This window comes from Mycobacterium sp., assembly GCF_035314665.1.
Lineage (GTDB): Bacteria > Actinomycetota > Actinomycetes > Mycobacteriales > Mycobacteriaceae > Mycobacterium.
In genome coordinates this window covers 1-45934 of the sequence record NZ_DATFZD010000100.1, presented here as the reverse complement: position 1 = coordinate 45934, position 45934 = coordinate 1, and the positions used below count along the sequence as shown (strand labels likewise).

At 66.1% G+C, this 45934-nt stretch carries 43 protein-coding genes and 1 pseudogene; 16 read left to right on the top strand and 28 right to left on the bottom strand.

The features are described from left to right. On the bottom strand, positions 1-2121 hold a 2121-nt coding region (gene scpA / locus VKI00_RS07685), incomplete at its 3' end, for a methylmalonyl-CoA mutase (protein ID WP_324436416.1). Positions 2122-2136: 15 nt separating this feature from the next. Next, positions 2137-4035 (bottom strand): methylmalonyl-CoA mutase small subunit, encoded by a 1899-nt coding sequence (gene mutA / locus VKI00_RS07680; protein WP_324436414.1) that lies wholly within the window; start codon positions 4033-4035, stop codon positions 2137-2139. Between the two features lie 202 nt (positions 4036-4237). Between mutA and VKI00_RS07675 the strand changes: the two genes are divergently transcribed. From VKI00_RS07675 to VKI00_RS07660, 4 genes are all read left to right on the top strand, one after another. Continuing rightward, positions 4238-4519, top strand: a complete 282-nt coding sequence (locus VKI00_RS07675) for a FeoA family protein (RefSeq protein WP_324436412.1) — start codon at positions 4238-4240, stop codon at positions 4517-4519. Beyond that, on the top strand, positions 4519-6432 hold the full coding sequence (gene feoB / locus VKI00_RS07670) for a ferrous iron transporter B (RefSeq protein ID WP_324436411.1): 1914 nt from the start codon (positions 4519-4521) through the stop codon (positions 6430-6432). The genes VKI00_RS07675 and feoB overlap by 1 nt, the downstream gene beginning before the upstream one ends. Continuing rightward, the gene (locus tag VKI00_RS07665) at positions 6429-6995 is read left to right on the top strand and encodes a NifU family protein (RefSeq protein ID WP_324436409.1); all 567 of its coding nucleotides are present in this window, start codon (positions 6429-6431) and stop codon (positions 6993-6995) included. Before feoB ends, VKI00_RS07665 begins: the two co-directional genes overlap by 4 nt. An 81-nt stretch (positions 6996-7076) precedes the next feature. After that, the gene (locus VKI00_RS07660) at positions 7077-7838 is read left to right on the top strand and encodes a TVP38/TMEM64 family protein (protein ID WP_324436408.1); all 762 of its coding nucleotides are present in this window, start codon (positions 7077-7079) and stop codon (positions 7836-7838) included. A gap of 501 nt (positions 7839-8339) precedes the next feature. On the opposite strand, the gene VKI00_RS07655 is transcribed toward VKI00_RS07660, so the two are convergent. From VKI00_RS07655 to VKI00_RS07645, 3 genes are read right to left on the bottom strand one after another with little or no spacing between them, the layout of a single operon-like run. After that, complete coding sequence (locus tag VKI00_RS07655; RefSeq protein WP_324436407.1) at positions 8340-8696, bottom strand: DoxX family protein; 357 nt, start codon at positions 8694-8696, stop codon at positions 8340-8342. A gap of 1 nt (position 8697) precedes the next feature. Further along, positions 8698-9843 (bottom strand): SPFH domain-containing protein, encoded by a 1146-nt coding sequence (locus VKI00_RS07650; protein ID WP_324436405.1) that lies wholly within the window; start codon positions 9841-9843, stop codon positions 8698-8700. Positions 9844-9868: 25 nt separating this feature from the next. Further along, positions 9869-10303: an NfeD family protein gene (locus VKI00_RS07645; protein WP_324436403.1), complete on the bottom strand. Its 435-nt coding sequence runs from the start codon at positions 10301-10303 to the stop codon at positions 9869-9871. 58 nt (positions 10304-10361) lie between these two features. On the opposite strand from VKI00_RS07645, the gene VKI00_RS07640 reads away from it, so the two are divergent. After that, on the top strand, positions 10362-11219 hold the full coding sequence (locus tag VKI00_RS07640) for a hypothetical protein (RefSeq protein WP_324436401.1): 858 nt from the start codon (positions 10362-10364) through the stop codon (positions 11217-11219). Between the two features lie 7 nt (positions 11220-11226). On the opposite strand, the gene VKI00_RS07635 is transcribed toward VKI00_RS07640, so the two are convergent. From VKI00_RS07635 to fabG, 3 genes are read right to left on the bottom strand one after another with little or no spacing between them, the layout of a single operon-like run. After that, positions 11227-12267: a ferrochelatase gene (locus VKI00_RS07635; protein WP_324436429.1), complete on the bottom strand. Its 1041-nt coding sequence runs from the start codon at positions 12265-12267 to the stop codon at positions 11227-11229. A 6-nt stretch (positions 12268-12273) separates the two neighbouring features. After that, positions 12274-13083 (bottom strand): NADH-dependent enoyl-ACP reductase InhA, encoded by an 810-nt coding sequence (gene inhA / locus VKI00_RS07630; protein ID WP_324436399.1) that lies wholly within the window; start codon positions 13081-13083, stop codon positions 12274-12276. A 23-nt stretch (positions 13084-13106) separates the two neighbouring features. Further along, positions 13107-13799, bottom strand: coding sequence for a 3-oxoacyl-ACP reductase FabG (gene fabG, locus VKI00_RS07625; RefSeq protein WP_324436428.1), 693 nt, complete (start codon positions 13797-13799; stop codon positions 13107-13109). A 208-nt stretch (positions 13800-14007) separates the two neighbouring features. Here fabG and VKI00_RS07620 point away from each other — a divergent pair, with 208 nt between their 5' ends. Further along, positions 14008-14442 carry a hypothetical protein gene (locus VKI00_RS07620; RefSeq protein ID WP_324436397.1) on the top strand — a complete coding sequence of 145 codons (435 nt, stop codon included), beginning with the start codon at positions 14008-14010 and terminating at the stop codon, positions 14440-14442. A gap of 32 nt (positions 14443-14474) precedes the next feature. Here the strand turns inward: VKI00_RS07620 and VKI00_RS07615 are convergent, their stop codons facing one another. The 6 genes from VKI00_RS07615 to VKI00_RS07590 all read right to left on the bottom strand — a co-directional run bounded on the left by VKI00_RS07615 (position 14475) and on the right by VKI00_RS07590 (position 20814). Next, positions 14475-15482: a VWA domain-containing protein gene (locus VKI00_RS07615; protein ID WP_324436395.1), complete on the bottom strand. Its 1008-nt coding sequence runs from the start codon at positions 15480-15482 to the stop codon at positions 14475-14477. A gap of 34 nt (positions 15483-15516) precedes the next feature. Further along, positions 15517-16470 (bottom strand): DUF58 domain-containing protein, encoded by a 954-nt coding sequence (locus tag VKI00_RS07610; protein ID WP_324436393.1) that lies wholly within the window; start codon positions 16468-16470, stop codon positions 15517-15519. Beyond that, complete coding sequence (locus tag VKI00_RS07605) at positions 16467-17600, bottom strand: MoxR family ATPase (protein ID WP_324436391.1); 1134 nt, start codon at positions 17598-17600, stop codon at positions 16467-16469. The genes VKI00_RS07610 and VKI00_RS07605 overlap by 4 nt, the downstream gene beginning before the upstream one ends. A gap of 212 nt (positions 17601-17812) precedes the next feature. Next, positions 17813-18541 carry an NlpC/P60 family peptidoglycan endopeptidase RipB gene (gene ripB / locus VKI00_RS07600; protein ID WP_324436390.1) on the bottom strand — a complete coding sequence of 243 codons (729 nt, stop codon included), beginning with the start codon at positions 18539-18541 and terminating at the stop codon, positions 17813-17815. A gap of 16 nt (positions 18542-18557) precedes the next feature. After that, positions 18558-19991: an NlpC/P60 family peptidoglycan endopeptidase RipA gene (gene ripA / locus VKI00_RS07595; RefSeq protein WP_324436388.1), complete on the bottom strand. Its 1434-nt coding sequence runs from the start codon at positions 19989-19991 to the stop codon at positions 18558-18560. A gap of 241 nt (positions 19992-20232) precedes the next feature. Next, positions 20233-20814, bottom strand: coding sequence for a DUF6676 family protein (locus VKI00_RS07590; protein ID WP_414687143.1), 582 nt, complete (start codon positions 20812-20814; stop codon positions 20233-20235). Positions 20815-21095: 281 nt separating this feature from the next. On the opposite strand from VKI00_RS07590, the gene VKI00_RS07585 reads away from it, so the two are divergent. Together VKI00_RS07585 and VKI00_RS07580 are read left to right on the top strand one after the other, a co-directional pair. Then, positions 21096-23915, top strand: a complete 2820-nt coding sequence (locus VKI00_RS07585; RefSeq protein WP_324436386.1) for an aconitate hydratase — start codon at positions 21096-21098, stop codon at positions 23913-23915. A 68-nt stretch (positions 23916-23983) separates the two neighbouring features. Beyond that, on the top strand, positions 23984-24547 hold the full coding sequence (locus VKI00_RS07580; RefSeq protein ID WP_324436385.1) for a helix-turn-helix domain-containing protein: 564 nt from the start codon (positions 23984-23986) through the stop codon (positions 24545-24547). A 10-nt stretch (positions 24548-24557) separates the two neighbouring features. Here VKI00_RS07580 and VKI00_RS07575 read toward each other — a convergent pair whose 3' ends face one another. The 5 genes and pseudogenes from VKI00_RS07575 to VKI00_RS07555 all read right to left on the bottom strand — a co-directional run bounded on the left by VKI00_RS07575 (position 24558) and on the right by VKI00_RS07555 (position 28638). Next, complete coding sequence (locus tag VKI00_RS07575) at positions 24558-24749, bottom strand: helix-turn-helix domain-containing protein (RefSeq protein WP_324436382.1); 192 nt, start codon at positions 24747-24749, stop codon at positions 24558-24560. 114 nt (positions 24750-24863) lie between these two features. Beyond that, positions 24864-26492 carry an ABC-F family ATP-binding cassette domain-containing protein gene (locus VKI00_RS07570; RefSeq protein WP_324436380.1) on the bottom strand — a complete coding sequence of 543 codons (1629 nt, stop codon included), beginning with the start codon at positions 26490-26492 and terminating at the stop codon, positions 24864-24866. Between the two features lie 77 nt (positions 26493-26569). Beyond that, positions 26570-27403 (bottom strand): annotated as a pseudogene (locus VKI00_RS07565) (enoyl-CoA hydratase); the annotation flags it as partial. Between the two features lie 7 nt (positions 27404-27410). Further along, complete coding sequence (trxA, locus tag VKI00_RS07560; RefSeq protein WP_324436379.1) at positions 27411-27773, bottom strand: thioredoxin; 363 nt, start codon at positions 27771-27773, stop codon at positions 27411-27413. Positions 27774-27825: 52 nt separating this feature from the next. Further along, positions 27826-28638, bottom strand: coding sequence for an MBL fold metallo-hydrolase (locus VKI00_RS07555; protein ID WP_324436378.1), 813 nt, complete (start codon positions 28636-28638; stop codon positions 27826-27828). Positions 28639-28757: 119 nt separating this feature from the next. On the opposite strand from VKI00_RS07555, the gene VKI00_RS07550 reads away from it, so the two are divergent. The 3 genes from VKI00_RS07550 (at position 28758) to VKI00_RS07540 (ending at position 32453) form a co-directional block, all read left to right on the top strand. Next, a complete protein-coding gene (locus VKI00_RS07550) occupies positions 28758-29504 on the top strand; it encodes a hypothetical protein (protein ID WP_324436377.1) in 747 nt (248 codons plus the stop codon). A 201-nt stretch (positions 29505-29705) separates the two neighbouring features. Beyond that, positions 29706-31535 carry an acyl-CoA dehydrogenase gene (locus VKI00_RS07545; protein ID WP_324436375.1) on the top strand — a complete coding sequence of 610 codons (1830 nt, stop codon included), beginning with the start codon at positions 29706-29708 and terminating at the stop codon, positions 31533-31535. A gap of 147 nt (positions 31536-31682) precedes the next feature. Then, on the top strand, positions 31683-32453 hold the full coding sequence (locus VKI00_RS07540; RefSeq protein WP_324436373.1) for a DUF5666 domain-containing protein: 771 nt from the start codon (positions 31683-31685) through the stop codon (positions 32451-32453). A gap of 2 nt (positions 32454-32455) precedes the next feature. Here the strand turns inward: VKI00_RS07540 and VKI00_RS07535 are convergent, their stop codons facing one another. Further along, positions 32456-32788 carry an acyl-CoA dehydrogenase family protein gene (locus tag VKI00_RS07535; protein ID WP_324436424.1) on the bottom strand — a complete coding sequence of 111 codons (333 nt, stop codon included), beginning with the start codon at positions 32786-32788 and terminating at the stop codon, positions 32456-32458. Positions 32789-32796: 8 nt separating this feature from the next. Here VKI00_RS07535 and VKI00_RS07530 point away from each other — a divergent pair, with 8 nt between their 5' ends. After that, complete coding sequence (locus VKI00_RS07530; protein ID WP_324436422.1) at positions 32797-33282, top strand: FadR/GntR family transcriptional regulator; 486 nt, start codon at positions 32797-32799, stop codon at positions 33280-33282. A gap of 7 nt (positions 33283-33289) precedes the next feature. On the opposite strand, the gene zwf is transcribed toward VKI00_RS07530, so the two are convergent. The 8 genes from zwf to VKI00_RS07490 all read right to left on the bottom strand — a co-directional run bounded on the left by zwf (position 33290) and on the right by VKI00_RS07490 (position 41525). Continuing rightward, on the bottom strand, positions 33290-34765 hold the full coding sequence (gene zwf / locus VKI00_RS07525) for a glucose-6-phosphate dehydrogenase (RefSeq protein ID WP_414687142.1): 1476 nt from the start codon (positions 34763-34765) through the stop codon (positions 33290-33292). Between the two features lie 462 nt (positions 34766-35227). Continuing rightward, on the bottom strand, positions 35228-35575 hold the full coding sequence (locus VKI00_RS07520; RefSeq protein ID WP_324436371.1) for a metal-sulfur cluster assembly factor: 348 nt from the start codon (positions 35573-35575) through the stop codon (positions 35228-35230). Beyond that, positions 35572-36033 (bottom strand): Fe-S cluster assembly sulfur transfer protein SufU, encoded by a 462-nt coding sequence (gene sufU / locus VKI00_RS07515; protein ID WP_324436370.1) that lies wholly within the window; start codon positions 36031-36033, stop codon positions 35572-35574. The genes VKI00_RS07520 and sufU overlap by 4 nt, the downstream gene beginning before the upstream one ends. 6 nt (positions 36034-36039) lie before the next feature. Next, complete coding sequence (locus VKI00_RS07510; protein ID WP_324436420.1) at positions 36040-37305, bottom strand: cysteine desulfurase; 1266 nt, start codon at positions 37303-37305, stop codon at positions 36040-36042. 2 nt (positions 37306-37307) lie between these two features. Next, the gene (sufC, locus tag VKI00_RS07505; RefSeq protein ID WP_324436369.1) at positions 37308-38081 is read right to left on the bottom strand and encodes a Fe-S cluster assembly ATPase SufC; all 774 of its coding nucleotides are present in this window, start codon (positions 38079-38081) and stop codon (positions 37308-37310) included. Beyond that, positions 38081-39268, bottom strand: a complete 1188-nt coding sequence (gene sufD, locus VKI00_RS07500) for a Fe-S cluster assembly protein SufD (RefSeq protein ID WP_324436368.1) — start codon at positions 39266-39268, stop codon at positions 38081-38083. The genes sufC and sufD overlap by 1 nt, the downstream gene beginning before the upstream one ends. Then, the gene (gene sufB, locus VKI00_RS07495; RefSeq protein WP_324436366.1) at positions 39268-40713 is read right to left on the bottom strand and encodes a Fe-S cluster assembly protein SufB; all 1446 of its coding nucleotides are present in this window, start codon (positions 40711-40713) and stop codon (positions 39268-39270) included. Before sufB ends, sufD begins: the two co-directional genes overlap by 1 nt. Then, on the bottom strand, positions 40710-41525 hold the full coding sequence (locus tag VKI00_RS07490; RefSeq protein WP_324436418.1) for a metalloregulator ArsR/SmtB family transcription factor: 816 nt from the start codon (positions 41523-41525) through the stop codon (positions 40710-40712). The genes sufB and VKI00_RS07490 overlap by 4 nt, the downstream gene beginning before the upstream one ends. A 13-nt stretch (positions 41526-41538) precedes the next feature. Between VKI00_RS07490 and mptB the strand changes: the two genes are divergently transcribed. The 4 genes from mptB to VKI00_RS07470 all read left to right on the top strand — a co-directional run. Continuing rightward, positions 41539-43245, top strand: coding sequence for a polyprenol phosphomannose-dependent alpha 1,6 mannosyltransferase MptB (mptB, locus tag VKI00_RS07485; RefSeq protein WP_324436364.1), 1707 nt, complete (start codon positions 41539-41541; stop codon positions 43243-43245). Next, a complete protein-coding gene (locus tag VKI00_RS07480) occupies positions 43242-44186 on the top strand; it encodes an ABC transporter ATP-binding protein (protein ID WP_324436362.1) in 945 nt (314 codons plus the stop codon). Before mptB ends, VKI00_RS07480 begins: the two co-directional genes overlap by 4 nt. Next, positions 44183-44959 (top strand): ABC transporter permease, encoded by a 777-nt coding sequence (locus VKI00_RS07475; protein ID WP_324436360.1) that lies wholly within the window; start codon positions 44183-44185, stop codon positions 44957-44959. Before VKI00_RS07480 ends, VKI00_RS07475 begins: the two co-directional genes overlap by 4 nt. Before the next feature lie 118 nt (positions 44960-45077). Further along, positions 45078-45934 (top strand): COX15/CtaA family protein (locus VKI00_RS07470; protein ID WP_414687144.1); only part of this gene is annotated, 857 nt, incomplete at its 3' end.

Here is a 45934-nt window from a genome sequence, read left to right as displayed (position 1 = left end):
GCCGACCACGATCATGATGTCGGGCCGGCCCACCTCGGCCAGTGCGTCTCGCAGCGCAGGCACCAGGGTCAGGTGGCCCGCGGCCAGCGAGGACACCCCGACCACGTGCACGTCGTTGTCGGCAGCCTGGCGTGCCACCTCGTCCGGCGTGGAGAACAACGACCCGACGTCGACGTCGAACCCAATGTCGGCGAACGCCGTTGCGATCACCTTTTGCCCGCGATCGTGCCCGTCCTGGCCCATCTTGGCCACCAGGATCCTGGGACGGCGACCATCGGCCTCGGCGAATTTGTTGACGAGTTCGGTGGCTTGAGAAAGGAAAGTCGTGTTGCCACCCCCTCGTACTTCGTCGCGGTAAACCCCTGCGATAGTACGGATCTCTGCGTGATGACGCCCGTAGACCTTCTCCAGCGCATCGGAGATCTCGCCGACGGTGGCCTTGGCCCGGGCCGCATCAATAGCGAGCGCCAGCAAGTTGTTGCCCAGCCGATCGTCACCTGCGCGGCCATGTGCCGCGGCGGCACGAGACAGCTCGGCCAGCGCGGCGTCGACCGCGACCTGATCCCGGCTTGCCCGCAGCTCTTTCAGTTTGGCCAGCTGCTCGGCCCGCACCCGGCTGTTCTCGACCTTGAGTACCTCGACCTCTTGATCCTCTTCGACCTGGTACTTGTTCACCCCGACCACCGGTTGGATTCCGGAATCGATGCGGGCCTGGGTGCGCGCGGCGGCTTCCTCGATGCGCAGCTTGGGAATACCGTCGCTGATGGCCTGCGCCATACCGCCGTGCTCGGCAACCTCGGCGATGTGGGCACGTGCCCGCTGTGCGAGTTGATACGTCAGCCACTCCACGAAACAGGAGCCGGCCCAGGGGTCGATCGGCCTGGTGGTACCGGACTCTTGCTGCAGCACCAGCTGGGTGTTGCGGGCGATGCGGGCGGAGAAGTCGGTCGGCAGCGCCAGCGCCTCATCGAGCGCGTTGGTGTGCAGCGACTGGGTGTGGCCCTGGGTTGCAGCCATCGCCTCAATGCAGGTGCGCGCCACGTTGTTGAAGGCATCCTGGGCCGTCAGCGACCAACCGGAGGTCTGCGAATGTGTACGCAGCGAAAGCGATTTGGGGTTCTTTGGGTTGAACTGAGCGACCAGCTCGCTCCACAGCAGCCGGCCTGCCCGCAGTTTGGCCACTTCCATGAAGAAGTTCATCCCGATGCCCCAGAAGAAGGACAGCCGGGGCGCGAATTTGTCGATGTCCAACTCCGCGTCCAGACCGGCCTTGATGTAGTCGACGCCGTCGGCGAGGGTGTAGGCGAGCTCCAGATCGGCTGTGGCACCGGCCTCTTGGATGTGGTAGCCGGAAATGGAGATGGAGTTGAATTTCGGCATCTTGGCGCTGGTGTAGGCGAAGATGTCGGAGATGATGCGCATCGACGGCTTCGGCGGATAGATGTAGGTGTTGCGCACCATGAACTCTTTGAGGATGTCGTTCTGGATGGTGCCGGCCAGCTTCTCCGGCGGCACCCCCTGCTCCTCGGCGGCCACCACGTACAGCGCCAGGATCGGCAGCACCGCACCGTTCATGGTCATCGACACCGACACCGTCGACAGGTCGATGCCGTCGAACAGTTGCCGCATATCCAAGATGGAATCGATTGCCACACCAGCCATTCCGACGTCGCCCTGCACGCGGGGATGGTCGGAGTCGTAGCCGCGGTGGGTGGCCAGGTCGAAGGCCACCGACAGCCCCTTCTGGCCTGCGGCAAGGTTGCGGCGGTAAAACGCGTTGGATTCCGCGGCGGTGGAGAACCCGGCATATTGGCGAATTGTCCAGGGCTGGTTGACATACATCGTCGGATAGGGGCCGCGGACAAACGGCGGCGCGCCGGGGAAACTGTTCAGCGGATAGCCGTCCGCCTCGACCGCCGCACGATCCGCGGCGATGTACACCGGTTTGACGGCAATGTCTTCCGGCGTATGCCATACCAGCTGGTCCGGCGTGTACCACGCCGCTGCCGCGGCCGCAGCGACGTGTTTTTCCACCGCGGCTTCGGTTGGCGGCGCCACGTGGCGCTGGCCGTGCAGCGGCACATCGGCGAAGCTGCCGACAACAGGTGCGGTGGTCGTCATCGTTGCTGGCCTCCCTCAGGCTCCGAGCCGGGCGAGCAGACTCGAGAGCGTTTCGACCGCATTGATTTTCGCGGTGAGGAACTCGTCGGGTCGATGTTCTGGATCTGTTGTCTCGGCTGTGCCTTCTAGTGCCTTCGGCGGCCCGGCCAGGCAGACGTGCGTAACGCCCGCGCGACGCGCGGCCTCGACGATCCCGGCCGCCTCGGCGCCATATCGGGTGTCGGTGCCGCAGATGACCGCTACCGTGGGCGATCCCGCATCCGAAACCGCTCGCGCGACAGCGTCGGCGTCGACTGTCCCCGGGTTGACTGCCTCGATACCACCCGAGGCCAGCAGATTCGACGCGAACGTCGTTCGAATGTTGTGTTCTGCCAGCGGCCCCAACGGCAACAGCAGCGCCTGCGGCCGCGAGCCGCGATCGGCCAGGTAGACGTCCGAGCGGTCTCGCAGGGCCTCGAAACCGGCCGCATATCGAGATAGATTGCCGGCGGCAAGTGGAGTGTCCGGCGAATCGCTTTGCGGCAAAGGCGGTTCGCCCAGATTCGGGAATTCGCTGACGCCGGTGACCGCGGTCCGTCGATGCGCGATGTCGTCGGTCCGCTGGGCAGCGATCTCGGCGATCTGCCCGGCGATGTGCTCGCGGGCGTCGACGAATCCGCCGTGCGCCTCGATGGCCTGGAAATGTTCCCAGGCATGCTGCGCCAGCTGCTCGGTGAGCTCTTCGACGAACCACGACCCCCCGGCCGGATCCAGCACGCGGCCGACGTGGGATTCCTCCAGCAGCAGCAACTGGATGTTTCGGGCCATTCGGCGCGCGAAGCCCGTTGCCATGCCGGGGAATCCGCCCGGAATCGCCACGTCGAACGGGAGTACCAGGACCGTGTCGGCGCCGCCGACACCCGCCCCGAATGCCGCCAGGGTGCTGCGCAACATGTTCACCCACGGGTCGCGCTGCGTCATCATCGGCAGCGACGTCTCGGCATGCACCACGGCCGCGCCGCTCTCCGGAGCACCGACGACCTCGGCAACCCTCGCCCACAGCTGACGCACGGCGCGCATCTTGGCCAATGTCATGAACTGATCGTCGTCGGCGGCCAGCCGAAAACTGATCTGCCGCAGCGCGTCGCTCAGCGAGAGGCCGGCCTCGATGAGCGTCCGCACGTAGGCCACCGCGGCCGCGACGCTGCCGCCGAGTTCCCATGCCGCGTTGGCGCCCAGATTGTGAAAGGCCGGCCCGTCGACGGTGATCGCCCGCACCCCGAGTTCACCGGCCACCCGGGTGGCCACCGCGACGACTTCCTCAATCGGCGGCACCGGACGCTCACTCAGCAGCGCCGTCAGGGGGTCAGCGCCCAGGTCGATCGACAGGGTGCCGCGCTGATCGGGTTCCACCTCGGCGACCACCTCCAGCACGGCGTCGCACGCCGCCGAGTAGCAGGCGCCGGCGTCGAGGATGACCGGTGCCATGCTCAGGTACACGCCGTCGAGCACCTTCTCCAGCTGGGCCGGCGCCACACCGGACTCCCCTACCCGGATCAGCAACGCGCTGGCACCTTCACCGAGCGCGGCCAGCACTGCGGTATTGACATCCTCTGCCGCGACCCCGGGCACGGCCTGGGCCGGAAAGGCCTCGGCGACCTTCCAACCGGACTTGACGTCGCGCAGCGCGTCGCCGCCGCGCAGGAACGGCCACTCGCCCGGCAGCGGCGGCTCCGGCAGCTCATCGAGCGCGGTGTACAGCGGATGGATGGCGAAGCCCTCGTAGGTCGCACTGTCGAGCAGCCGCTCGGGTTCGGGCCCAAGCTCGTCAGCGTCGCGCCGTGTGCTTTTGGCCAGCACGCCCGCCACCGCCTTGCGCCATCGGGCGCGGCCTTCCGCCAAATCGGCGGGCTCGGCGGACACATCGGCTGACACCGAAAGCTCCTCTGTCGCGGGATGTGGCGGCGCTCGCACTGGCCTACCACCCGACCACCAGGCTAAATGATGGGCGGCGGCACGCGGGAATCGCCTGGCGCCACGGCCTGGCGGGCGACCCGACCGCAGCTGCGAAGCCACCGGCGGCCTGGGAAGTTAGGTGTACCTAACTAAGCTAAGAAGAGCTAATGTTGGACCGATAATGGTTACTTCGGCGCAGCGCGCGCGCGATCAATCGGGATCGGTGGTTGTGCTTGCCCAGCTGCCGCCCGGCGGGCGGGCAACGGTGGTGGGCACGGCGCCGCAGGCGACCTCCGTGGTGGCGAGCCGGCTCAACCAACTGGGCTTTCGACCGACGGCCCAAGTCGACGTGATCCGTCGTGCACCGCTCGGCGACCCGACCATTTACCGGGTCCAGGACACCGAACTGTGCCTGCGCCGCCGCGAGGCGCAGCTGATCGAAGTCGTCCCCGATCCGGGCTGATGACCGCCTGCCATGACGTCGACGCCGCGGCGGTCACCGTCGCCGGTATCCGGCGTATTGCGTTGGTTGGCAGCCCCAATGCCGGTAAGACCAGCGTCTTCAACCATCTGACCGGGTTGCGCGCCAAAACCGGTAACTATCCGGGCGTCACCGTTGGACGCAGCGTCGGCACCACCCACGTCGACGGTGTCGCGATTGCCGTGGAGGACCTGCCCGGCACCTACAGCCTGGACCCGATCAGCCCGGACGAGCAGGTAGTGACCGACCTGCTGACCGGCAAATACCCGGACATCGACCAGCCCGACGCGGTAGTGCTGATCGCCGACTCGACCACGCTGCGTCGCTCGATCATGCTGATCGGCCAGGTGCTGCGGCTGGACCTGCCGTGCCTGCTGACGCTGACCATGGGCGACGAATTGACCTCCCGTGGCGGCCGAATCGACGTCGAGGCGTTGTCGACGGCACTGGGTGTTCCGGTGCTCGCGGTCGTCGGGCACCATGGGTCCGGCATCGACGGCCTGCGGGCACGACTGGCGTCCTTCGACCAGTGGCAGCGCCCGCCGATCCTTCCGCCGTCCGACCAGCAAGCCATCGACGCCTGGGGGCAGTCGGTGCTCGATGCGGCTGATTACGTTGCGCCGCAGCCAGATCAGCGCACCCGCCGGATCGACCGGGTGCTGCTGCACCCGCTGTGGGGCACCGTCATCTTTTTCGCCGTGATGTTCTGGTTCTTTCAGGTCCTATTCACCGCCGCCGCGCCACTGCGCGACGGGATCGCCAGAGGGCTGACCTACCTCGGCACGCAGGTCGCCGAGCACATCGGCGATCCGATCATCCGGGGGCTGCTCAGCCAGGGGATTATCGGCGGAGTCGGCACCGTGCTTCAGTTCATCCCGCAGATCGTGTTGCTGTTCTTGCTGCTCGCGTTTCTAGAGAACATCGGCTACATGTCACGGGCGGCGTTCTTGATGGACCGGGTCATGGCCATGACCGGGCTGGAGGGCCGCGCCTTCGTCGCGATGCTGTCGTCAGTCGCCTGCGCCATCCCGGGCATCATGGCGACCCGGACGCTGCCGTCATCGCGCGACCGGATCGCAACCATCGTCACCGCGCCGTTGATGACCTGCTCGGCCCGATTGCCGGTGTACACGCTGCTGGTCGGTCTGCTGGTGACGTCCCAGACGCGATGGTGGGGATTCAGCGCACAGGGCGTCACGATGTTCCTGCTCTACCTGGGCGGCGGGATGTCCGCGCTGATCGCCGCGTTGCTGGTCAAGTCCACGGTCCTGCGCGGCGATCTGTTGCCGTTCACCATGGAGCTTCCGCCCTACCGACTGCCGTCCCCGCAGGCGATGCTGGCCGCGATGTGGAGTGCGGCCAAGGTGTTTTTGCGTAAGGCGGGAACCATCATCTTGGCCACGTCGCTGGTGCTGTGGGCGCTGCTCAACCTGCCGCTTCGCGAGGCCGAAACCCGGGGGCTGTCCTCGACCGACTCGACCGCCTATGTGATGAACCACAGCTACGCCGCCGACGTCGGGAAGGCTATCGCGCCGGTGTTCACCCCGCTGGGCTTCGACTGGCGCACCGACGTCGCCCTACTCGGTTCGCTCTCGGCGCGCGAAGTGTTCGTCTCCACCCTGGGCCAGGTGTCGGCGGCGACCGACCCCGACCACCCACGTCAAGCGTTGGCCACCATGACCGACGATCACGGCCAACGGGTGTTCACCGCGCCGACCGTCATCGCGCTGATGATCTATTTCATGTTCGCGTTGCAGTGCATGTCGACCATCGCGGTGATGCGCCGCGAGACAAACTCGTGGCGCTGGCCGGCGTTCGCGTTCTCCTACATGTTTGTCCTTGCATGGGTGATGGCGTTTGCCGCTCGGACGATTGCGGTAGGCCTGGGCGCATGACTCCCATTCACGCCATCGCCACCGCGGACCCGCAGCAGCTGCGCTGGGTGATCGGCGGCGACCCCTTGCCTCCCGTCGGCACCGTCCGCCGGGCCCCAGGCCATCTCGGCGCCTTGCTGGACGACGGGGTGATCGACGAGATGCTGGTCCGGACGGCTGACCTGCTGATCACACTCAGCGCCGGCCATAACTGGCGGGCGTTGGGCGACGACGTCCGCGAGGCGCTCAGCGACGCCTTGCTGAACCCGACCGGATGGCGAGTTGACGCCGCAGACAACACCTCTCGCTTGGCGGCGATCGCCACGGAGCTGCTCGCCGGTCCGATCGGCGCACTCGCCGAATCGCACGGCGGCTCGATCGAATTGGTTTCTGTGATGGGCGACACAGTGACCGTCCGGATGTCGGGCGCGTGCCACGGATGCTCGGCCGCGGCCTCGACGCTGCACGATAACCTGCAGCGCGAACTGCGCCGGCGTTCGGGGCAACCGATCACGGTATGCACGGAAAACGACTCGACGGCAATGCCGTTGGGCCGGAAGTTGCTGTCGCTGCTTGTCCGCTGAGGCATTTGTCGCCCAGGTGGGCGTCGGATGACCGGGCACGTGCAACGAGCTGTTCACCGCCGGGCCGTAGTCTTGGATCCCGTGACGGCGAACGCCACCAGCAGAATTTCCGACGCGCTGCGCGGCCTGGCCGGCGCAGTCGTTGCCACGGCGCGGCAGGTGTCCAAGCGGCGCATGGTCGCGACGGGTGCGGTGATCGCCGGCTTGATCGCCGTGGCGCTACTCGTTCCGCTGCCCACCGCGGTGCAGATGCGGGACTGGGCGACCTCGGTGGGCCCGTGGTTCCCGTTGGCTTTCTTGGCCGCCCACATCGTGGTGACCGTATTGCCTTTTCCCCGTACAGCATTCACGTTGGCCGCTGGTCTGCTGTTTGGGCCTTTGCTCGGGGTAACGCTGGCGGTGGTGGCCAGCACGGCCAGCGCGGTGATCGCACTGCTGTTGGTCCGGGCGGCCGGCTGGCAACTCAGCCGCCTGGTCCGCCACCAGGCCGTCGAAACGGTCGACGCCCGGCTGCGCGATCGCGGCTGGATTGCGGTCACGTCGCTGCGATTGATCCCGGTGGTGCCGTTTTCGGTGCTGAACTATGCCGCCGGCGCATCCGCGGTGCGGGTGCTTCCCTACACGCTGGCGACGCTGATCGGTGTGCTTCCGGGCACCGCGGCCGTGGTGATCCTGGGCGATGCGCTCACCGGTGATGTCAGCCCGCTACTGCTTCTGGTGTCGCTGTGCACGGGCTTCCTGGGGCTCGGGCTGTTGGCTTACGAAATCAGCCACCATCGGCGGCATAAGAGCGCAGCGGTGAAGGAATTCGACGCTGCGGTCGAGCCGGCGCTTCGCGGCTAACCGGCCGTCGCATCGCTGCACACTTTCGGCGCGACCTGCGATCGGCCTACACTCGAGCATGCGTCCGCGCCCAGCCGCCCGGGGGCTGTTAGTCACCGTGGTGAAGTCTGGGAGGAAAACGGAAATGGACAGTAAACGTTTAGCCGCTGCGGCGCGGATCGCGGTCGGCGTTAGCATAGCGGCGCTGGCGGGCGGGACAGGACAAGTCAACGCTGCCCCGCTGGACCCGGCCCCGCCATGCCCGACCTGCCAACCGAATCCGGATCCGAGTCCGCCGCAGAGCGCTCCAGCCAAAAAATGCTGGTCGTACGGGCGCCAGGGGCCTTCAGGTCCTAAGGGCGGCGGTGGGGTGCCGGTATACCCGGAGCAGTGCCCCCCGGCCGCCCCGCCGCCGTGATCGGTCCGAGCTTTCTCTCGCCGCGCGACAATTGGGCCTCACCCTTCACCGTCGGTGGTTGAGACGCTGGCGCATTGCGCGCCAATCGTCGAGCTGCGACTCGGCTAACCGCCCTCGGGCCCCTTTACGGTCAGCACCGCGTAGGTGGCCAAAAACGACGCCGCCGGAACGGTGTTGACGATCCGGTCGCGGGCGCGGCGATGCGCGCCCACCGCCAGCGCAAAGTACAGCGTCAGCATCGCCGTGGTCAGGCGCGCCAACGCGGGAATCCTGCTGGCCGAAAGTAAACCGACCACCGACGCCGCCTTGGACGCCGGCAGCAGCCACCGAATGTCTTGTGGGATACCCAGCGCGTCTAAGGTTTTGGCGATCACCGGCACTGGGATCGCGCATGCGATCGCATCAACAGCCTGGAACGCCGCAAGCCCCGCATACGTTTTCGGCGAAGTCAAAGCGCTCATGTCACTGACTCAATGCAGACGGCGGCGGGAAGCTGCCGTCGACCGGCTTGCGCGCGTCGGCCTCGGCTTTTGCCACCGCCCGGACTATCGCCGGGTCGGTTTCGGTGGAGAACCAGTCGGCGACGTCGGCGTCGTCATCGGCAGCTTGGTGCCTCGGCACCTGGTCAGCCGGGTCGACCGCCGACGGCTCAAACCGGAACACCCCGTCCGCGCCGGGCGCGCCCAGCGACTTGGCGAACCCTTGTAACGCCGCGCCAAAGTCGCTGGGCACCAACCACACCTTGTTGGCATCGCCCTGCGCCATCTGCGGCAAGACCTGCAGGTACTGATAGGCCAGCATCTCGGGAGTCGGCCGCCCTGCCTTGATCGCGGCGAACGTCTTCTCGATCGCCTTGGCCTGGCCCTGCGCCTGGAAGTAGGCCGCGGCACGCTCACCCTGCGCGCGCAGCATCCGGGATTGCCGATCGGCCTCGGCGGCCAGGATCGCGGCCTGCTTGGCGCCCTCGGCGGCCAGAATCTGTGCCTGCTTGTCACCTTCGGCCTGTGTGATCGCGGCCTGCCGGTTACCTTCGGCGGTCAAGATCACCGCCCGCTTCTCCCGGTCTGCCTTCATCTGCTTTTCCATCGACGCCTGGATCGACGGCGGCGGGTCGATGCTGCGCAGTTCGACGCGTGCCACTCGTAGTCCCCAACGACCGGTGGCCTCGTCGAGCACGCCGCGCAACTGACCGTTGATCTTGTCGCGCGAGGTCAGGGTCTGCTCCAGCGTCATCCCGCCGACGACGTTGCGCAGGGTGGTGGTGGTCAGCTGTTCGACGCCGACGATGTAGTTGCTGATCTCGTAAACGGCCGCCTGCGGAACAGTGACCTGGAAGTACACCACGGTGTCGATGTTGAGGGTCAGGTTGTCCTCGGTGATCACCGGCTGCGGCGGGAAGGAGACCACCCTTTCGCGCAGGTCCACCCGGGCGCGGATCCGATCGATGAAAGGCACCAGCAAGGTCAGCTGACCGCTGACCGTGCGGCTGTACCTGCCCAGCCGTTCGATCACCGCCGCCTCGGCCTGCGGGATCAGCGCAACCGACTTGGCCACCACGATGGCGGCAAAAATCACCAGAACAGCCAGCAATACCAGACCAGCAATCACAGTTCCTCCTGTTGCTCCAGAGGTGTTACGTGTTTTTCCACACCACCGCAGTGGCCCCGTCGATATGCATGACGGTCACCCGCTCGCCCGGTTCGAAGACATCGCCCTCGTTCATAGGACGCGCCGTCCAGACCTGGCCATCAAGTTTCACCTGACCTTCGTCATGGGCAACGCGGTCGAGGACCAGCGCACTTTTGCCCTCCAGCGCCTTGACACCCGTCGGCAAGCCCTTCGCGGGCGTCAGACGCCGCCGCAGCACGGGTCGGACCAATAACAGCAGAAGCACCGAAACTACCAGGAACACCGCTCCGTCGGTCCAGATTGGCAGGCCTAGCAGCCAGCTGGATCCGGCTGCGGCCAGCGCACCGCCGCCGAGCATCAGCATGAACATGTCGCCGGTCAGCGCCTCCGCGCCGGCCAGCCCTAATGCGACGATGAGCCAGATCAAAGCCGCAGACATGCCGCCAGGATATCGCGTGATCGGCCTTGGTCCCGGCGAACAACTAGACTGCGAAACCATGTGGTGCCCCAGCGCGACGCTCTCGGTCTGGGCCAATGCCTGGCTTGCCGGCAAGGCCGCGCCCGACGACGTCCTCGACGCGTTATCTTGTTGGGCGCCAACGCAATCAGTCACCGCTTACGACGCGGTCGCGGCGGGCCACACCGGGCTGCCGTGGCCGGACGTGAACGACGCGGGTGCGGTGTTGCTGCTACAGACGCTGCGCACCGCAGCCGGACGGCCGACGACGGGCCCACCTTCGATCAGCGTGGTTCTGCCGGTTCCCGGCGATGTCCGGGGGTTGGCCGCGGGCACACAGTTCGAGCGGGAAGCCTTGATCGCGGGAGAAGCGGTGATCGTCGCCAATCCCGACGACCCTGGCATGGCCGTCGGGCTGGTGCCCGAATTCGGATATGACGAATCCGACGACGAACTCGTCGTACCCGAATTGTGTGCGCTGTCCTGGACGGTCTATTCACTTCGGGGCGCCCCGGCCGTCGACCGTACCGAGTTGGGCGAGGCCGAATACGCCCTCCGGCTGGCGGTGCGATCAGCCGCCGACGCGCTGACCACAATCGGGCTGGGGTCCACCGGCGTCGACGTCGATGATCCGCGCGGGCTCGTCGAGCAGCTGCTGGAATCCGCGCGGCACCACCAAGTTCCCGAGCCCGCGCCGAAACGCGCCTTGCGGGTGCTGGAAAACGCCGCACATGTGGATGCGATCATCACGGTCAGCGCCGGGCTCAGCCGGATTGGAACGCAATCGTTGTCGGAGGCGCAGATTGCCACCGACGCGCTGCGTCCGTTGGCCGCGGTGGTGCGATCGGCGAGAATGGCCGCGCTCACCGCGATTCTGCACGCCGCCTGGCGGTCCTAGCCGCAGTTCAGTCCGCGCCCTCCTCGGCGACGCAGTGCGGCGGGCGGCACGGCTCGCCGTTGATGCTGGCCGCGCAGCCCGGTACCGGGTCGGGTCCAATCACTCGGGCAGGCGCACGGCCATAACGCAATTCGTCGATCAGATCCACGGCCATCCGCGCGAATCGCGGGTGGGCATTGGGCGTCGCGGCCCGCGTCAACACCACGCCCGTCGCCTCGGCCTGCGATCTCAACTCCTGGTCGAGATCCCACACCACCTCGATATGGTCGGCGACAAACCCTATCGGGCAGACGATGACGGCTTTGGTCCCGGTCGCGGCCAACGCCGAAAGATGGTCGGCGACATCGGGCTCCAGCCACGGAACCTGCGGCGGGCCCGAACGCGACTGCCAAGCCAGGTCGAAGTCACGGTATCCGGCCGCCGCCGCGACAAGCTTTGCGGCGTACGCGACCTGTCGGCTGTAGAGCTGCGGGCCGCAGCGCTGGTCGGCGGCAACCGGGATCGAATGTGCGGTGAATACCAGCCGCGCGTCGGGCGACAGCTCGGCGGGTATCGCGCCGGAGGCCGCACCGATGGCGTCGGCGAAGATCTGCACGAAATCCGGGTGGTCGAAATAAGGCCGCAGTTTGACCAATTCGGGCGCATTCGCCCCGGCCGCCCGGCGTGCGCGGGCGATGTCCTCGACATACTGCGTGCAGCTGGAATAGCCGCTCCAGGCCGACGTGGTGAAAACTGCTGCATGCCGGATTCCGTTGTCGCGCATGGTCGCAACGGTGTCTTCGACGTAGGGATCCCAATTGCGATTGCCGAAATAGACCGCAATGTCTGAACCGCGTTCGACGAGTTCTGCACGCAATTGGGCGATCAGCGCGCGGTTGATCCGGTTGATCGGCGACACCCCGCCGAAGTGCATGTAGTGCTCGGCGACGTTGTCAAGGCGTTCGGGCGGCACATCGCGGCCGCGAGTGACGTTCTCCAGGAACGGCCTTACCTGCTCGGGCCCTTCCGGTCCGCCGAACGACAGCAGCAGGACCGCGTCGAATTCCATCACGTACTAAAGCAACTGAGTGCTGGCGCCGCCGTCGGCGTAGATGATCGTCCCGGTGGTCGCGGGCAGCCATTCGGACAGCAGCGCGCACACCGTCTTGGCGACCGGCGTGGGGTCCTTCATGTTCCAACCGACCGGAGCCCGCTGATCCCAGCCCTCTTCCAGCAACTGTATCTGCGCGCCCGCCTCGTCGCCGAGCGCGCCGCCGACGATCGCGCTCATTGCCAACGTTCGGATGGGCCCTGCGGCAACGAGATTCGAGCGTACGCCGAACTTGCCGGCTTCGCGTGCCACGAACCGGTTCACCGATTCCAGTGCGCTCTTGGCGACGGTCATCCAGTTGTAGGCCGGCATGGCCCGGCTCGGGTCGAAATCCATGCCGACGATCGAACCGCCGGGGTTCATGATCGGCAGCAGCGCCTTGGCGAGCGACGCATACGAGTACGCGGAGATGTGGATGCCCTTGGCGACATCCTCGTAGGGCGCATCGAAGAACGGCTTGATGCCCATGCCGCTTTGGGGCATGAAGCCGATGGAATGCACCACGCCGTCGAGCTTGTTGTCCTCGCCGATCTCGGCCGTCACCCGCTCGGCCAGGCTGTCGAGGTGCTTCTCGTCCTGCACGTCCAGTTCGATCAGCGGGGCCTTGTCCGGCAACCGGTCGGCGATGCGCTGGATCAGCCGCAGCCGGTCGAACCCGGTCAGCACCAGCTGAGCGCCCTGTTCCTGGGCCACCCGCGCGATGTGAAACGCGATCGAAGCGTCGGTGATGATCCCGGTGACCAGAATCCGTTTGCCGTCAAGAAGTCCTGCCATATCCGTCCTTGTTCGTGTCAGGGTCAGTGACCCATACCCATGCCGCCGTCGACCGGGATCACCGCACCGGCGATGTAGCTCGCATCCTCCGACGCGAGGAAGCTGACCACACCGGCAACTTCCTCGGCGGTGCCGACCCGCTTCGCCGGAATGAACTCCAGCGCCCCCGCCTGAATCCGCTCATCCAGCGAGCGGGTCATCTCGGTGTCGATGTAGCCGGGGGCCACCACGTTCGCGGTCACCCCGGCCTTGGACAATTCCCGGGAGATCGAGCGCGCCATGCCGATCAGACCGGCTTTGGAGGCCGCGTAATTGGACTGGTTGCCGATGCCCCAGCTGCCGGAGACCGAGCCCACAAAGATCATCCGACCGAACCGCTTTTTCTGCATGCTGCGCGATGCCCGCTGGGCCACCCGGAATGCCCCGGTCAGGTTGGCATCGATGACCTTCTCGAACCTCTCCTCGGTCATCCGAATGAGAAACGCGTCGGCGGAGACGCCGGCGTTGGACACCAGCACCTCCACCGCACCTTGGTGCTCCTCGACCTCTTTGAAGGCGCGATCGACGGCATCGTTGTCGGTAACATCGCACAGCACGCCGAACAAGCCCTCCGGTGCGCCCGACCCGCGGTGCGTGACGGCGACCTTGTGGCCGTCGGCCGCCAGCCGCTGAGCGATCGCCAGACCGATCCCCCGGTTACCTCCAGTGACGAGCACCGACCGGGAAACGAACGCAGGCTTGACCGCGACGACTTTTCCGGCGGTCTCCGTCGGGGTCTCGGCGCCTTTCTCGGCAGCAACGTCAGTCACCCCGACAACCTAACGCCTCACCTCGGCAACGCTGAAATCGCCGGACCTGGTCTAGAACTCCAGGCAGGTCGACTGCGTGCGCGGCCTTGACATGGGCAGGGCTAGGGTCGAACCCATGGCGACCGTCCGCGAGGCGCTGCAGCTGCAAGTCATCGCCTACACGTGCAGCCACAATTGCATGGGCGTTCGAGAAAATGCCGGCGGATGCTGCACACTCGACGATCGTGACTTTATTCCGGGGCCCGTCCGCGACGCGGATGCCTTCCTGGTTGACCTGGGTCGGTTGTTCCGACGCGAGGTTTCCCATGAAGAGGTGTTCATCGACTTCGAGGAAGGACGGGCCCTCTTCCCGGATCGCCCGTGTTGGCAGGAGCCTGCCAACTACCCAGCGTTGCGCGTCCGGCCGGATGTGGAGTGGATTCCGTGCCGTTTCTACGACAAGACAACGCTTGCGTGCACCGTGTACGACATTCGTCCTGCGATGTGTAGAGACTTCCTCTGCGACCACCTGAAGGACGTCATTTCCCTGCTCAACTTGAACGAGGAATAGCGGTCGGTCGTTAGGAAGCTCCGCGACGCGGATTAACCCGGCAGCCGCCGGTTGATCAGCAGGGCCGCCAGCGCGGCCAGCGCCAGCACCAGCGAACCCAGCCGCAACCACCCGACGCTGGCGTCGCCGCGGATCGTCTCGTAACCGATCTGCTCCTGCAGCGACGCGTAGACCTGCTTGAGCTCCTGCAAGTTAGAGGCACCGTAATGGTTGCCGCCGGACAGCTCGGCCACCTTCTTCATTGTGCTGTCGTCGACCGGCACCGGCTGGCGTTGGCCATTGATTTCCACGAAGCCGTAAGGGGTGCCGAACGAGATCGTCGAGATCGGCACACCTTGGTCCTTGGCGGTGCGCGCCGCGGTGAAGGCACCCTTGGGGTTGTCCGGGTTGGTCGGCATCGTCTCTTTGCCGTCGGAGAACAACACGATCCGCGCCGGCGGCGGGGTGTCGCCGCCGCCGATGACCGCGCCCACTGTCGCGATGGCCTGCAGCGCGGTGAAAATGCCTTCGCCGGTGGCGGTTCGGTCGGCGAACTGCAACTTGTCCAGCGCGGCTTTGGTCGCGTCCCGGTTGGTCGTCGGTTGCACCAGAACCGTCGCCGTCCCGGCATAGGCGATCAACCCAAGGTTGATGCCGGGGGTGAGCTCACCGGCGAATTCCTTGGCGGCCGCTTCGGCGGCGGCCATCCGGTTGGGTTCGACGTCGGTGGCCCGCATGGACTGCGAGACGTCGATGACCAGCATGACGACCGCGCGGTTGCGCGGAATTCGGACATCGTGAGTCGGTCCGGCCATCGCGATCGTGAACAGCAGCAGCGCCGACACCAGCAGGATCGCCGACAGGTGACGCCAGCGGGTGGGCTGCTTGGGGGCGACGCTTTCCAGCAGCTCCATGTTGGCGAAGCGCAGCATCCGGCGCTGCCGGGCCACCTGCATGATGACGTAGAGCGCCACCAGCCCGAGAACTGCCAGCAGGAACAGAAAAAACCATGCGTGGGCGAAGCCGGACAGCGTCATCGGCCCGAGCAACGGCATTGTCATACCAGACCCGTCTTGGTGTGTGTGTCCGCTGACGTCACTGGCGACCCGCCATCGCGCCGCGGCGGCGGGATTCGACGAAACGCACGATGTCGGCAATCCAGTCGCGGTCGGTGCGCAGCGATAACAGCGGCGCCCCGCAGCTGCGCATCGCGTGGGACACGTCGGCGCGATGGGCCTCGGCCGCCTTGGCGAAGTCGTCGCGCAGCTGCGCGTCGATGGTGAACTCGCGGGTGACACCGGATTCGGCGTCCTGCAAGATGACGTCGCCGACGTCGGGCAACTCGACATCCCTGGGATCGAGCACCTCGATGCCCAGCACCTCATGGCGCGCGGCGATGGCCCGCAGCGGACGCATCCAGTTGATCGGGCCGAGGAAGTCGCTGATGATCACGGCCATCCCGCGGCGGCGTTCCGGACGACGCAACGCGTCGATTGCCACCGCCAAATCCCCGCGCACCCCTACCGGCGCCTTGGGCATGGTGGCGATCGTGCGCAGCAGCGTCTGCTCGTGCTGGCGCCCGGAGCGTGCCGGTACCCGAGTCATCGTCTCGCCGTTGGCAATCAGCGCACCGAGCCGGTTCCCGCCACCGCTGTTGAGGAACGTGATCGCGGCCGCGGCCGCCACCGCCACGTCACGCTTCTCGCAGACCGTCGTGCCGAAGTCGAGGCTGGCCGACATGTCGACGACCAGCCAGGTTTCCAATTCACGGTCGGCGATCATCTGCCGCACGTGCGGGTGGGTCGTGCGCGCGGTGACCGCCCAGTCCATCCGGCGGACGTCGTCACCGGGCTGATACTCGCGCGACTCACCCGGCTCCGAACCCGGACCGGGGATCAGGCCGAGATGGTCACCGTGCAGGACACCGTCAAGCTTGCGCTTGACCGTGAGCTCGAGCGTGCGCAGCGCCGCCGACAGCTTCGGATCGTCGATCTGCCCGCGCTGCATCGACGGCGGGTGAACCACACCCGGCTCTTTTGGATCGGTCACCGACCGCTAGCCGCGCCCGCGGCCTGCATCGCCGGCGGAACCGAATGTCCTTGTTGCGGAACGGCATTCACCTGCGGCATGCCGACGGTCTGCAGCACCCGGTTGATGATGATCTCCGGCGAGACTTCGTCGGCGAGCGCGTCATAGGTGAGCACCAGCCGGTGCCGTAGCACGTCGGGAATGACCTCGACGATGTCTTGGGGGATCACGTAGTCGCGACCGCGCACCAACGCCAACGAACGAGAAGCGGCAATGATGCCCAGCGAGGCACGCGGCGACGCGCCGAACGAGACCCAGCTCCTGACATCGTTCATCCCGAGTTGCTCAGGATGACGGGTGGCGGTGACGACCCGGACCACGTAGTCGACCAGCGCGTGGTGGACGAAGTTGTTCGCCGCGATCTCCTGCAACCGCAGCAGATCACCGGTGTTCAGGATCTGCTTGGGCTCCGGCGGCCGCACGCCCATCCGGTAGATGATCTCGCGCTCTTCCTCCGGTGAGGGATAGCCCACGTTGATCTTGAACAAGAATCGGTCACGCTGCGCCTCCGGCAGCGGGTACACACCCTCGTGCTCGATCGGGTTCTGGGTGGCCATCACCAGGAACGGGTTCGGCAGCGGGAACCGCTTGCCGCCGATCGACACCTGGCGTTCCTGCATGACTTCCAGCAGTGCGGACTGCACTTTCGCCGGGGCCCGGTTGATCTCGTCGGCGAGCAGGAAGTTGACCACCACGGGGCCGAGCTCGGTGTCGAACTCTTCCTTGCCCTGTCGGTAGATCCGGGTGCCGATGATGTCGGTGGGCACCAGGTCCGGGGTGAACTGGATGCGCGCGAACGTCCCGCCGACCACTCGGGCGAAGGTCTCAACGGCCAAGGTCTTGGCCACGCCGGGCACACCCTCGAGCAGCACATGGCCCTTGGACAGCAGGCCGACGAGCATGCGCTCGACGAGCTGGTCCTGGCCCACGATGATCCGCTTGACCTCGAAGATGGCTCGTTCAAGGGTGTGCACCTCGGCAGCCAGCCCATTGCCGCCGCCGGACGGTGCCGCGTGCGCCGGGGCCGTCGAGGGCCCGCCCGGGCCCGAGTAACCGCTGGTACCCGGGGGCGGCCCGCCTGCTGATGTCATCGATTACCCTCCACGGCTCAAACCTCCAAAGCTCAATCAGACACGACTGCTCGCACGACGAACGTCGCGGGGCAGCGGCGTGCCCTGGCTCAACTATTCCAGGCCACCTGGATTCCGTCGACGTGGCGTGTCCGGCGACGATGCAGGCCGCGAAGCGGACTGGGGAGAAGCCGGGCCATTACCGGGCGCCCCGCGCACACGAGACGTCCGAATCAGTTCTCAATGATCCGGGTCAAAAACGGCGTCATCCCGCCTTTCCGCACCGGGCTGACGGTGACTTTGCCCGCGCTGCCCGACGCCTCCAACATCTGGCCGTTGCCCAAGTAGATGGTGACGTGCTGGGTTCCGCCCGGGCCGTAGAAGATGAGGTCACCGCGCTTGGCCTGCGACGGCGGAATATGGCGACCGGCGTTGTACTGGTCACCGGAGAACCTCGGGATGAGCACGCCCACCCCGGCGAAGCTGTACCGGACCAACCCCGAGCAGTCGAAGCCGACGGTGTTGGCGCCGGATTCCACGCCTTTGCTTGGCCCGTTCAAGGTGCCGCCACCCCACGAGTACGGCACACCCATCTGCGACGACGCGCGGCGGATCACGTACTCGACGGCCTGGCGCCCGTAGACCCGCGGAATCCCGTTGGGGCTGGTGCCGGCGCCGGCGCCGCCGCCGCCGAGATTGATGCCGAGGCCGCCGAGGAACTGCCGCCCGAGATCGAGCGTGGTCTGGGTGGCGTTGGCGGTGGCCTGCAGCGACTGGTTGGCGATGGCGACCGGGTCCCCTGGTGCGCCCGCGCTGACCACCGGCGGCAGGGTGGGATCCCACGCGCCGTCCTCGGCACCGGCGGGACCGGCCAGGGCGATCAGCAGACCGAAGGCAGCCAGAATCGGCCAGACCAGCCCAGCCCGGCGCAACCACTTGGCGTCTTTAAACCAGCGGCGCATAAATCCTTCCCGCGCGTCAGTACTCGATGTAGCGGACTACGTAGGGCGTCATACCGCTGGTGCGGACCGGTGCGACCCGGACCTTCAACCCGACGTCGGGAGCCTCGAGCATCTGACCGTCACCGAGATAGATCGTCACGTGCTGGCTACCGCCGGGGCCGTAGAAAATCACGTCGCCACGGCGCATCTGCGAGGACGGGATCTTGCGACCCAGGTTGTACTGCGAACCCGAGTAGTGCGGCAGCTTGATACCCACGCCGGCAAACGAGTACAGCACCAGGCCCGAGCAGTCGAAGCCGACCGTGCCGGACCCCGAGTCGATGCCTCTGCCCGGCCCGGCGGCGGTGCCGCCGCCCCACGAATACGGCACACCCAGCTGCGAGAGTCCACGGCGAATCACATACTCAGACGCCTGCCGTCCGTACACCCGCGGAATACGGCCGTTGGTGAAGCCGGTCGGTGTGGGAGCCAGCCCCAGCTGCTGCAGGAAGCTGCGGCCCATATTGGAGGTGACCTCAGAAGAGGTCGCCGAAATCCCCAGGACCTTGTTGAGAATCGCGATCGGGTCACCCGGGACGTTGGCGCTGGGCACCATCGGCAACGTGGGATCCCAGTCGCCGGCCCATTGGCCGCCATTGCCCCGCGGCGCGCTCGGCGAACCGGGGTTCGCCGGATCCCATCGATCACCGGAGGACGACGCCGCCCGCGGTCCGGCACCCGGTCCGCCCGCGGATGCCGACCAATTGCGGGCGGCGTCGAGTCTGGTTTGCGCCGCGTTACGCTCGTCGGCCAGGCGGTTGATTTCTTGCTGCTGTTCGCCGAACTTGCGGTGGACGTCGACCAATGTGGCCACCGCGGCGTTCTGGCTGGCCTGGGCGTCGGCGACAGCCTTGTCCGCCTTCTGCTTTGCCAACCGCGCCGCCGAGTCCTTATTCACTTGCTCAGTGCGAGCTCGCTGCAAGTTGTCCATCACCTGCCGGGAACTGGCGGCCAGGGTTTGACCGGCGGCCGCCGTCGCGATGATGTCGTCGGGGCTCGCCGCCTTGAGGTAGCTGTCCGAGGGACCGTTGACGTAACTGGCTACCGCAAATCGGTCGAATCGCTTCTGGGCGGCCGCAATTGCGGCGTTGGCGTCCTTGACGCGTTGCTCGCTGGCCTCGACATCATGTTGGGCGGCCGCGGCGTTGTCGCGGGCGGTTTCGACGTCGACCACAGCTTTGTTGACGCTCTCCTGCTCGGTCTGAATCTGCGCGCCGAGGTCCTGTAGACGCTGGTTGGCCTGTGCGACATCCGCGATCAGCTTGGCCATGGTGTCCGGCTCGGCGCCTGGGTCGGCGTTTGCCAGACCGGGGACGCACAGCGTCACGGCCACGCTGAGAATGGCCGGAGCGAGGCGGCGGGTGACCCGGGCGGCCAGTCGGACAGACGAGCCGCGACAGATGCGTCTCATTCGACTTGGATCTCCTATGGCTCAACGCGGGCGGACGGCGTCGGCCCCAGTAATCACTGGAAGCGCGATTTAAATCAAAAGCATCCTTTGCACCGTATGTCACATCTGAACCAATGGAAACTTTAGTAACAAATTACAGGTGTGTTCTTCCGACAACTGTGACCGAACGGTGACATCACTGATTTGCCCGCAACAGCGGTACGGGTGCCGCTGTTATGCGACACAAGCCGAATACGGCGAGTTAGACGCTCTGGCCAGCTTCTTCTGTCGTTGCTTCCGCCTTATCGGGCGACGTTGCTGAGCGCCTGCTGCGCAGTTGCATGACGCGGGTGCCGATCACCGCTGCCAGCACTCCGAAAAGAAGCACGATTGTGAACGCGGTCCAGGGAAACTGTGGCGTGTTGAGCTGGTGCAAAAAATTCTGCGCAGATACCACCGGATTGCCGGTCTTGGCGTTGTCTTCGCCGATCTCCAGCGTGGAGCGCGGAAAGTGCGTGCTGTAGGTGCCGACGAAGTTTGGGCTGAGCACCAGCACGGTGGCATCAGTGTGTCGGGCACCCACCCTGGTCGCGATGTCGCGAAGTGGTGTGTCGGTCGGCGGATTGTGGTCGAGGACGACGATCTTGAGATCGATGCCGTCGTTGTGCGCTTGGTCGATCACCTGAAGTAGCGCCGGCGTGACGGCCGTGGGCGCGCTGATGTTGTGGGCGGTGACCTGCTCTTGCACGATCGCCAGGCACTGGTCGGGCGGTGTTGCCGGATCGGCACCGACGGTGCCGCAGATCTCGCCAGGGATATAGAGCGGCGCGTGCGGGGTGGTCACGGTTCAAGACCGTACCGCGCGCGGCGACGACGGCAGTTGGCCGGCCGTGCCCGGCCTGCACCAACGCGACACCTAAACGACTGCGACAACACGCCGATGCTCGTCGCGATGGTTGCAGTCTCGCGAGCCAAAGAGGTGGTTGGCGCGAATGCAGGACAAGCGTACTGTTAGACTGGCCTTGTCGACACGGCCCGTCGGCGAGCAGAACCAGCGGCGATCGCAAGCCCGGCGTAGCCGGGTGCAGCGGGTCGCGCAAAAAGAACTCAATCCCGGGAGTTGATGTGAGCAGCAAAGATTCGGTGAATTCATTCGGAGCGCGCAACACCCTGGCGGTCGGCGACAGCAGTTACCAGATCTATCGCCTGGACGCTGTGCCCGGCACGGAGAAACTCCCCTACAGCCTCAAAGTGCTCGCGGAAAACCTGCTGCGCAACGAGGACGGCAGCAATATCACCAAGGAGCACATCCAGGCGATTGCGAACTGGGACTCGTCGGCCGAGCCCAGCGTTGAGATCCAGTACACGCCCGCCCGCGTCGTCATGCAGGACTTCACCGGCGTGCCGTGCATCGTCGACCTGGCCACCATGCGTGAGGCCATCGGGGATCTTGGCGGCGACGCCGAGAAGGTCAACCCGCTGGCGCCTGCCGACCTGGTGATCGATCACTCGGTGATCGCGGATCTCTTCGGCCGCGCCGACGCTTTCGAGCGCAACGTCGAGATCGAATACCAGCGCAACGGCGAGCGCTACCAGTTCCTGCGCTGGGGGCAGGGCGCATTCGCCGACTTCAAGGTGGTGCCGCCGGGCACCGGCATCGTGCACCAGGTCAACATCGAATACCTCGCGCACGTGGTGATGGAGCGCGAGGGGGTGGCCTACCCGGACACCTGTGTCGGTACCGACTCGCACACCACGATGGTCAACGGCCTGGGCGTATTGGGCTGGGGCGTCGGCGGAATCGAAGCCGAAGCCGCGATGCTCGGTCAACCCGTCTCGATGCTCATCCCGCGGGTGGTCGGCTTCAGGCTCACCGGTGAGATCCAGCCCGGTGTCACCGCCACCGATGTGGTGCTCACCGTCACCGAGATGCTCCGCAAGCACGGCGTGGTCGGCAAGTTCGTCGAGTTCTACGGCGAGGGTGTGGCCGAGGTGCCGCTGGCCAACCGCGCGACGCTGGGCAACATGAGCCCCGAATTCGGTTCCACCGCAGCGATTTTTCCGATCGATCAGGAGACAATCGACTACCTGCGGTTCACCGGGCGCAAAGAAGAGCAGCTCGCGCTGGTCGAGGCCTACGCCAAAGAGCAGGGCATGTGGCACGACCCCAAACACGAGCCAGAGTTCTCCGAGTACCTGGAGCTCAACCTGGCCGACGTGGTGCCGTCGATCGCGGGACCCAAGCGACCGCAGGATCGAATCGCGTTGTCTGACGCCAAATCCACGTTCCGCGAGCAGATCCCGAACTATGTCGGCGACGACCCGGACAAGAAGGACTACTCCAGACTGGACGAGTCGGTTGACGAGACGTTCCCGGCCAGCGACCCGGGGGCACTGAGCAACGGTCACGCTGACGACCACAAACCGGTGGAGTCGGCCGCAAAGCACGCCAAGGGTCGGGTGAGCAACCCGGTGACGGTGAAGTGCGACGAACTCGGCGAATTCGTGCTCGACCACGGCGCGGTGGTGATCGCTGCGATCACCTCGTGCACCAACACCTCCAACCCCTCGGTGATGCTGGGCGCGGCACTGCTGGCGCGCAATGCCGTCGAGAAGGGCCTTGCCACCAAGCCTTGGGTGAAGACCACGATGGCGCCGGGCTCCCAGGTCGTCAGCGACTACTACGAAAAGGCCGGGCTATGGCCGTATTTGGAAAAGCTCGGCTTCTACCTTGTCGGCTACGGCTGCACCACCTGCATCGGCAACTCCGGTCCGCTGCCCGAGGAGATCTCGAAGGCGGTCAACGACAATGACCTTTCGGTCGCCGCGGTGCTGTCCGGCAACCGGAACTTCGAGGGCCGCATCAACCCGGACGTGAAGATGAACTATCTGGCCTCACCGCCGCTGGTAGTCGCCTACGCGCTGGCCGGCACGATGGACTTCGATTTCGAATCGCAGCCGCTGGGCGCAGATAAGGAAGGCACCGACGTCTTCCTCAAAGACATCTGGCCATCACAGAAGGACGTCTCCGACACCATCGCCTCGGCGATCAATCAGGAGATGTTCGTCAGGAACTACGCGGACGTGTTCAAGGGCGACGAGCGGTGGCGCAACCTGCCCACTCCCAAAGGCAACACCTTCGAGTGGGCCGCCGACTCGACCTACGTGCGCAAGCCGCCGTACTTCGACGGGATGCCCGCCGACCCGCAGCCGGTCACTGACATCAGCGGCGCGCGGGTGCTGGCGCTGCTCGGCGACTCGGTGACCACCGACCACATTTCGCCGGCGGGCAGCATCAAGCCGGGCACGCCGGCCGCGCAGTATCTCGACGAGCATGGCGTCGCGCGCAAGGACTACAACTCCTTCGGGTCGCGGCGCGGCAACCACGAAGTGATGATCCGCGGCACGTTCGCCAACATCCGGCTTCGCAACCTGCTGCTCGACGACGTCTCCGGTGGTTACACCCGCGACTTCACCCAGCCCGACGGACCGCAGGCGTTCATCTACGACGCTGCGCAAAACTACGCGGCGAAAGACATTCCACTGGTCGTGCTCGGCGGCAAGGAATACGGCTCAGGCTCGTCGCGCGACTGGGCGGCCAAGGGCACCCGGCTACTGGGCGTGCGCGCGGTGATCGCCGAATCGTTCGAGCGCATCCACCGGTCCAACCTGATCGGCATGGGTGTCATCCCGCTGCAATTCCCCGACGGCAAGACCGCCGAGTCGTTGGGCCTCGACGGCACCGAGGTGTTCGACATCACCGGCATCGAGGCACTCAACGACGGCAAGACGCCAAAGACGGTGCACGTCAAGGCCGGCAAGGACGGCAAGGACGCGGTGGAGTTCGACGCTGTGGTGCGGATCGACACACCGGGCGAAGCCGACTACTACCGCAACGGCGGCATCTTGCAGTACGTGTTGCGCAACATGCTCAGGTCGAGCTAGTGGCGATCGCAAGCGCGGCGCAGCCGGGCGCAGCGGGTCGCCACCCGAAAAGCTAGCTCGGCGGACCTGTGCCTAAGGTCAGCCAGGACCATCTGGCGGCCCGTCGCCGTCAGATCCTCGACGGTGCCCGTCGCTGCTTTGCCGAATACGGCTACGACCAGGCGACGGTGCGCCGGTTGGAACAGGCCATCGGGTTGTCGCGTGGAGCGATCTTCCACCATTTCCGCGACAAAGACACGTTGTTCTTCGAGCTGGCTCGCGAGGATGCCGAGCGGATGGCCGCCGTCGCATCGCGCGAAGGCCTCATCCAGGTGATGCGGGACTTGCTCAACGCGCCCGACCAGTTCGACTGGCTCGCCACGCGATTGGAGATCGCGCGGAAGCTGCGTCACGACCCCGCGTTCAGTCAGGGGTGGGCGGAGCGCTCGGCGGAGCTGACGGCGGCAACGATCGATCGGCTGCGTCGGCAAAAGCAGGCCGGCCGGGTGCGCGACGACATCCCCAGCGACGTGTTGGTGTGCTACCTGGACCTGGTTCTCGACGGACTAGTCGCCCGGGTGACTTCAGGTGAAGACCCGCAACGTCTTAGCGCCGTCCTCGATCTGGTCGAAGGCTCGGTACGCCAGAGATGAGTTGGTCGCGTTACCGAGATCGCGTGCGGTGGTTGGGCCCACCACGACTGCGCATTGTGGTCCCCGATTCGCGCAGCATGCTGTGGATCGACCCGTACGACCTGCCGGTCGACGCGACCAGAGTTCGAATGCTGGCCCCGCCCTCGTAAGCACTGCGCAGTTCGACCAGCAACTGCGAGCGCGATTTCTTCGATTTCCTCATCGGCGCCTCCCCGCTGAACAGGATCCCCAAAGCACAGCGTAAGAAGCCGACGTCGGCGGCGCGGCAATTTGACGAAATCGCCTGTCACACCGTGGAGCCGAGTCGCTGAGGCGGTCAGGCCAGCTCGATCAGATCCCGGTATTCGTCGGACCAATGGTCTTCGGTGCCGTCGGGAAGCAGCACGACGCGTTGCGGGTCGAGAGCCTCGGCGGCACCGGGGTCGTGTGTCACCAGCACCACCGCTCCGGCGTAGCTGCGCAGCGCATCCAGCACCTGCTCGCGGGAAGCCGGATCGAGGTTGTTGGTGGGCTCATCGAGCAGCAACACATTCGCGGTCGAGGCCACCAGACCGGCGAGCGCCAGCCGAGTCTTCTCCCCGCCGGACAGCGTGCCGGCCAACTGCTCGAGCTGGCTACCACTGAACATGAACGCCCCGAGCAGACCCCGCAGATCTTGCTCGCCGGAATCCGGTGCGGCGTGCCGGATGTTCTGCCATACCGTCGCGGTGTCGTCGAGGGTGTCGTGTTCCTGTGCGAAATACCCCAATTTCAAACCGTGTCCGGGTTCCAACGCGCCGGCGTCGGGTTGCTCGACACCGGCCAACAGCCGCAGCAGTGTCGTCTTGCCCGCGCCGTTGAGTCCCAACACGACCACCCGGGAGCCGCGGTCGATGGCGAGGTCAACGCCGGTGAACACTTCCAGCGATCCGTACGTCTTGGTCAGGCCGGTGGCCACCAGCGGAGTGCGCCCGCATGCCGCCGGGCTGGGGAACTTGATCCGGGCTACCTTGTCGGCCGCCCGCTCTTCATCTAGCGCGGCCATCATTCGGTCGGCACGGCGCAACATGTTCTGGGCCGCAACGGCTTTGGTGGCCTTGGCGCCCAGCTTCGCAGCTTGGGTACGCAACGCGGTGGCCTTGCGCTCTGCGTTGGCGCGTTCCCGGCGGCGCCGCTGCTCATCGGTGGCGCGGGCGTCGAGATACTTCTGCCAACCCATGTTGTAGACGTCGGCTTCGCCGCGCACCGCGTCGAGGAACCAGACCCGATTGACGACGTCGGCCAACAAGTCGACGTTGTGGCTGATGACGACCAGACCCCCGGTGTGGTTCCGCAGAAAATCCCGCAGCCAGCCCAGCGAATCGGCGTCGAGGTGGTTGGTGGGCTCGTCGAGCAGCAAGGTCGTGGCCGACCCGGCACCGGTGTCGGAGGCGGCGAACAGAATTCGCGCCAACTCCACCCGGCGGCGTTGGCCGCCGGACAGCGTGCGCAGCTGCTGAGTCAGCACGCGTTCTGGCAAACCGAGACTCGCGCTTATCCGGCCCGCTTCACTTTCGGCGCCGTAGCCGCCCAGCGCGGCGAAGCGCTCCTCGAGTTGGCCGTAGCGGCGGATCGCACGATCACGAGCGGCGTCGTCGGCGACCTCGGCCATCAGCGCCTGCTGCTTTTCCAGGTCGGTGAGTAGCGTGTCGAGTCCGCGCGCGGACAGCACCCGGTCGCGGGCCAGCATGTCGAGATCGCCCTCTTTGGGATCCTGCGGCAGATAACCGATCTCGCCGGTACGGGTCACCGTTCCGGCGTACGGCTCGCTCTCCCCCGCCAGGATGCGCAAGGTGGTGGTTTTCCCGGCACCGTTGCGCCCGACCAGCCCGATGCGGTCACCGGGCTGTATCCGCAGCGCCGGGCCGTCCGCGGAGAGCAGCGTGCGCGCGCCAGCGCGGACCTCGAGGTCCGTAGCCGTGATCACGGTCACTCTCCTTGCTAATTGTCCGGCTTCTCCTCAGGCCATTCTGGCCTGCATCGTCGCCGCACGGCGTTGCTGTATTACTTGTCGTCGGTGAACACCGGCGGCCGTTTCTCGGCGCGCGCGGCAACAGCCTCTTCGAAGTTGCTGGTGAGCAGGCGAACGAAGAGCTGTCCCAGGCCTTCGGCCTGCATGTGCCCTTCCAGGCTAGCGGCGTCCAGTCCACTCCACAGTGTGCGCTTGGTCAACTCGATTCCCGGCCGGGAGAACGCCGCGATTCGTTCGGCCATCGTGTAACACGTCTCCAACAGCTGATCGGCGGGCACTTGGCTCGACACCAGCCCGATCCGCTCGGCTTCCTCGGCGTCGATGTCACGACCGGTCAGCATGATCTCGAACGCCCGCGACGACCCGATCGCCCGGGGTAACAGGTAGCTAAGACCCAGCTCGCTGGCGGTCAGCCCGTTATTGATGCCCGCGGCCCGGAAATACGCTCCGCTGGACGCGACGCGGATGTCGGCGGCGAGCGCCAGGCATAGCCCGCCACCGATCGCTGCACCGTTGACCGCGGCGATCACCGGTTGGTGCATCCGTCGCAGCGCCAGGATGACGTCGTCGAGAATCTGCATGGAGCGCAGCGCATAGGTGGGCCGGGTCAGGCCTTCGACGTGCGGCACCTCTCCGGCCGACTTGTGGTCGGCGCCCGAGGAGAAACCTCTGCCCGCCCCGGTTAGCACGACCACCCGCACCGAGTTGTCGTAGGTGACCTTTTCCAGAGCCGCCTTCAGCGGCACCATGACGTCGAAGGCCATGGAGTTCATCCGCTCCGGCCGGTTGAGGGTGATGAGCGCGACCTGCGGTCGCGGATATTCCACGAGGACCAAACTCACCGTTGAACGGTAACGCCTGACGACGACGCGATCAGGCCTGGTCGCCCTCCTGCGCCGCGATCGCCGCGTCGATGTCGAAGTTTTTGATCTGCTGAACCAGGTCTTCCAGCGCGGCCGGCGGCAAGGCTCCGGGCTGGTTGAACACCAGCTTGCCCTTTTTGAACGCCATCAGCGTCGGGATGGATCGGATCTGGGCGGCCGCGGCAAGTTGCTGTTCGGCTTCGGTGTCGACCTTGGCGTGCACGATGTCCGGGTGCTTGTCCGCGGATGCGGCGAACGTGGGCGCGAACTGGCGGCATGGCCCGCACCAGGATGCCCAGAAGTCGACGAGAACGATGTCATTGCCGTTGACGGTGTCGTTGAACTGCTCGGCAGTGAGGTCTTGGGTAGTCACGACTCGCTCAACGCCGTGACCTGCCGCTGTGTTCCCCGGCTTCCGTTTGGTCTCAGGTCAGGTGGTCGTAGTCGCCGCGGACCCAGGCAGCGTGGCGGTCGGCCGACCGCTGGACCGCCGCGTGGCCGTCGGTGTCGATGGTGTTCGTGAACAGGCCATAGATGCGGTCGAAGTCCAGCGCCGCGAGTGTGCCGGCCATGCGCTGCACCACGGCAGCCGACAGCGGAAGGCGGTTCGGGATGCTGCGCAAGAACGCAACGGTGCGGCGGTCCGGGTTGGGGAAGATGGTGTCGCCGGCCAGCAGCACGCCGCGCCCGCCGGCGCCCTCGGTCCAGCAGGCGACCGCGCTGCCCGGGAAATGGCCGCCGACGCGAATCACGGACAGCGACGGAGTCAGCCGCAAGGTATCCGACCACTGCTCGATCACCGGGTCGGGACGCATCACCCACTCGGCATCCGCGGCGTTCACGTAGACCGGGACGCCGCCCAAGCGGTGGCTCCACTCGACTTGTGCGCCGTACATGTGCGGATGGCTGGCCACAATGGCGATGATCGGGCCACGCTCTGCCACCGCGGAAACGGCGTCGTCGTCGACAAAGCCGGAGGGATCCCACAAGACGTTGCCGGCATCGGTGCACACCAGCTTTCCCAGCTGTCCGATTCCGAACGGCGGCGAACTGCCGATCCCGACGAGTCCGTCCTCGATGACCGAGACCTGCGACCGCATCCCTTCGGCTGCCAGCTGTTCCAGCGTCGCCCACCCCTGCCCTTCGGCCGGCAACCACTGCCGCTCGTCGGCGCAAATCGCGCATACGCCCGACGCGGTAGTGTGCTCGACACCGCAGGTTCTGCACAACCAAAACATGACGTAACTCTAATTCTGCAGATCGCAGCAAACGACCGCTCACGAGCTGAGCTAATGATCGTGATCTCCGGTCGTGCAGCGGGTACCCCTCCGCACAACAGCTCGATCGGAGAACCCTGATGTCCGCCACCACGCATCGACGTCGATTGACTCGGCTCGCGATCCTCGGAGTCACTGGCGCCACCGCCGCGTCGCTCGCCGCGTGCGGCAATTCGAGCAACGAAAACACCGGAAAACCCAGCACGTCGGCGAGCTCAACGACTTCTCCGCCCAAGCCGCCGCCGGCACCACCTATCGGCCATGACGAGGTCGAGGGCCTGGTCAGATCGGTTTCTGACAACAGGATCCAACTCACGCAGCGGGATCGGACGGCGGCCGCGGTGGACTTCACACCGGCGACAATGGTCACCGAGCTCTCGTCCGCTGCGCTGACCGACGTGAAACCCGGTAGTTGCGTCGACGTCAAGCCCGCGGCGCAGAGCGCTCCGCTCGGCGGTGCGGCCACCGCGGAATCCGTGGAGATCAGCCCGTCTGAAGGCGGCAAGTGCCCTCCGCCGCTAAGGCCGGCTGGAAGTCTCGGCGTCAGCGGCATCGTCGACTCGGTCACGGGTAACACCATCGCCGTCAACAGCATCGATCCCACCGGCAAGGCCACACACACCACCGTGACCGTCATCAACACGACCACCTACACCAAACACGCGGTCACCAACGCTCAGGCGATCCAGAACGGTAAGTGCTTGGCGGCGCAGGGCACCAAGGACGGCGGGGTGCTGCACGCGGCGACCATCGACCTCGAACCGTGCCCGCCGATGGGTCGCCCGCACCACCATTTCCACATCCCGTGGCCGCACCATCGCCATTAGGGCCAAGACGCAACTGGTTCAGTTGCTTTCGCACGACATAGAACGACGCGACAGCAATCACAGCGGCGCTGACCTGGGACCCTACGGTTGCGTCGCCGTAGGTTACGCCTTCGTCGCCGTAGCTTACGGTTGCGTACCCATTCCCGGCTCGGACACACTGCGACCAAATGCAGCTGGGTGTTCGACAGGGGAGGAAAACCGGTGGGGCACTACATCGCTAACCTGCGCGACATTGAGTTCAATCTGTTCGAGGTCTTGAATCTCGGGGCGGTCCTCGGCTCAGGGCGTTATCACGATCTCGACGTCGATACGGTCCGCACCATGCTCGATGAAGTCGCCCGGTTGGCCGAAGGCCCGATCGCCGAGTCTTTCGCCGACGCCGACCGCAACCCACCGGTTTTCGAGCCGGAACGTCACACCATCTCGGTGTCCGCCGAGTTGGCCAAATCGGTCCAGGCGGTCAAGGACGCCGAGTGGTGGCGCATCGGTCTCGCCGAAGAGATCGGCGGCGTCTCCGCACCGGGCCCGGTGACGTGGGCGATCAACGAAATGCTGCACTGCGCCAACCCTGCTGCGGCCTTCTTCTACAGCATGGGCCCGGCGATGGCCAACGCGCTCTACATCGAAGGCAACGAACAGCAGAAGCGGTGGGCCACGATGGCCCTGGAACGAGGATGGGCCGCCACCATGGTGTTGACCGAAGCCGACGCCGGTTCCGATGTCGGCGCGGGCCGGACCAAGGCCATCGCGCAACCGGACGGCAGCTGGCACATCGAGGGTGTCAAGCGTTTCATCTCCGGTGGCGACGTGGGCGATACCGCCGAGAACATCTTCCATCTCGTGCTGGCCCGGCCCGAAGGTGCCGGTCCGGGCACCAAGGGGCTGAGCCTGTTCTACGTACCGAAATACCTCTTCGACCCGGAGACTTACGAACTCGGTTCGCGCAACGGGGTTTTCGCCACCGGGCTGGAACACAAGATGGGCTTGAAGGCCTCCCCGACCTGCGAGCTGACCTTCGGTGCCCATGGACTGCCCGCGGTCGGCTACCTGGTCGGCGACGTGCACAACGGCATCGCGCAGATGTTCACCGTCATCGAGCACGCACGCATGACGGTCGGCGTCAAGGCCGCCGGCACGCTGTCCACCGGCTATCTCAATGCGCTGGCATTCGCCAAGCAACGGGTGCAGGGCGCGGATCTGACTCAGATGACCGACAAGTCCGCGTCGCGGGTCACAATCCTGCACCACCCCGATGTGCGCCGCAGCCTGATCACGCAGAAGGCCTATGCCGAAGGTTTGCGAGCCCTCTACCTGTATGCCGCGGCACACCAGGATGACTCTGTCGCACAACAGGTTTCAGGTGCGGACGCGGAGACGGCGCATCGCGTCAACGATCTGCTGCTCCCGGTCGTCAAGGGAGTCAGCTCGGAACGGACTTACGAAATCTTGACCGAGTCGCTGCAGACGCTGGGCGGGTCGGGCTTTTTGACCGACTACCCGATCGAGCAGTACATCCGTGACGCCAAGATCGACTCACTCTACGAAGGCACCACCGCAATCCAGGCGCTGGATTTCTTCTTCCGCAAAATCATTCGCGACCGAGGCCAAGCCCTCGAGCATGTCGCGTCGCAGATCACCCACACCATCGAGACCTGCGACCAGACGCTGCGGCAACATGCCGAGCTGCTGCGTACCGCGCTCGACGACGTGCGGGCGATGACCGCCACGCTGACCGGATACCTGATGGCCGCCGCGGAAAACCCAACGGAGATATACAAAGTCGGGCTGGCATCGGTGCGATTCCTGCTCGCTGTCGGCGACCTGCTCATCGGTTGGCGGCTATTGGCACAAGCCGACGTCGCACAGGCGGCCCTGGCCACCGCGCCGACCAACGACGAAGCGTTCTACCAAGGCAAAATCGCCACCGCGCAATTCTTCGCCAAGAACATGCTGCCGAACCTCACCGCGCTGCGCGGCGTCATCGACGCCATCGACGACGACATCATGCGGCTTCCCGAAGCGGCGTTCTAGCAGCGCATTCGCGCAGGCTGCCGGAATACACAGCTGGCTCATAATCGGCCGCCAGCCGGCACTCAGCTCCGCCGCTAATCGTGAGATTCGACGCATAGCAGGCCTGCGCACAGCGGCCGACGATCTGGAAGGACCTAGATGTCTGGGATGCGCATCACTTCCCCGTCCGCTCGAGTGACCCGATTGGCAATCCTCACGCTCACCGGCGCGACCGCGCTCTCCGTCGCCGCGTGCGGTGCGTCCCACACGACGTCAAACACGGCCCAGCCGTCTACGGCGGCTGGTCCGACGAGCTCCGCTGCGACCTCGTCGGCGCCGTCAGCATCTCCGAACGGCAAAGCCTGGGTCAGCGGGATGATCGCTTCGGTGTCGGGCGACGCGGTCCAGGTCACCCAGCAGGCCGGAAACGCCACCGTCGCCTTCACGCCGTCGACAAAGATTACCGAGATCACCCCGGCTCAACTGACTGACGTCACCGCCGGCAGTTGCGTTGCGGTGCGCCCCACCCGGGACAGCGCGGACACCGGCGGTGCGATCACCGCGCAGTTCGTGCGCATCAGCCCGGCCGTCAACGGCCAGTGCGCCGAACCCAAACACCCTGCGGGCGCGCCACCTTCGGGCGGAGCCGCAAAGCATCGCATGGTAAGCGGTACGGTTGCCTCCGTCGCGGGTAACACCATCACGGTGAACGGCACCGATGCCAACGGCGGCAGTTCACCGTCCAGCGTGACGGTCACCGACACGACCAAGTACACCAAGTCGGCAGCCACCGACGGGCAGGCGCTGACGCAAGGGAAGTGCATCTCGGCGCGAGGCACCAAGGACGGCAGCGGCACGCTGCAGGCTACGGCCATCAGCGTTCAGCAGGCCGACAACGGCAGCTGCCCGCAAGTCGGCAGGAAACACCACCAGCACTAGGGTCAATACGATTTCGGCAAGCCGAGGCTGTGCTGCGCGATGTGGTTGAGGATCATCTCGCGGGTGATCGGCACGGTTTTGAACAACCGAACGAACTCGTACATGTTGGCCAGGGCGACTTCGCGGGTAAAGCCACTGCCGCCGTGCACCTCGATCGCTTGGTCGAGGCAGCGGATGGCAGCATCGGCGGACAGGAATTTGGCCATGTTGCTCGCTTCGCCGGCGTCGGCTCGCAAGTCGTAGCCGGCGGCGGCGTGGCGGGTCATCAGCCGGGCAGCCTCGAGCGCAATCTTGGCTTCGGCCAACGGATGCGCGACGCCTTGGTGCGCGCCGATCGGCCTCGCTGGTTCAGTTATTCACCCTCACCGGAGCGACCTGGGGAGACCTGCTGGCTTTCCGGAAGATGCTCGAGCCCGCCGCGGCGGCCCACGTCGCCGAACACGCCACCACCCAACAACGCGAGCAGATCGCCGCGGTCGCCGAGCGCGGCATCGCGGCCGACGGCACCGGCTACCACGAATTCCACGAACTACTCGTGCAGGCCAGCGGAAACCCGCTCCTCACTACCGTTCTGGCCGCGGTCGAACAGGCGGTGCGGTGGGCCGCCGCCGAACAAGACATCACCCAATACGACCGGGCCGAAGCGGCGAAGTCGCATCGCGCGATCGCCGCTGCCATCACCGCGAAAGATCCCGAGAAGGCTGAACATCGGATGCGCCAGCACCTCGAAGCCGCGCTGCGCCACGTCGAAGCGTCGGGACTGCGTGGTGCGCCGATGATCCCGCCGTCACGCTGGCGCGGCGATAACAGCGACCTGCCCTGGCGGTGATGCGCAGTTAGTTCTTGCCGCGCCAACCGCGTTCGAACGGCAACCGCCACGCTCGCGGGGCGATCAACGGATGGACCGCGTTGGGCCCCCATGAGTCGAGGTCGTAGCTGCGCGTCGGCGGCGGATCCTCGAGCAACGGCGCCGAGACCTCCCAGAGCCGTTCTATGCCCTCTGCCGTGTTGTACAGCGTCCGGTCGCCGCGCATCGCGTCAAGGATCAGACGTTCGTACGCCTCGAGCACGTCGCCGGCGTGGCCGGTATCTTCCATGGTGAACTGAAGGCTGAGCTTATCGAGCTTCATTCCGGGCCCTGGCCGCTTGCCGTAGAACGACAGCGACATCTTGGACACGTCGGCGAGATCGAAAGTCAGATGATCCGGACCCTTTTGTCCCACACCGGATCCGGGCGGAAACATGCTCCTCGGCGGCTCGTGGAATGCGATGGAGATGATGCGCTGCCCCTCTGCCATGCCCTTGCCGGTGCGCAGAAAGAACGGGACACCCGCCCAGCGCCAGTTGTCGATCTCGCATTTGAGTGCGACGAACGTTTCGGTATCCGATTCCGCGGGCACCCCGGGCTCGTCGCGGTAACCCCGGTATTGTCCGCGCACCACCTCGCTGGGATCAAGCAGGCGCATCGAGCGGAATACCTTGTTCTTCTCGTCGCTGATCGCCTCTGAAGCAAGCTGGGTGGGAGGTTCCATCGCGACGAACGCCAGAATTTGGAACAAATGGGTGACCACCATGTCCTTGAACGCCCCCACGGCGTCGTAGAACATGGCGCGGTTCTCACACGTGAGCCGCTCCGGGACGTCGATCTGGATGTGGTCGATGAAGTTTCGATTCCAAATCGGCTCGAACAACCCGTTTGCGAATCGGAACGCGAGAATGTTCTGCGCGGCCTCCTTGCCCAGGAAGTGGTCGATCCGGAAGATCTGCTCTTCTTCGAAGACCTCGTGAATCGCCGCGTTCAGCGCGCGTGCGCTGGCCAGATCGACGCCGAAGGGTTTCTCCATGACGACCCGCGAGTCCCGCACCAGATCCGCCTTGTGCAGGGAGTCCATGACGGGCATCACCGCCGCCGGCGGGACACTCAAGTAATGCAGCAGACGGGCCTCGCCACCGAGTGCCGCAACCTGCTCGGCCACGGCACTTGCCAGGGCTTCCGGGCCGGCCTGTGTGGGCACAAAGGTCAGGTTGGAGATGAACTGATCCACAAGCTCGTCGGAAACGGCGTGGTGGCGGAACTCGCCACAGGCCTTATCCGACAGCTTGCGGAAGGTCTCGGTGTCCAGCTCATCGAGTGACGTGCCGATGATGCGGATCTCGGGAGCCAGCTTCGAACAGGAAAGGTGCATCAGGCCGGGCAGCAGCTTCCGGCGTGCTAAATCGCCTGTGGCGCCGAACATCACCACCACGTGGGGCTCCGCGCCAGTTGCCTGCTGCTTGGGTCCCGGGGCTGTTGGGGCGTCCGTCACAACCATGATCGTAACTAAGGCTGGTCGGATTCACACGTTGCAGAGATGAACACTAAGTCGCCGGCCCGAAGCGCCCTGACGCATTCAGACCGGACGACGACTCATCACATGGCCTGGAAACCCCAAGGAACCTGATACCAGCCCGAATGGTCCGAGTACGCCCAGCCGCAGGGCGTCAATTGCTGATGCCCCTCATCGTTCGTTACCCAACACTTCGGCCCGTTTGGCTCAGGTCCCGGCGCCGGGTCTGCATAGGCAACCCCGCTCCCCAGCAGCACGGTAGCCGCGCAGGCCGCGACCATCATCAGTTTCTTCGCCACAAGGCGCTCCTCTCTGTCAAAGTTCGCCAGGAGTTCAATTCTGACGGCAAGTTGCGGCTCGCGCGACTTTTATGCAGTGAAGGCCCCGACATCGGGCGATCGCCGCCAAATTCGGCGCATCTCGCCCCGGTATGACGAACACGCCAGGTCAGACGGTAAAGCCCAGCGCGCGCAGTTGATCCCGACCGTCGTCGGTGATCTTGTCGGGGCCCCACGGCGGATTCCACACCCAGTTGATCCGCAACTCATCGACCAGACCCGCGCCCACCAGCGCGCTACGCGACTGGTCTTCGATCACGTCGGTCAGCGGGCAGGCCGGCGACGTCAACGTCATGTCGATCAGCGCGACGGTGCCCTCCTCGGCTTCTTCGAGATTGAGGCCGTAGACGAGTCCCAAGTCGACCACGTTGATGCCTAGTTCGGGGTCGACGACGTCGCGCATCGCCTCCTCGATGTCACCGAGCAGCTCGTTGTCCGGGGCGGCAGCTTCACTCATCCTTTTACCTCCTCGAGGTCGTCAGTGGCTTGGGCCAATGCATCCTTGAACGCCATCCAGCCGAGCAGTGCGCATTTGACCCGCGCTGGATACTTGGCGACGCCGGCGAACGCGATGCCGTCACCGAGAACGTCCTCGTCGCCGGTGACATTTCCGCGCGACGACACCATCTCGGTGAATGCGGTGACCGTCTTCAACGCCTGCCCGACGCTCTGACCGATCACCTGCTCGGTCAGCACCGACGTGGCCGCCTGGCTGATCGAACAGCCCTGCCCGTCGTAGGAGACGTCGACGATGTGCTCGCCGTCATCCGACAACGCCACCCGCAGCGTGACCTCGTCGCCGCATATCGGGTTGACGTGGTGTACCTGCGCGCCGAACGGCTCGCGCAGCCCGCGGTGCTGCGGGTGCTTGTAGTGATCGAGGATCACGTCTTGGTAGATCTGTTCGAGGCGCACTGCGACTCACGCTCCGCCGAAGAAATCGAGGGCATGCCGCACGCCGGCGACCAGCCGGTCGACTTCCTCGTGCGTGTTGTAGACCGCGAACGATGCGCGCGCGGTGGCGGCGAGGCCGAAGCGGCGGTGCAGCGGCAACGCGCAGTGATGGCCGACCCGCACGGCGACCCCGTCGTCGTCGAGGACCTGGCCGACATCGTGGGCGTGCACGCCGTCGACGATGAACGACACCGGAGACCCGCGGTTCTCCATTGACGTCGGACCGATCACCCGCACACCGTCGATACCCGACAGGCCTTCGATCGCCGCGGCCACCAACTCGCGTTCGTGGGCTTCGACGACATCCATTCCGATGGCGCCGAGATAGCGTGCGGCCGCACCCAACCCGACCACCTGTGAGGTCATCGGGGTGCCGGCCTCGAACCGTTGCGGCGGCGCCGCGTAGGTGGTGGCCTCCATGGTCACGGTCTCGATCATCGACCCGCCGGTGAGGAACGGCGGCATCGCCGACAACAGCTCACCTCGTCCGTAGAGGACACCAACCCCGTTGGGGCCCAGCATCTTATGTCCGGAGAAGGCGGCAAAGTCGACGCCGAGTGCCTGGAAGTCGACCGGCTGGTGCGGCACCGACTGGCAGGCGTCCAGCACCGTCAACGCGCCCACCGCCTCGGCACGAGCGACCAACTCGGCCACCGGGGCCATCGCGCCGGTGACATTCGAATGATGGCTGAATGCAACAACTTTGACATTACCGTCGAGTTGCAGCGAGTCCAGGTCAATGCGACCGGCTTCACCTTCCTCAGAGGTTAAGCCGTACCAGCGCAGCGTGGCGCCGGTGCGCCGGGCCAGCTCCTGCCACGGGATCAGGTTGGCGTGGTGCTCGAGCTCGGTGATGACGATGACATCGCCGGGGCCGACTGCATGCTCGAAGCGGTTGTCGCCAAACACGTATGACACCAGGTTGAGCGATTCGGTGGCGTTCTTGGTGAACACCAGCTCATCGGCGTGGGCGCCGACAAACGCGGCGATGTCCGCGCGGCCCTGCTCGTAGGCATCGGTGGCCTCCTCCATCAGCTGGTGCGCGCCGCGGTGCACCCCGCCGTTGGAGGTCAACAGGAATTCGCGTTCGGCGTCGAGAACTTGCAGCGGGCGCTGCGATGTCGCTCCGGAATCCAGGTACGCCAACTGATTTCCGCCCCGCATCACGCGCTTGAGGATCGGGAAGTCGGCGCGGATCGCGGCGACGTCCAGGGAGGTGGCGGAAGTGCCCACGGTCAAGCCCCCGATGCCGCCGTCTGGGCGAAGCGGACGTAGCCGTTCTCTTCGAGCTCGTCGGCAAGCTCCGGGCCGCCCGACTCGATGATCCGGCCGCCGACGAACACGTGCACGAATTGCGGATGGATATACCGCAGGATCCTGGTGTAGTGCGTGATCAGCAGGATACCGCCGTGCTCTGACTCGGCATAGCGGTTGACGCCCTCGCTGACCACCCGCAACGCGTCGACGTCCAGGCCGGAGTCGGTCTCGTCGAGGATGGCGATCTTCGGCTTCAGCAAGCCAAGCTGCAGGATCTCGTGGCGTTTCTTCTCGCCGCCGGAAAAGCCTTCGTTGACACTGCGTTCGCCGAAGGCCTGGTCGATGTCGAGGTCCTCCATCGCGGCCTTGACCTCTTTGACCCAGTGCCGCAGCTTGGGTGCCTCACCGCGCACGGCGGTTGCGGCCGAGCGCAGGAAGTTCGACATCGACACGCCCGGCACCTCAACGGGATACTGCATGGCCAAAAACAGGCCGGCGCGGGCGCGTTCGTCGACGCTCATGTCCAGAACGTTCTCGCCGTCGAGCGTGATGGATCCCGATGTCACACGGTATTTCGGGTGCCCGGCGATCGCGTAGGACAGGGTGGATTTACCGGAGCCGTTGGGCCCCATCACCGCATGGGTCTCGCCGGAGCTCACCGTCAAGTTGACGCCGTTGAGAATGGCGATCTCGCCGCCATCCGATGGGTTCTCGACGCTGACGTGCAAGTCTTTGATGTCCAAAGTGGTCATTAGGCAGTTGCTTTCGATTCTGTGATGGCCAGTTCGTGCTCGATAGCCGTGGTCAGGCGCTCCCGTAACTGAGGTACTGCGATCTTGGCGATGATCTCGTTGAAGAAACCACGCACCACCAGTCGCCGCGCCTGATCTTCGGGGATGCCGCGGGAACGCAGGTAGAACAATTGCTCGTCGTCGAATCGCCCGGTGGCGCTGGCGTGTCCGGCGCCAACGATTTCGCCGGTCTCGATCTCCAGGTTGGGCACCGAGTCGGCACGTGCGCCGTCGGTGAGCACCAGGTTCCGGTTGACCTCGAAGGTGTCCGTGCCGGTGGCCTCGGCCCGGATCAACACGTCGCCGATCCACACGGTGTGCGCGTCCGGTCGATTCGAGTTCGGATCCCCTTGCAGCGCACCCTTGTACAGCGCGTTGGATTTGCAATCGGGTTGAGCATGGTCGACCAGCAGCCTCGACTCGAGGTGCTGACCGTCGTCGGCGAAATACAGACCGAGCAGCTCCGCGTCGCCGCCGGGCGCGGCAAAGCGCACCGTGGCCGACATTCGCACCAGGTCGCCGCCGAGCGTGACGGCGACGTGTCGCAGCACCGCGTCCTTGCCCAGCCGGGCGTGCTGCGCGCTGACATGCACGGTGTCATCTGCCCAGTCGGCGATCCACACCACGGTGAGCCGGGCAGCATCGTCGACCACGAATTCGAGGTTGTCGGCGTAGATTCCGCTGCCGCGCTGGTCGATGACGACGACAGCCTCGGCCAGCTCCTCCACCCGGATCTGCAGATGCCCGTAGGCCACCGCACCCTCGCCCGGGCCGGTGATCGCAATCTCAACCGGGTCGGCGACCTGCGTGGCGCGGGCGATGGTGACGACAGTGGCCGAGTTGAACGACGAAAATGCCTGCGCGGCAACACGGTCGGTGGGCACACCACCGTCGCCGAGCCGCTGGTCGCCGCGCCGCACGGTTTCGACTCGCACCCCGGGCCGTTCGCTGACGCTGATCTGCGCGCTCCCGGTCGCGGGCGCCGAGCCGTCGTGCAGGCCACGCAGCCGTCGCAGCGGGGTGAACCGCCAGAGCTCGTCGCGTCCACCGGGGACCTCGAACGCATCGACGTCGAAGGACGCGAACTGCTCGCCCTTATTGACAGCGGCGAGGGACGAACCCTCAACCGCTTCAGTGAATTTCGTCACTACCCGACCGCGCCTTCCATCTGCAGCTCGATCAGCCGGTTGAGCTCCAGCGCATACTCCATGGGCAGCTCCTTGGCGATCGGCTCGACAAAGCCGCGCACCACCATCGCCATCGCCTCGTCCTCGGTCAGCCCGCGGCTCATCAGGTAGAACAGCTGGGTTTCGCTGACCTTGGACACCGTCGCCTCGTGGCCCATCGTCACGTCATCCTCGCGGATGTCGACGTAGGGATACGTGTCGCTACGGCTGATCGTATCAACCAGCAGCGCATCGCATTTCACGCTGGAGCGGGATCCGTGCGCACCCTTGTTGATCTGAACCAGACCGCGATACGACGCGCGCCCACCGCCGCGCGCCACCGACTTGGACACGATGTTGCTCGACGTGTTCGGGGCCAGGTGCAGCATCTTGGCGCCGGTGTCCTGGTGCTGGCCCTCGCCGGCGAACGCCACCGACAACACCTCACCCTTGGCGTGCTCGCCGGTCATCCAGACCGCCGGGTACTTCATGGTCACCTTGGATCCGATGTTGCCGTCGACCCACTCCATGGTCGCGCCGGCCTCGGCGCGCGCCCGCTTGGTGACCAGGTTGTAGACGTTGTTCGACCAGTTCTGGATCGTCGTGTAACGGCAACGGCCACCGGGCTTGACGATGATCTCGACCACCGCCGAGTGCAGCGAATCCGACTTGTAGATCGGCGCGGTGCAGCCCTCGACGTAGTGCACGTAAGCACCCTCGTCGACGATGATCAGCGTCCGCTCGAACTGGCCCATGTTCTCGGTGTTGATCCGGAAGTAGGCCTGCAACGGGATGTCGACGTGCACACCAGGCGGGACGTAGATGAAGCTTCCGCCACTCCACACCGCGGTGTTCAGCGCCGAGAACTTGTTGTCCCCGGCCGGGATCACCGTGGCGAAGTACTGCTTGAAGATCTCTGGGTGCTCGCGCAGCGCCGTGTCGGTGTCCAAGAATATGACGCCCTGAGCTTCCAGGTCTTCGCGGATCTGGTGGTAGACCACCTCTGACTCGTACTGCGCGGCGACACCGGACACCAGGCGCTGCTTCTCGGCTTCCGGGATGCCCAGCTTGTCGTAGGTGTTGCGGATGTCCTCCGGCAAGTCGTCCCACGTCGCGGCCTGCTTTTCGGTGGACCGCACGAAATACTTGATGTTGTCGAAGTGGATGCCCTCGAGGTTGGAACCCCACTTCGGCATCGGCTTGCGGTCGAAGATGCGCAGTGCCTTCAGCCGGGTCTCCAGCATCCAGTCCGGCTCGTTTTTCTTCGCAGAGATGTCACGGACCACCGCTTCGGACAGCCCGCGGTGTGCGCTGGCCCCCGCGATGTCGGAGTCGGCCCAGCCGTAGCCGTACCGGCCCATCGAGGCGATGGCCTCTTCCTGGGTGAGCGGTTCGGCCAGCTTCTGAACCTCGGGGGTGGTCGTCATGACGACGCTCCTTGCTTGCTTGCGGTGGCTTCGACGCGGGCTGAGCGTCGAAGTGTTGACGGCTTCTCGGTGGGAGTCAGCGGCACGTGAGTGGTGCATGCGCAGTCTCCGTTGACGATGGTCGCAAGCCGCTGCACGTGGGTGCCGAGCACCTCCGCCATGGCCTGCTGCTCGGTTTCGCACAACTCCGGGAACTCCTCGGCGACGTGCGACACCGGGCAGTGGTGCTGACAAATCTGCACACCGTTGATCGGCCCGCGCACCTGTGTGGTGGTCGCGACGTAGCCTGCCTGGGACAGCGCGCCGGCGATCCGCTCGGCGGCGGCTTCGATATCGGCATCGGCGCCCGAATCGGCCGCATCGACACCGGACAGGATCGCGTCGATGCGCTGCCGGGCGAAGGTGCGAACCGCGTCCTCACCGCCAATTTCACGGAGTTGACGCATGGCCGCGGACGCCAGGTCGTCGTAGCTGTGGTCCAGCTTGGCGCGGCCGCCCGCGGTCAGCCGGTAACGCTTGGCCGGTCGGCCCCGTCCCTCTTGCTGCCAGGCCGCCGCGGGAACCGACTCCGCCTCACCCGCGTCGATCAGCGCGTCCAGATGGCGTCGCACCCCGGCGGCGGACAAGCCCAGCCGATCGCCGATCTGCCCGGCGGTGATCGACCCGGACTCCAGCAGCAACCGCACGACGGCGCTTCGGGTCTGGCCGTCGTGGGTCGAAGCTGCGGCTGCTGCCGCATTCGACGGGAATTTCACAACACCAGTGTGACGCAATTCCGGCGCCGGGTCCAGCAAGCCTGGTCCGGTCGGCAGTTACGCTGCTGTGATGGCAGCCCGCCACCACACGCTGAGTTCGTCGATTGCCCGCCTGCACGGCGACGAGGTGGCCGTAGGCCTGCCGCTCAACGACACCGAGATGGTCGCGGTTCGTCGCACCCGGTTGTTCGGCGCTACCGGCACGGTGCTGATGGGCATCGGCGCGCTGGGGGCCGGGGCCCGGCCGGTGGTGCAGGACCCCACGTTCGGGGTTCGGCTGCTCAACCTGCCGTCGCGGATCCAGACGGTGTCGCTCACGATGACCACCACCGGTGCGGTGATGATGGCGCTGGCCTGGCTGATGCTGGGCCGTTTCGCGCTGGGCCAACGGCGGATGTCCCGCGGCGATTTGGACCGCACGCTGTTCCTGTGGGTACTGCCGCTGCTGATCGCGCCGCCGATGTACAGCAAGGACGTCTACTCCTATTTGGCGCAAAGCCAGATCTGCCGATTGGGGCTCGACCCCTACCGGGTGGGCCCGGCGACCGGGCTGGGCCTGGATCACGTCTTCACGTTGTCGGTGCCCAGCCTGTGGCGGGAGACTCCTGCGCCGTACGGGCCGCTGTTCTTGTGGATGGGCCGCGGAATCTCGGCGTTGACCGGCGAGAACATCGTCGCCGCGGTGCTCTGTCATCGGCTGGTGGTGCTGCTCGGTGTGGGCCTGATCGTGTGGGCGACCCCGCGGCTGGCCCGCCGCTGCGGGGTGGCCGAGGTCAGCGCTTTGTGGTTGGGAGCGGCCAACCCGCTGCTGATCATGCATCTGGTAGCCGGTATCCACAACGAGGCACCGATGCTGGGGCTCATGCTCACCGGCACCGAGTTCGCGCTCCGCGGAATCGACTCCGCGCGTCCGCTGATGCCACGGCCATGGCCTGGCCTGCGGACCCATTGGCCGGACTGGGCGCCGCTGGCCATGTTGCTGGCCGGCGCGATCCTGATCACGCTCTCCTCGCAGATAAAGCTGCCGTCGTTGCTGGCGTTGGGATTCGTCGCGATGGCGCTCGCCTGGCGCTGGGGCGGCAACCTGCGGGCGTTCTTTCTCGCGGGTGGGCTGATGGCCGCGTTGGCGCTGGCGGTGATGGCCGCGGTCGGCTGGGCAAGCCGGCTCGGCTTCGGCTGGATTTACACGCTCGGCACCGCGAACGTGGTGCGCAGTTGGATGTCGCCGCCGACACTGATCGCCCTCGGCACCGGGCAGGTGGGGATCCTGCTGGGCCTCGGCGATCACACCACCGCGATCCTGTCGCTGACCCGTGGCATCGGCGTCTTGATCATCGCGGTGATGGTGAGCTGGCTGCTGATCGCAGTGTTGCGCGGCCGGCTGCACCCGGTCGGCGGGCTCGGCGTCGCCCTGGGCGGCACGGTGCTGCTGTTTCCGGTGGTGCAGCCGTGGTACCTGCTGTGGGCCATCATCCCGCTGGCCGCCTGGGCGACACGCCCCGGTTTCCGTCAGGCGGTAATCATCGTGACGATCGTCGTCGGCATCTTCGGCCCGACCGCCAACGGCGATCGGTTCGCGCTGTTCCAGATCGTGGATGCGACCGTGGCCAGCACCGTCATCGTGGCGCTGCTGATCGCGGCGACCTACCACCGCTTGCCGTGGCGGCCGTTGCCGAGCACCGAGCCGACCGGCGGCACCGCGACGCCGGATCTGGTGCCCAGCAGCGAGACCCGGCAGCCCGCGCCGGTGCCCGGCGCATACGCTGAGTCCTCGTGAGCCAAGCCTCTGACATCCCCGTGCGGTTGCGCGGGGTGTGCAAGCAGTACGGCTCCGGGGCGACCGCTACCAGGGCTGTCGCCAACCTCGACCTCGACGTGCATGCCGCCGAGGTGTTGGCGCTGCTGGGCCCGAACGGCGCCGGCAAGACGACGACGGTCGAGATGTGTGAGGGGTTTGTGCGGCCCGATTCGGGCACCATCGAGGTGCTGGGGCTGGACCCGATCGCCGACAATACACGGCTGCGAGCGCGCATCGGTGTGATGTTGCAGGGCGGCGGCGGCTACCCCGCGGCCCGGGCCGGCGAGATGCTGAACCTGGTGGCGTCCTACGCCGCCGACCCCCTGGACCCGCAGTGGCTGTTGACCACGTTGGGCCTGACCGACGCCGCGCGAACCACCTACCGACGGCTCTCCGGTGGGCAGCAGCAGCGGCTCGCGCTGGCTTGCGCGCTGGTCGGCCGACCCGAACTGGTGTTCCTCGACGAGCCCACCGCGGGCATGGACGCCCAAGCCCGAATATTGGTGTGGGAGTTGATCGACGCGCTGCGCCGCGACGGCGTGACGGTGGTGCTGACCACGCACCAACTCAAGGAGGCCGAGGAACTGGCCGACCGGCTGGTCATCATCGATCAAGGGGTGACGGTCGCGGCCGGAACCCCCACTGAGCTGACCCGCAGCGGCGCCAAGGACCAGCTTCGGTTCAGCGCGCCGCCGCGGCTGGACCTGTCGCTGCTGGTCTCGGCGCTGCCGGAGGACTACCGGGCCTCCGAGGTCGCCTCGGGTGAGTACCTGGTGGAAGGACCGGTGGACCCGCAGGTGTTGGCCACGGTGACGGCGTGGTGCGCCCAAATCGACGTGCTGGCCACCGATATGCGAGTGGAGCAGCGCAGCTTGGAAGACGTGTTCTTGGAGCTGACCGGCCGGGACTTGCGGGCATGAGCGAATCACCTTTTCCCGCAGGTACTTTCAACCCGGATCCACGACCTGCCGCGGTGCCTCGGATGCTGGCCGCGCAGTTCGCACTGGAGCTGAAGCTGCTGCTGCGCAACGGCGAACAACTGCTGCTGACCATGTTCATTCCGATCACGCTGCTGGTCGGGTTGACGCTGCTGCCGCTCGGATCGTTCGGCGCCGACCGCGCCGCCACTTTCGTCCCGGCGATCATGGCGCTGGCGGTGATCTCCACCGCATTCACCGGCCAGGCCATCGCGGTCGCGTTCGACCGCCGCTACGGCGCGCTCAAACGGCTGGGCGCGACCGCGCTTCCGGTCTGGGGCATCATCGCCGGTAAATCGCTGGCGGTGGTCACGGTCGTGTTCCTGCAGGCAATCATCTTGGGCGCCATCGGGTTTGCGCTGGGCTGGCGGCCACATCCGGCGGGCCTGGCGTTGGGCGCGGCCATCATCGCGCTGGGCACCGCAAGCTTCGCCGCGCTGGGTCTGCTGCTGGGCGGCACGTTGCGCGCTGAGATCGTGCTGGCGGTAGCCAACCTGCTGTGGTTCGTCTTCGCCGGACTCGGCGCGCTGACCGTGGACACCGACATGATCGCTGCCCCGGTCAAGTGGGCGGCGCGGCTCACCCCGGCCGGGGCGCTGACCGAGGCCCTGTCGCGGGCGATGAGTATGTGGGTGGACTGGTTCGGCGTGGCGGTGCTGGCCGCCTGGGGTGGGCTGGCCGCCCTGGCTGCGCTGCGATGGTTCCGGTTCAGCTGATACCGGTGAGCACTCGTCGAGCGTCACGCCAGCGTGGCGCTCGACGTCCTTAGCCACGCTGGGGTGACGCTCGCGGGAGGAATGACTGACACCGCCCTACTACGTGGCGTAGTTCTCGCTGCCCTACGATCGGGCGATGGCTGTCCGACGGTGGCTCTTGCGGCTGGTGGATCTGCTGCCCGACCCCAGCCTCCGTACGCAGCGCGTCATCGCCGCGTTGGTCATCCTGACCCAGGGCGGTATCGCCGTCACCGGTGCGATTGTCCGCGTCACCGCATCGGGACTGGGTTGTCCGACCTGGCCGCAATGCTTTCCGGGCAGCTTCACCCCGGTGGCCCATGCCGAGGTGCCCCGAATCCATCAGGCCGTCGAATTCGGCAACCGGATGATCACTTTCGCCGTCGTCATCACCGCGATCCTGGCGGTGCTGGCGGTCACCCGAGCCCGCCGACGGGCGGAGGTGCTGGTCTACGCCTGGTTGATGCCGGCCTCGACCGTGCTGCAGGCGGTGATCGGCGGCATCACCGTGCTCACCGGCTTGCTCTGGTGGACGGTAGCGATTCACCTGCTGACATCGATGGCGATGGTGTGGCTGGCGGTGCTGCTCTACGTCAAAATCGGCGAACCCGACGTCGGCGAGACGACGTCCACGGTGGTCCCGCCGCTGCGCTGGCTCACCGCGCTCAGCGCGACGACGCTGGCCGCGGTGCTGGTGGCCGGCACCCTGCTCACCGCCGCGGGTCCGCACGCCGGCGACACCAGCCCGAACCGCACGGTGCCGCGGCTGCGGATCGAGATCACCACCTTGGTGCACGCGCACTCGTCGCTGCTGGTGGCCTATCTCAGCCTGCTGTTCGGTCTGGCTTTCGGGCTCCTGGCGGTGCGGGCGCCCCGCCCGATCCTGTTGCGGCTGGGCGTGCTGGTGCTGTTGGTGTTCGCCCAGGCGGTGGTCGGCACTGTGCAGTTCTTCACCGG

Bases quoted from the DNA above. Each gene is read 5' to 3' on its own strand.
- VKI00_RS07675 (WP_324436412.1), top strand. From the start codon at position 4,238: ATGGTTACTTCGGCGCAGCGCGCGCGCGATCAATCGGGATCGGTGGTT.
- feoB (WP_324436411.1), top strand. From the start codon at position 4,519: ATGACCGCCTGCCATGACGTCGACGCCGCGGCGGTCACCGTCGCCGGT.
- VKI00_RS07665 (WP_324436409.1), top strand. From the start codon at position 6,429: ATGACTCCCATTCACGCCATCGCCACCGCGGACCCGCAGCAGCTGCGC.
- VKI00_RS07655 (WP_324436407.1), bottom strand. From the start codon at position 8,696: ATGAGCGCTTTGACTTCGCCGAAAACGTATGCGGGGCTTGCGGCGTTC.
- VKI00_RS07645 (WP_324436403.1), bottom strand. From the start codon at position 10,303: ATGTCTGCGGCTTTGATCTGGCTCATCGTCGCATTAGGGCTGGCCGGC.
- VKI00_RS07640 (WP_324436401.1), top strand. From the start codon at position 10,362: ATGTGGTGCCCCAGCGCGACGCTCTCGGTCTGGGCCAATGCCTGGCTT.
- VKI00_RS07635 (WP_324436429.1), bottom strand. From the start codon at position 12,267: ATGGAATTCGACGCGGTCCTGCTGCTGTCGTTCGGCGGACCGGAAGGG.
- inhA (WP_324436399.1), bottom strand. From the start codon at position 13,083: ATGGCAGGACTTCTTGACGGCAAACGGATTCTGGTCACCGGGATCATC.
- VKI00_RS07620 (WP_324436397.1), top strand. From the start codon at position 14,008: ATGGCGACCGTCCGCGAGGCGCTGCAGCTGCAAGTCATCGCCTACACG.
- VKI00_RS07615 (WP_324436395.1), bottom strand. From the start codon at position 15,482: ATGACAATGCCGTTGCTCGGGCCGATGACGCTGTCCGGCTTCGCCCAC.
- VKI00_RS07605 (WP_324436391.1), bottom strand. From the start codon at position 17,600: ATGACATCAGCAGGCGGGCCGCCCCCGGGTACCAGCGGTTACTCGGGC.
- ripB (WP_324436390.1), bottom strand. From the start codon at position 18,541: ATGCGCCGCTGGTTTAAAGACGCCAAGTGGTTGCGCCGGGCTGGGCTG.
- ripA (WP_324436388.1), bottom strand. From the start codon at position 19,991: ATGAGACGCATCTGTCGCGGCTCGTCTGTCCGACTGGCCGCCCGGGTC.
- VKI00_RS07575 (WP_324436382.1), bottom strand. From the start codon at position 24,749: ATGAGGAAATCGAAGAAATCGCGCTCGCAGTTGCTGGTCGAACTGCGC.
- VKI00_RS07555 (WP_324436378.1), bottom strand. From the start codon at position 28,638: ATGTTTTGGTTGTGCAGAACCTGCGGTGTCGAGCACACTACCGCGTCG.
- VKI00_RS07550 (WP_324436377.1), top strand. From the start codon at position 28,758: ATGTCCGCCACCACGCATCGACGTCGATTGACTCGGCTCGCGATCCTC.
- VKI00_RS07540 (WP_324436373.1), top strand. From the start codon at position 31,683: ATGCGCATCACTTCCCCGTCCGCTCGAGTGACCCGATTGGCAATCCTC.
- zwf (WP_414687142.1), bottom strand. From the start codon at position 34,765: ATGGTTGTGACGGACGCCCCAACAGCCCCGGGACCCAAGCAGCAGGCA.
- VKI00_RS07520 (WP_324436371.1), bottom strand. From the start codon at position 35,575: ATGAGTGAAGCTGCCGCCCCGGACAACGAGCTGCTCGGTGACATCGAG.
- sufC (WP_324436369.1), bottom strand. From the start codon at position 38,081: ATGACCACTTTGGACATCAAAGACTTGCACGTCAGCGTCGAGAACCCA.
- sufB (WP_324436366.1), bottom strand. From the start codon at position 40,713: ATGACGACCACCCCCGAGGTTCAGAAGCTGGCCGAACCGCTCACCCAG.
- mptB (WP_324436364.1), top strand. From the start codon at position 41,539: ATGGCAGCCCGCCACCACACGCTGAGTTCGTCGATTGCCCGCCTGCAC.
- VKI00_RS07475 (WP_324436360.1), top strand. From the start codon at position 44,183: ATGAGCGAATCACCTTTTCCCGCAGGTACTTTCAACCCGGATCCACGA.